The organism is Micromonospora sp. NBC_01740, assembly GCF_035920365.1.
In the GTDB taxonomy this organism is placed as follows: domain Bacteria; phylum Actinomycetota; class Actinomycetes; order Mycobacteriales; family Micromonosporaceae; genus Micromonospora; species Micromonospora reichwaldensis.
The window spans coordinates 852,047-903,015 of record NZ_CP109150.1; the positions used below are offsets into that span (position 1 = coordinate 852,047).

Consider the following 50,969-nt stretch of genomic DNA (forward strand, 5'->3'; position numbering starts at 1 on the left):
CGGTGGCCGGTACGGAGTCCCAGAGGGCCCGGTCCTCTTCGCCGTCGAGGAGCTGGTCGGCTCGACGCAGCCGCTTCGCCTCCCACTCGGCGGCCTCGGCGCGGGCACGCAGCTTGCGGACCTGGAGGCGCCAGCCGGTGACCAGCGCGCCGACAAGAAGCAGAAGCGCGGTGAGGGCGGAGAGCAGGTCGGCGGTGCCGAGTTCGCTCGCGCGGTGCAGCCGGTAGGCCACGGCCACGGTGGCGAGGGTGGCGAGGGTGGCAAGGGTGGCGCTGGCCCAGCGGAGCTTGCCGCGGGCTCGGAAGGTGCCGTGCATGGTGCTGATCAGCTCCGATCAGGTTGTGCTGGGACGGGGTGATCGGAGGCCGGGGAAGCTGCCTCCTGCCGGTCCGGTGTGCGGGGTGCCGGCGCGGTGCTCGCGGTGTTGCTGCGGGCGGGCGCGGTCAGGCAGGTCGTGGGTCGATGTGGCTGTCGCGGCCGAGTGGCAGGTGTGTGCGTGGCCAGAGGGCCCGCAGCAGTTCCTCGACGGGCGGTTCTGGCGGGCCGGCAACGGCGGTGGCGGCGAAGTCGATGCCGTGTCCGCCGGGTGGCTTCATGCCGGGCTGGGCCAGCTCGTTGGCGGGTTCCTCGCCGGGCTGCGGGCAGTCGCGCATCGGGGCGTCGTCGTCGGCGGGTGCGCCGGGGTCCTGGTCGGTGATGGTGCGTACGACGCCGCGGCCGTGGTCGGCCGGTTTGGGCCGCCGCTTGCTCGAGCAGAGCGGTACCTCGAGGGCGTCGCCAGCGGCGACGGGCGGTGCGGCGATGGAGGGTGGCGGGCCGGTGGCGGGGATGGGGCCGATGACGACGGGCAGGGGCGGCAGTGGCAGCTCGATGGTGGGCGGCACTGCCGGCGCCGGCTGCGGCGTCGTGGGCGTGGTGGCTGGCGGCGCCTCGGTGGCGGGCTCGCTCGGCTGGGCCGGGGCCGGCGCCGGAGTAGTCGGCGTCGGCGGGGCTGGGGTGGGATCGACGGGCGCGGGTGCCGGCGGCGGCGTGGTCGGCACGGCGACGGGCGGGATGTCCACGACGACCGGCGGGATGTCGACCACGACGGGCGGCGGGTCGATGACGATCGGCGGCGGGTCGAGCGGCGGCACCTCGACGACGGGGTCGGCGGGCGGCTCGGGCTCGGCCGGCTTGCTGGGCTCCGGCGCGGGCTCGTCGGTCGGCTCCGGTTCCGGCTCCGGCTCGTCGGCGGGCTCCGGCTGCTCGTCCTCGCGGGTGTGGGGCGTCTCGTCGCGCTGCGGCTCGGGCTCCGGCTCGTCGCGGGGCGGGTCCGGGCGTGGGTCCAGGCGGTGGCCGGGGATCCGGTCGGGCAGCTCGTGGCCGTCGAGCAGACCCCCCGGCTGCTCGACGGCCGGCGGCCGGTCGGCGTGCGCGGCGGCCTGGTCGGTGGCGAGTGCGCCGAGGATGGCGCCGCCGGTGATGGCCGCCCCGAGTATGAGACGGCGGACGATGCTGGTCGTGGCCCTCACCTCCCCCAGGTGATCGCCGTGGTCCCGTGGACGGGACTTCTCTGAGTTACCGCTTACCTACCGATAGTTGTCGTTGGGAAAGCTTCCTGCGTGGACCCTAGTGTGGTCCCGCCCGGATGCGAGTAGCCATCATCGAACAGATGTCCGCCCGTCGCACGGGTGGTTGAGACTGAGTGGCCGATCAGCCGGGGTCAATAAATGATCGACTGTCCGTTGTGCCCCGACTGCTCACCGCGATCTTATCGCCATGTGCGAAGTTGAGTAGATCCCCGTAACGCGCTGAGTAGCCCGAGGGCTTGCGATCAGGACGGCCAGCGGTACCGCACCTCGTGCCGATGGCCAGCCTTCACCATCAACTGGCACTCCACCGGCCGGCCGTTCGCCGCGATCGCCACCCGGAAAGTGCGCAGGATCGGCACCTCCGTCGGCAGGTCCAAGGCTACGAACTCGTCCGACGTCGGCGGCCGGGTGGAGATGACGTCCTCGAAGGACACCGGCTCCACGCCCAGCTCGGCGAGTACCGCCGGCGACCCGCCCTTGATGAGCTTGCGCCCGGCCAGCGGCGTGCCGGCGGCCAGGTCGCGCGGGTAGAAGGTGTGCACCAGCTCGACGGGCTCGTCGTCGATGGTGAGCAGCTGCGCGCGGCGCACGACGGGATCGCCGGCCTCGATGCCGAACGCGCGAGCCACCTGGACGGGGGCGGGCAGCTCGCCGACGTCGAGCAGCCGGGACGCACCGCGCCGGTCGTGGGCTGCGGCTTCGGTGATCCAGGCGTAGGGCTGGCCGGGCATCGACGGCTTGGCGTAGTCGGCGGGCGTGATGGTCCGCTGCTGGGTGCCGCGAACGAACACGCCCCGACCCGGTTGACCCTCCAGGTAGCCCTCCGCCTTGAGGATGCCGAGGGCGTTCTGGATGGTGGCGCCGGGGGCGTCGTACTTCGCGCCCAGGGCAGCGGTGGAGGGCAGCTTCGCGCCGGCCGGCAGATCGCCGGACATGATGTCGGCGCGCAGGTCGGCGGCGATCTGCTGGCTGCGGGGGCGGGGGTCGCGGGGGGTGGGCATGGCTCAGCCTGCCTGTCGGACGTAGCGGATGTGGCGGCCGGCGCGCATGACGTTGATGTCGCACTGGTAAGGCTGGCCGGTGTCGTCGAGCAGGATCCGGGTCAGCTTGAGCACCGGTTCGGCCTGCTCCAGGTGGAGCGTGGTCCGCTCGTAGGGCGTGGACCAGCGGGCGGTCACGTCCTCGCGCACCTCGGCGGGGATGTAGCCCAGCTCGCCGACGAACCGGGCGGTGCCGCCAGGAACCTTCGCCGGGTCTGCGAGGACGGTCATCTCCGCGATGCTCGCTGGCCAGTGCGAGGTGGCGATCTCCACGGGCTTGTCGTCGGCGAGGATCAGCCGGCGCCGGATCACGACCGGCGTGCCGGCCGGTAGGCCGAGATGCGCGGCGATGTCGGGCAGGGCCGGGACGGTTTCGACGTCGAGGATGCGCTGGCTGCCCCGCTCGCCGGCCGCTGCGGCTTCGGCCGCCCACGCGTCGCCGGCCGATGGGCTGAGGTACTGGTCGGAGGTGGTGGTCCACCTCGGCTGTCCCATGATCCGGCGCTCCTTCGGTCGGTCTGATCTTCTCGCTGACCTTACTGCCTGATGCCGCAAGTTCTTTGGTAACGCGAAGCCTAGCGCACCTTGCTGCCTTACGGATATGGCTGTACGGTGACCGCCATGGACTTCCGAGCCGACCTCTACGGCAGCGACCGCCGCTACCAGCGCACCGAGCGGTTCAGCGCCGACACCCAGGACGAGGCGTGCGAGACCGCCCGGCGGCTTACCGTGGCCCACGGCCACGACCACGCCCTGCTCTACGTCTGCGACGGCAACGGCGGCGCCACCCTTGCCGCTGAGGTGGGGGCGGAGCAGTGAAGACCGACGAGAACCGCGACCGGGACCAGCTCGCCGTCTGGGGCGAGCGCATCGCCCTCGGCACCGCCGTCCTGCTTACCGCCAAGGGCGAGTTCGACCTCGCGGTCATGGCCCACTTCGCCGTGTGGATCGCCTGGCTGTACCCGCTGATGCTCGACGTGTACGTGATCACCGCGTTCCACAAGCGCCGCTGGCTCGACGTCGCGATCAGCCTCGCCCTGATGCTGTTCTCCCAGATCGCCGTGCACCTGGTGCCCGTCTTCATCACCGACGGCGAGCAGGTGCCGTGGGGCCTCGTCATGGCGGTCGCCTGCATCGCGCCGATCGTCGTGGTGCGGGTGAAGGCCCTCACCGGCAAGACCCGCGAGGAGATCGAGGCTGCCAAGCGTGACGACCAGTTCGCCGCTGACGCCCGGAAGGCGCGGGCGGAAGCGGCCGACGCCGACCGGAAGAGGGCGGAAGCTGAGGCGGCGCTGGAGGCGGAAGAGCGGAAGCGCGCCGAGGCGGAAGAGACCGCCCGGGCGGAAGCCGAGCTGCGGCGGAAGGCGGAAGAGCGCGCCGACGCCGAGGCGGAAGCGCGGGCGGAAGAGAGCCACGAGTCGGAGGCGGAAATCGCCCGCCTGATCCGGCACTCCGAGGAGGTTCAGGCTTCCGCCCGTGACGCCCGCGCCCAGGCCGCCGAGGCGTCCGACCAGGCCGCCCGGGTCGCCGGCCAGTTGGAGGAGGCGCGGCTGATGGCGGAGCGGGCCGTCGCCGACAAGATGGCCGCTGAGCAGCGCTTTGAGGCTCTGGCCGAGTCGCGTCAGACGCTCGCCGAGGAGTTGGCGAAGTCCCAGCAGGTGATCGCTCGGCTTCAGCAGCGGGCGGAAGCCGGGGCCCGTCGGCAGGCGGAAATTTCCGCCCCGCCGACGCGGAAGAAGGCGCCTGCTCTTCCGCCTTCTCTTCCGGTTGATGTTCCGCCCGTGGACGGCGTCAGTTCCGCCACTGTGGCCCGCGTGATTTCCGCCTTCCGCCGGAACCCGGGCGGCACGCGGAAGGAGATCGCGGCTGCCGCCGACACCACCGATCGGACCGTGCGGGCGGTGCTCAACAGCATCCCCGTCGACCACCCGGCGCTCGCCATTGAGTCCGCCGACACCGACGACCGCGCCGCGGTCTGAGAGGGAGACAGCCATGTACGGAACTGCCTACGACGAGACCGGCACCACCCGGGTACCTGCTGGGGAGGCGGACTACCTCAGGAAGGCCGCCGATCTGCTGGACAAGGCGTCCGCCGAGAACGAGCGCACGTCCTTCTCCCGGGCGCGGGATCTGGGGCGGCTCGATCTGGCGGAGCGGTACGCGCAGCTCGGTGCCATCCAGCGGGGGCAGATGCCCGCCAGCCTGGCGCGTGTGCTGTTCGAGCAGCTCAGCAAGGAGAACTGAGATGTTGCGAGCCCTGCGCCGGCTGCGCTGGCCGATGAGCCACGAGACCCGTATCGCCCGCTTCTCCTACCGGTGCGCCCGCGCCCGCCTCGCCGAGGTCGCCGAGGAGAGCGTCGAGGAGACCGACGCGTACCTGGCCGCGAACGACTGGGTCATCGCCGCCGAGCAGCGGCTGCCCTGGTGGAAGCGCCTCGACATCGACCTGACCGCCTGACCCGTCCACACCGCGGGGCCCGGCCCCACCTCCTACAGCCGGACCGGGCCCCGCACTCCCAGAAGGAGAGACCCATCATGTCCCACACCGTCGACCACGACATCGACCTGGCCCTCGACGAGCCGTCCACCAGCCCGAGCCGCCGCCACAGCCGCGGCGACACGAGCCTGTCCAACCTGGTCCTCGCGTACGCGGTGGTGCTGGCGCTCGCCGCGTTGTTCGCCGGGTTCCTCGGCGCGATCTCGGGGGACCTGCTGTGAGCCTCGACGTGACGCAGCGTGGAACTGCAACCTGCAATGCAGGATCGCCCGACCTGCCCGCTGAGCGCGAAACGGCCCTGAACGAGGCCGAGATCCTGCAACCTGCAATGACGGACAGTGACCGTCGCCCGTTCGACACGTGGGCGTGGCTGGCGAAGTTCGGCCCGTACTTCACCCCGCCGGAGCTGCTCGGTGAGCGGCGTCCCGCGCTCGCCACCATGCGCGTGTACGCGACCCGGGGCCGGTACACGCCGACCCTCCACGGCGTCCTGCGCGCCCTCGGAATGGCCTACTTCCGGGGCTGGGCGGCCCCCAACCTGATCGCCGCCCGCCTGTGGGAGTGGCTGACGGAGCGGCCCGGCCGGTTCGTGGTCGTCGCGGTCACCGTCAAGCTCCTCACCTTCCTGCCCCCGGTCGCCTGGCTGGTCGACCACCTCATCAAGCCCGGCGCGGACCTCGCGCTGTGGCTGTTCCTCTGAGCCGAAGGAGATCGACGTGAAGAAGTGGAAGGGGCGGATCAAGGAGTCGCTCACCGACCTGCCCCAGTTCGTCCTCGCCTGGATCACGCAGGTGATGGCGTTCCTCGGCGGCGCGTTCGCCGTTGCCACGTTCCTCGGTGACTGGCTCGACACGGCGCTTGGGTGGATTCCGTGGAAGTGGGTGCCGGTGGCCCTGCTGTTCGCCATCACTCTCGGCGTTCTGCTGGACCTGCTGTGGGACGCCTTGCCGGAGCGCATCGCTCTGTGGGGTGCGTTCGCGGCGCCGTCGGTGGCCGCCGCTGTGCCCGGCAACCTCGGGGACACGGTGCAGGGCTGGGCGGACGACCTGAAGGGGGCCCTGCGGGACGGGCTCGCGGAGTGGTTCGGGGACCAGCCTGCGATCGGGCTGACGGTGATCTGCCTGATCGGCGTGGTGCTGGGCGCGAAGTATGCGCTGCCGGCGAAGGCGTCGAAGAAGACGGCGAGGGTCGCCTGATGGGCCTCGACGTTCTGTTCTGGATCGTGGTGCTGACCTGGATGACGAAGCGCGGCGCCGAGGACGTGCTCTACGCCGTCAAGGGACAGACGCCCCCGCGCCACCGGGAGCGCATGGAGCGCATCAAGCGAGGCGAGTCGCAGGCGCGGTACGGAGCGCGCGGCTGGCTGGACGACGCGACGGAGGACTTCCTCCGTGCTAACACCCAGTGGCGCCGCAGTCGGGCCGCGAAGAAGGCCGCCGAGCGGCTCAGCGTACCCATCGACGACATGGTCGACGTGGTCCGCGAGGACCGGCACGAGAACCGGCCGCCTGCCTTCCCGACCGGCGGTCCTCTCTGCCCGGTGTGCCTCGTTACGACCGTGCCGGCCGGCGAGGAGTGCCCGACCTGCACGTTCTGGAAGGAACTCGACGAAGCGAACGAGCGCCGGGAGGCCGAGTGGAAGGCGGGGATGCGCCCGACCGGCGACTACGAGGAGCCGACGTGCGTGCAGTGCCGTGAGACGCCCGCGCAGCCTGGCTCTGCGAGATGTGCCGGATGTGACCGACGCGAGGAGGCGGAGGCCGAGATGCGAAAGCCGACCAACCGTGACGACGAAGACGAGTTGACCGCCGACGACGTGCTCAACGCACTGGCCGGCCCGGGCGGGCTGTTCGCCGGTGGGGTCAACCCGCCGAAGTGCTCGTGGCACCAGAAGCCCATGCAGCAGGTCGACGGGCAGCTGGTGTGCCCGGCCTGCATCCACATCGTGCCGCAGCAGCCGGCGGCCACCGACGACCGTCCCGACGCCCGCATCTACCAGTTCCCGACCGTCAAGACCATCGAGGAGATCACCATGGCTACGTCCGAGGTCACCGGCCTGTCCACCGCCCTCGCGTTCGCCGCGCAGACCGCCGCCGTGCACGCGTCGTTCTCCAGCGCCGGCACCGAGAACTACGTCGCGGCGCTCGCCCAGCACGGCGTCGGTGACGGCACCATCGGCTCCGCCCGGGACGCGATGGAGAAGTCGGCCATTGCCGCGGCGGCGTGGGAGCAGCACCGCGACGACCTGGCCGCCCAGCACACCGTGAAGGAGGCCTACCAGGGCAGCCCGGACGCCGGGAACAAGGAGTTCCTGCTCAACGGCTGAGCCCGGCTCCCGCCGTGCGGCGCAGGCTCGCGGGTCTGCGCCGCCGCGGTGGAAGCCGGGACACCCGAGGGAGAACCAGATGAGCACGACCGTCGAGGCGCCCGAGCAGGAGACGCCGATCGTTGAGGGCGGGTTGCGTCCGCAGCTTGCCCCGCACGCCGCTGTCGGCGCCCTGGTGGTGGCCGCCGCCGCCTGCCGCGCTGCCGTGCACCTGGTTGGTGACGAGCAGGTGGTGGCGACGTGGGTGGCCGGTGCGGCGTTCGTGGTCGCGGTGGTCGCGGCGACGCGGGTGCGGCGGCGGGTGTTCGACAAGCGGGCCCGCCGCCGCGCGTACGCGTTCCTGGCTGTGGCGGTGTCGTGGCTGGCCGGCGTGACCGTGGCCGGGCTGTCGCTGGGCGCGGTGGGGCTGCTGATGGCCGTCGGGTACGGGCTGTCGATGCACTGGTGGCGCACCCACCCGGTCGGCCTGATCCAGCCGAAGGTGTCGCGGTCGGAGTACCAGCGGCTGTGGTCGGAGAACGTGGGCTGTTCCGACGGGGTGCTGCCCGGGTCGCGGCTGACCGCCCCCGAACAGATCAAGGCGGGCCTGCGGTTCGCGCTACGGCTGCGGCACGGCAGGCAGTCCATCGAGATGGTGACCGGTGCCCTGTCGAAGATCCGGGGCGGGCTGAAGCTGCTCCCGGAGCAGCAGCTCATCGTCGAACCGCACCCCAGCGAGCCGGAGCCGACGGTGCTGCTGACCATCGTCACGAAGTCGCCGGTCAAGCAGAGCGTGTTGTGGCCGGGCCCTGAGGCGTTCGACGCCGAGACCGGGCAGGTGCGCCTAGGCCCGTTCGTCGATGGCGAGGGCTGGGCGACGTGGCAGGTGTACACCGAAACCCGCCTGCTGGGCGGCTACCTCCAGGGCGGCACCAACGGCGGCAAGTCGCGCACGATGGAGATGCTGGCGCTGACCATCGCCGCGTCCCGATCGCATCCGACGGTGATCCTGTACGCCGACGGGCAGGGGGGCGCGTCGTCGCCGCTGCTGATGGAGCACGCCGACGCGAAGGCGCGCACGCCGGAGCAGGCCCTGGCGATGCTGGAGGGCATGTACCTGGTGATGCAGTTGCGCCAGGACGAGAACGCCGTCATGGGGCTGCGTGGCTTCACGCCCACCGACGACCGGCCGGGCCTGCTGGGTTTCCTCGACGAGTGCCACAAGCTGCTCGACAAGGTCAGCAACCCGCTGTACTGGGCGCGGACGCAGTTCCTGGCGATGTCCATCGCCTCCGAGGGCGGCAAGGTGGGGGTGGCGCTGGTGCTGGCGTCGCAGCAGTCGACGCTCGACGCGTTCGGCGGCGCTGGCAGCCCGTACGCGGAGAAGATCCGCGGCAACCTGCTGACCGGCAACGGTGCGATGTTCAAGGGCAAGGACGCGAACGCCAAGACGGTGTTCCAGGTCAACGTCGACCCGCGGACGTTCCCCGACATGCCGGGCTACGCGTTCTTGGTGAACCCCCGCCCGGGTGCCCGCTCAGCGCCGTTCCGCAGCTGCTACCTGACCGACGAGATGGCCGAGGAGTGGCCGCACCGCATCGTGTGGCGCTCGCTGGACGCGGGCGCGGCGGCGGCGTGGGGTGACAGCTACCTGCGGCGTGATGAGCTGGCGGACGAGGCGCTGGAGGCGGCGAAGCGTCGTATCGCTGCCCGGCGTGCGGGCGTGGTGGTGGAGCCGACGGTGCCGGCGCAGCGTCCGCCCGCCCCGGCCGAGGAGGCGCCGCTCAGCTCGTTCGGTGGCCTGTCGTTCCCGTCGTGGTCGGAGATGGTGGCCCAGGCCCAGCAGGACGCGCAGACGGCACTGAAGGAGGGCCACGAGAAGGTGCTCGCCGCGATCCGGGCCGGGCACACCAGTCCGAAGGCCATCCAGGATGCCACCAGCTACTCGGAGCGGCAGGTCCACAACCTGCTCGTCGACCTGCTGGCGGCCGGGGCGGTGGCGAAGGCTGGCCGCGGCGCCTACCAGCCGGTGCGGCAGGTGGCCTGAGCACGATGAAGCGCCCCCGCCCGGCCCGAAGGCTGGACGGGGGCGCTGTCGCGTGTGGAGCGGTGAGGTAAGCGCGTTCCTATTCCTGTCCCTCACTGGCGTTCGCTGCCGCCCGGGCCTGGCGGCGTTGCCGGAGGTCCAGCTCGCGGCGTAGGGCTCGCTCGACGAACGCGGCGAACTTCTCGCCGTCGGCTTCGGCTGCGGCGTATGCCTCGTCCCATGTGGCGCCGATGCGGATGCTGCGGCCCTTGGTCTGCCCTGTTGCCGGCCGTCCCGGCTTCCCGTCTGCCATGGGAAAAATGTAGCACAGAAACTTGCCCCCACCTGTAGACCCGCGCCCCAAGCCGTGCCATACTTGTATTACAAGAACGGCCAACGAGCAGGGGAGACAGAAATGACGGAGCGGGAGATCGGCGAGCAGGCCCCCGAGGGATGCGAGGTCTGCGGCGAGCAGGGCGCGATCGTCCGCCCCCACCCGAACGGCGGCAAGTACGAGGTGTGCCTCCCCTGCCACCGCTACGAGGTCACCCAGGCCGAGATCGACGCCCTCGCCTGCCTCGTCTGACCCCGCCAGGGGCCCGGGCAACCGGGCCCCACCCACCCCGGAAACCGCTTACCTGAGCCCCGCCAGTCGGCCACCCGACAGCGGGGCTCCTTCGTGGACGCTGGCCGGTACGGTGCCCGGATGCGCCGACACCTCCACCTCCCCGCCGCGCTGCTGCTGGTCGCCGTCCTGGCCGGCTGCGGCAGCGACCCTGAGCCGGCCGCCGCGCCGCCCACGTCCGTCCCGGCCGCCACCAGCGCCGCCCCCTCGCCGAGCGCCGACGAGCGCGCCGGATGCCGCGCCGTCGGCAACCTCGGCGCGACCGACCTCGACCCCGCCACCAACCGGGCTGCCGGCGAGCTGGCCATGCAGTCGTCCGACGCGAACATCAAGCAGGCCGGCGTTGACCTCATCGCGGCGGCCAACGACGCCCTGGCCGAACCCGGCCCGGCCGCGAACCTCGCCATCGCCGAGGCGCAGCTCGACGTAGCGAACGCGTGCGGCGCCGCGTACGGCGACGGCCCCTGGTAGCCCGGACACAGCGAAGCGCCCTCCCCGCCGCCATGAGGCAGCAGGGAGGGCGCAGTCGTTGCTGGGGTGGGTCAGGGCTGGCCGAGGTCCCGCCGCGGGGTGTGCTTGGCGACGTAGCCGGCGACGAACGCGATGGCCGTCGGCACCAGCGGCGCCACGAACACCTCGACGACGTCGGGCAGGCCGGAGATGAGGTTGGCGTCGGCGACGCCGTTGAGGATGGCGAGCAGGGCCAGGGACCCGAGGTAGGTGGCGATGCTGGCCGCCTTCACCTTGGTCTCGACCGGCGCGCTGGCCGGGGCCGGGTTGTACTGGGTCACGGTGTACCTCCTGGGTACGGTCGTTGGATGGCTGGGTTACCGCAGTTGCGTGAGGCGGCATGGCTGTACGGGCCTGGCGACCCGTGGGCGCCGCTCGCCCTGGTGCGGCTGTTCGAGCACCGCGACGGCGGTGGCTGGGAGATCCGCCTGAACGACCCGGCGGCGGCCGAGACGCAGACGGCGTTGCACCCCGACGAGGCGTCCGCGCGGGCGGAGCTGGCGCGGCTGTACGCGCTGGGTGAGGCTGACGGGCGGTGGCGCGTCCGCCAACCCGACGGCTACTGAGGCGGTCGGTCCCCCGCTACACCGACCGGCCGTTCACCGCGCCCGGACGCCCCACCAGCCGCCGCAGCGCCTGCACGTCCGGTTCGGGCCGCCACACCTCCGTCGCCACGCTGATGAGCGTGTCCGTCAACCGGGCCGCGGCCTGCTGCGCCATGTCGAGCTGGATCTGGATCGATTCGAGCTGCGTGCGGAGCTGCTTGACGTCCGAGTCGGCTTCGTCCTTGATCCGTTCGGCCCGGTCATCGGACTCGCGGGCCTCCTTGCGGGCTGCCTGCTCGCTGGCCTGCAACTGCTTCGCCCACTCCAGCAGTGCCGAGTCGCGTTGGGCGCGGCCGGCGACCCGGTTGGTCGCGATGCTGGCGACGCCTGCCGCCACGGCGGAGACGACGGCGGCGAGGATCACTCCAAGGGTGGGGTCCACGCGGGCCGCCCCTCTCCGTTGACAGGCTCGGGCCAGCCCGCGATCAGACCCACGATCAGCGCGAACGCCCCCCAGAACATGGCCGACGCCCACCCGTCGGCCACCTCCCCGAGCAGCCAGCCGCACAGGTAGAGGCTGGCCCAGAGCACCTTGATGCCGATGGCTGCCGTGAACGCCACCCGGTCGGCGCCGCGGAACGCACAGGCCGCGCACACCGCCGCGACGAACAGCCACACGGCAGCCCACGGCCAGAGGGGTATCGGGCCGTGCAGCCAGCCGTAGATGGTGTTGCCGCCGGGCTGTGCGGTCGCCATGCGCAGCGCAAAGCCCGTGTCGAGTGCGGCGAAGGTGAGCAGGGCGGTGCCGCGCTTGCCGACCCGCCCGTGCAGGGCGGCGTGCGCCCGGCGCATCAGCTTGCGGGCTGGGCCGCGTCGAGGCTGCCGAGGACGCGGCGCAGGACCCGCTCCAGTTGCTCGTCGGTGACGGCGGTGTTCGCGGGCAGGAGCTTGCCCAGCTCGGCGGCGAGCTGCGTCTCGTCCACGTCGGCGACCGGGGGCTTGCCGAGGACCAGGGCCTCGACGAGGCGGGCGAGCGCCGTCCAGGGCTCCATCTTCGGCGCCCAGCCGGCGGCCGTCATGCGCTCACCGACCCGGCCCGGCAGGGCGAGCGGGGTGGTGAGCACCTCCAGCAGCGCCTCCCGGGCGGCGGCCTTCACCTCGTCACGCGTCATGTCGTCTCCCTCGATCACCCACGGGACGGTGCTGTCCTCGGTGGCCTCGTTGCTGTTCCAGTGCACGTGCTTGTCGTGCCGGTTCGAGCCGGTGTACCGCTCGCGCCGCCAGCCGGTGGAGCGGTGCGCGATCTGCCCGTCGTGGATCCAGTACCGGGCCGCGGGGTGCGCCTGGAACACCTTCTTGAGGCGCTCGATGGCGGCGGCGTCGTTGTCGGAGCGCAGGTCGACGTCCATGTCCCACGCGTCGACCGAGCCGTCCGGGTCTTCGTTGTGGTCGGAGGTGCCGGCCTTGTGGGCGGCGTCGCCGATGGTGCCGTCGCTGGCCTTGTCGCGGTTCGGGTAGGCCGCGTTGACCGCCGCACGGAAGCCCGTCAGCGCCCGGTTCAGGTACCAGGCCATCAGCCCGCCGCCATCGCTGCCTGGACGGCCTGCACCATCAGGGTGTTACGCACGACCATCCCGTCGGCCGGGTCCAGGTGCACGCCGTCGCTGAGGTACGCCCTGACGCGCTCCGGGTTGGTGGAGATGTACCTCTCCCACGGCACCACCGACAGGTTGTCGTGGCGGCCGGTCGCCTCCCAGATCACGCCGTTGATCCAGCCCGTGTTGCGCTGGTCGTTGACCTGGATGTGCGCCTGCTGAAGCCACCGACTGATGTGCGTCTCCACCCAGATCAGGCGCGTGTTCGGGCCGACGATCGCGGCGGCCCGGTCGATCTGCGCGGCCAGCGCGGGCGGACCCACCGGCCCGAAGATGTCGTTGGCGCCGCTGGCGATGATGACGACCGGCGGCAGCCCGTGGGCTGCCTTCCACTCCGCCAGCGCGTCGATCGTCGGCGTCGTCGGCCGGCCGGACCACCCGTTCGCGGCGACGACCTGACCGGTCGCGCCGTACAAGCGCGTGGCGAAGTCACCCCAGGTCGCCACGGTCAAGCTGTCGCCGAGCAGCCACACGCCGCCCGTGTCGACCGCCTCCTGCACCCGCGACGGCGCGCTGATCGCCTTGCTGCCGATCGTCCAGTCGCCCAGCGTGCCGGAGCCGTACGCGCCAATACCGGAGGGCGGAACGACCGAGGCCGCGCTCGCCGGAACGGCCAGCAGGAGTGTCGCCAGGACGACAGTCAGGCCGACCAGCTTGCGGACGTGAGAGATCATCGACAGTCCAATCTGTCTCGTGGGGGGACTACACATGCGATGGCTACGCCTGATTGGCGCAGTCCTGCTCATCGCGGCACTCGCCGCCGGCGTGGTGTGGGCGTCGATCGACGACACAGCCCGGCCGCCGGTCCCGGGGCAGCACGGAGACCCCGGCGACCCGTCGAGCTACCCGCAGCCCGTGGGGTCGTAGGTCAGAAGTAGGTGACGACGATGACGACGCCGGGCGACCCCGAACCACCGGCCCGGGTCGTCGTGCCGGCGTAGCCGCCGCCGCCACCGGCGCCGTAGCCGGTCGCCGTGTTGCCGTCCGCGCCGGTGCCCACCGACGGGTCCCCGCCAGCGCCGAGCGGCGAGGACCCGCCACCGTTGCCGAACACGTTCTTCGCGGCGAGGGTTCGGCCGTAGCCGCCGCCCTCGCCGGGCGCATTCACCAGGTTCCCGCCGGTGGCCGAGCCGCCCGCGCCGCCAACACCGACCGTGTCGCCGGTGGTCGCCGTCACCGCCGCCGACGAGTTGCCGCCACCGCCGGTCATGGTGCCGAACGTGCTGTTGCCGCCCGTGCCGCCGCCGCCGGAGCCCGACCCGACACCGGCGGCGCCGACCGTCACCGCGACGGTCGCGCCCAGGGCGTCGGCGTCGTACACCGACTCGCAGTAGCCGCCCGCGCCGCCGCCACCGGACGCGCCGAGCGACCCGGCGCCACCACCGAGGGCCGCGCCGGCACCGCCGCCGGCGCCGAGGACCCGCACCCACACCGTCTTGGCGCCGGCCGGCTTCGTCCACGTTCCGTTGCTCGTGAACCGCTGCACGTGGCAGGCCTTGTTGACCAGGAAGTTGTTGATGTCGGCGGCGGTCAGAACCTCGCCCGTGCTGAACGTCTTCGTCGCCACGACGGAGTCCTCCTCAGTAGGCGATCGCGTTGGAGCCGATGACACCCATCGACGGATGCCCGACCACGAAGAACAGGTACCGGTCCGCGGGCTGCAAGCCCCACGTCGTGCGCCACGCGTCCGGCGGCGCCCAGGTGTGCTCGATGGAGCGGATGAACACCTCGCGGGAGTCGACGATGCCGCCCGGCGGGCGCCGCACCACCGTGATGCGGTCACCGAACTGCCGGCCCAACGCCTGCGGCACCAGCACGTCCGGGTCGACGCGCGTGTCCACCTCGATGCTGCTGAAGCGGAACTCCGGCAGGTGGTCCTGGCGCAGCACGTACGACGCCCACCCGGCCGCCGCCGCATCCGACTCCAGCAGCAGCGCCTGGTCGTGCGGGTACAGCCCGTACCGGGCGATCGACGTGGCGTCCTCCGCCGTCTGCGGTGTGCCGCCCTCGATGGTTGCCGTCACCCGGTTGACCAGCTGCTGCCGGTCGTACGACACCCCCGGCATGCCCACGTACGTCAGTTCGCCGGCCGCCCGGTCCGACCCGAAGGTGGCCTGCGAGGTCACCGACCGGGTGTCGGTGAGGATGGCGTGCCGGTTGCGGAACACCATGCGGCCCTCGGGGTCGACGTAGAACTCGCCGACCTCGTTGAGGGCCACCTGCTGTGCGTCCTCGAGCGCCTCGCCCTCGGCGAGGGTCGCCTGCAGCGTCGCGTCGCCGGTAGCGATGACCCGGTCGCCGGCAGGCCAGCCCACCGAGTCGAGGATCCGGTTGATCCGCGCCCCCGTGGTCTCGCCGCCGCCGACCGGCACGTCGAGGGCGGCGCGGTGGAAGCCGGCCAGCCGGGACATGCCGTCCGTGCCGGTGATCGTCACCGCCGCGTGGTCGGGCGCCCGATGCTCCGGCACCCACGCGTCCACGTACCCCGACCACACCGGATAGGTGACGCCGTCGTGCAGGACGCGGATGCGCATGATGACGCCCGGCGCCGCCAGGCCCGCCGCCTCGATGGCGTGCGGGTCCAGGGCGCCGTCGTCGTTGAGCAGCGTCACCGCGGCGGTGCCCGCGTTGTACTCGATGACCGGGCCGACCCGCCGGGAGCTGGTGCGCTGCACCGACATCGACATCAGCCGGCCCGAGTAGTCCACCAGCACGTCATCCGGGGCGACCGTTCCCGTGCCGATCAGGCCCTGCGTGGGATGGCCGATCAGCAGGTACGTCGGGTCGATCGTGGCCCCTTGCAGCAGCCCGACGTCGACGAGGACCCTCACCGCCGCCACCGCGATCCGGAGCCGGCCTCGAACGCCTTGATGGACTCGACGATCTGCCGGCCCACCTCCGCCGGGTGCGCGGTCGGCGCGACCTGCACGCTGATGCTGTAGGTGCGCTGGCCGCCACCGACGCCGGGCGTGACCGTCTCCGGTCCTCGCTCACCGAAGGCGTACGTCCGCCCGGACCGGCCGATGCCGAACACCGGCTCGTGGATGATGCCGCCGTTCGCCATCGCCGCGTGCACGTGCGCGTTGCCGCCGGCGAAGTTGTGCTGCTGCCACACCGCGCCGCGGTACTGGTGCGGGCGGCCGTTGAGCAGGTTCAGGTCCTGCCACGGCGTGATCAGCTCCTTGAGCTGGCCTCGGTAGGTGCGGTTCAGGTACTCCGCCCACGGCCGCACCGGCGCGATGTCGATCGCCCGCCCGTCGGCGTGGTACGACCGGTTCCCGGTGAGGGTGGTCGCGCCGGGACGGACGCCGGAGATCAGCGGCACCGAGCCGAACGTCGCCCGCAGCGCCGCCAGCGCCCCGGAGATACCGGTCCGCAGACCACCCGCACCCACCGACCCGCCGCCGCCACGGCCGAGGAACTCCCCGACCAGCGACTGCACCTTCTCCAACGCGAAGTTCTTCGCGCGGCCCACCGCCCCGGTCAGCGTCTTGACGAACGGGTTGTTGCCGAAGCGGGCGGCCAGCTTGCCGATGCCGGCACGATCGGCCAGCCACTTGCCCGGGTTCGTCAGCAGCGACCCGAGGCCATCGCCGATGCCCTCGCCGTCGCCGGTGCCGTGGCGGTGACCGTACCCGTCGCCGTACTTCGTGTTGCCGCTGATCGCGTCGCCGGTCTTCTTGCTGCCGCCACCGCCGCCCCACCGGATCGGCGGGATGCGGTCCTTCACACCCACCTTCGACGCCAGCCAGTTGATGCCGCCGATGATGCCCTGGTTGAGCACCTGGTCGATGACGAACCGCACCGGCTTCGACGCGGCGTCCTTCACCTTGTCCCAGGCGGCGGCAATCGCACCCACGCCGGAACGGAACGCCGGCGCGACCTTGTCCTTGATGAACCCGCCCAGCACCTCGAACACCGGCTTGATGCCCTTGTTCCACACCGCCGAGATCGTCGCCGCGATACCGGCGAACACCGGCTTGACGACGTTGTTCCACAGGAACCGGAACACCGGGGCGATGACCCGCTCGAAGTACATCTTCATGCCGGCGAGGATGATCTGGATGACCACCCAGGCGGCCTTCACCGCGAGCTGGATGCCTGCCCAGACGGGCTTGACCACGTTGTTGTAGAGCCACAGGAACGTGGGCGCCATGACGTTCTTGAAGTACCAGACCAGGGCGGCCACGGCCGGCTTGATGATGTTGTTCCAGGCGAACGACACCGCCACCTGGATGCCCTTCCAGGCGGCCTGCACGATGGCCCGGAAGGTGTCGGACTTCTGGTAGGCGACGACCAGGGCGGCGCCGAGCGCCAGCAGCCCGATGATGATCAGGCCGACCGGGTTGGCGCTCATCGCCGCGTTGATGATCCACTGGACGGCGGCCCACGCCTTCGTCACCGCCGACACGATGCGGATCTGCGTGATGTACGCGACCAGACCGCCAGCGGCCTGCACCGCCAGCACCGCGGCGTGCGCCTGCGTCGCCACCAGCAGCGCGCCCACCGCCACCGCCAGCGTCTTGGTGACCGTCTCGTGCTCCCGGAACCAGCGGACAACATCACCGGCCGTCGAGGCGGTCGCCGACAGCGTCCCGACGAGCTTGTCGCCCACCGAGCGCAGCCCATCCATCAGGCCCTTGTTGCTCTTGAGCTTGTCGATGAACTCGGTAACCCGGGGCAGCACCTCGCCGCCGACGACATTGACGAAGCCCGTCTTCAGGCTGCGGACGAAGCCATTGATGCGCCCCTGGTCGGACTGGTCAGCGATGCCCTTCGTGGCGCCGGCCACCTTGCCGAGCCCGTCCGTCGCGGCTGACACGTCGAGCTTGCGGAACGCGTCGCCGAGGTCTTCCCACTGGGTGCCGAACAGCGCCACACCGGCCTGGTTGCGCTTCACCGGGTCCTGCATGGCGTTGAGCCGCTCGACGACCTCACCGAACGCGGTACGCGCCGCCGGGCCACCGGACGCGATGGCCTTGGCCATGTCCCCGGCGTTCACGCCGATCGCCTTGAAGCCCTCCGCGCTGGTCTTGCTGCCGTCGATCGCCCGGATCGAGAATTCCTTGATGGCGTCCGCCGCCAGGTCGCTGTTGCGGGCACCACCGGCCAGAAGCTGGTTGATGACCCCCAGCGCCGCCGGCCCATCCAAGCCCAGCTTCGTGAACTGGACGCTGTACTCGGTGAGGGTGTCGAGGAAGTCGCCGCCCTTGTCAGCCCCCGACTGAAGCCCCTTCGTGATCAGGTCCATGGCGGCCTGCGCGTTCGGGGCCAGCCCGGAGCGCAGCATCGACGACACCGCCGACGTCACCCCGCCGACGTCCTGGTCGAACACCCGCGCGATGTCGAGGGCCCCGCTGGCGATCTCCTTCAGCACCGGCACGCTGGCGTTACGCAGCGACGGCACGGCCTGGAGCACCTTCGCGATGGCGGTGTTGACCTCGCCCATCGACTCGCCGTAGTTGTTGGAGTACAGCTCGCCGGCGGCCTTGCCGAGCCGCGCTGACTCCTCGGCCGTCAGGTTGAGCTGGGCGCGCAGCTTGTCGTTGGCTCCCGACACGTCCAGGCTGGCCGTGACGGCCCCGGCGAGCACACCACCGATGCCGGCGGCAGCGAACGCCGTCGTGACGGCCCCCGCCATGCGGGTGCCGAAGGATTCGCCGGCCTGCTCGCCCGCCGACCCGGCCGCCGCCGACGCGTCGATCCGCCGGATCCGCTTGTTCAGCTCCGGCTCGAACTTGTCGGTCTTCGGCATCACCTCGACGTACGCGGTCCGCAGAACGGTCACCGGTCACCGCCCTCCGGCGCGACCGCGCCGTTCTTGATCGCCGCCGGCACCAGATGCGGCCGAGCCGGAGTGTCCTCCGTGCCCGCCTCGACCATCCACCCGTACCAGCCCTTACCGCCCCAGCCGACCAGGAACTTCACCGACCGCGACTCCTGGTCGTACACCCGCTCCACCTGGATGTTGCGGCGCAGCGTCCCGGTTTCCTTCGGCGCCAGCCGCCGGGCGTCGCGACGGATCGCGTTGGCAACCTGCCGCACCTGCTTCGCCACCTCCGGCACCTGCGACAACGCGGCCAGCACAGCGGGGCGCAGCGGCTTACGGTCCGACTCCACTGCGCCCCCTCTATGCAGGTATCTCGCCGCGCCACAGCGCCTCACGGCGCTCGCGGATCCGCTCGTCTTCCAGGGCGTCCCGCTCGGTCAGCGGGGCCGCCAGCCACTCCTCCAGCCGCCGAAACCCGCACCCGGTGGCGCACGCCTTCTCCGTGCACTTCTCGCCGTGCTCCTGCCGCGACCGCAGATGCACGTAGGCCAGGTTGAACAGCAGCCGCGGCGAGATGCGCCTCAGCCAGCCAAGACCTCGCTCACCGGGCGCAAGTGCGCCAAGCCCGGGTGCGTGGACAACGACCCACTCGAACTCGTCGAAGTTGGCAGCGACCCAGCCGGCGAGTCGGGCCGCTGCGCGGTAGGGCGGCCGGCCTGCGCCTCGAACAGCGCCATGGCAAGCCGGATCAGCTCCGGCAGGTCGGCGAAGTTCGCCACCGCCAGCTTGTAGAACCGCTGGAACTCCGACGCGTCCACCGACACGGTCTGGCCGTCCTCGACCCGCTCCGGGGCGGTCAGGGAGCAGCGCATCGCCTCCCACAGGGCGGCCATGCCCTCCGTCTCCTCGATCTTCCCGGAGGCGGCAGCGCCGAGCTGAAGCATCAGCATCGGCGGGATCTGGCCCTGGACCTCGAACTGCTGGCCGCAGAACTCGAAGGTGTCCCGCTCGGCGGCCGGGCCGGCTGCCTCGCGCGCGGCGGCCCCGAACGAGCCAAGCTGCGCCACGTCAGACCCCCTGCGCCAGGCCGCTGGACGTCCACCGCTTGTACGGAGTCGTCATCACGGCCGGGTCGGGCAGCTCGGCGGCGAACTCCACCGGCAGGCCGTGCTTCGCGTCGAACGACCCCCGGCCGGTCTCCACGCTGCCGACGTTGAACACCTGCGGCCAGATCAGCACCTCGTCCTCGTCGAGCGACAGGAAGCCGAGCATGACGCGGATCTCCTGACCGACCAGCGGCGGCACGTACACATTGAGCTTCGTCGCGCCGGTGCCGGAGGTGGTGATGGTGCCGCCGTTCATGGCGAGCTTCCAGTTCAGGTCGCTGACGTGACTCATGGTGAACGCGATCCGGCTGGACTTGCCAGTGGTGACCGTCCGCACCGGGTACAGCGACTCCGCCACCGTGATGTCGGAGGTGTCCGTCGACTCCGTGTAGGTCAGGCCCTCCTCCGTGGCGCCGACCTCCACCCAGTTCGTCCACGTCCCCGTGATCTTGCTGGCGGCGGCGGTGAACGTCGGAATGGTCGTGCCCAGCGGGGCGTACAGGATGCGTCCCGGGCCGGACTTGATCTGACCCGGCTGGATCGTGGGCGCGGCCATGCGCTCAGCCCTTCTTTCCGGTGGTGGTGGCGGCCGGCTGCGCGCCGGCGGCCTCGGCCTGGGCCTGCTGGCCCGTCTTGGTGCCGGCACCGGACACGTAGTCCTGCCAGCCGTGCTCCTCGACGAGCTGGGCCGGGACCGTCTGCCCCTTGCGGAAGGCGAAGACGCCGCGGCCCGGGTCGCCGAACGGGATGTCGCTGGTAGCGATCGGGTCGCTCACGATTCCTCCGGGTGGACTCGGTACTGCACTTGGGTGATGAATCTGGGCCGGGCCGTGGTGTCGTCCGGCGACCACAACTGCGACAGGGCGACGCTGACGCCGGTCACCCGGCCGCCGGCGATGGGGCCGAGGAAGGCCCACAGGGCCGCCTCACCGGTCCGGGCGAGCGTCTTGGCCTGCACGTCGGTGCCGCCCCACCACTCGACCTGGTACTCCGGCAGGCCCTCCCACGGCCACGGCTGCCCGCCGCCCAGGGAAGTGATGCGCACGCTCGGCGAGGTGGACTGGAGCTTCGTGCCGACCCGGCTGCCGTGCAGTGGCACCAGCGTCGGGTGCGCTTTCAGGTAGTCGACGAGGGCCTGGTCGACGTCGGGCAGCAGCGCCACGTCACGCCTCCCCCTGCTCCACGCGGATCAGCAGCGCCTCCAGGTGGTGCAGCACGCCCCGCCGCTTCCACGGCAGCACATCCCCATCCACCTCGTACGTCGCGCCGTCCCACACGATGCGGTCCGTCGCCTCCAGGTCCGCCGACGGCGGCAGGAACACCCGGAACCGGGTGGTGACGCGCTGCTCGCCGACGATGTCCTCCGACGTCGGTAGCGGCTGCACCTCCGCCGGATACACCTCGCCCGGTGGGGCGCTGTCCCAGTCGCGGGCCTTGTTGCCGTACCCCACGTCGACCAAGGCAGCGCGGACCCGGGTGACGCGGTCGGACAGCCTCACCGCCAACTCCAGTCCGGCTCCGGGAACGAGAACAGCGGGCCGCGGGTCACCGCCGGGTATGCCTCTCGGGCCGCCCGTAGGATCTCCGCGCGCCGGCCCCGCTCCCAGGTGGCGCTCGTCGCGCCGACCGCCTCGCTGGCCAGGCCCTCCGGGTTGGAGTAGGCGATCGCTGCCAGCTCCAGGCCCCATCCGAACAGGTCGTCGGGGATCGGGTCCGGCCACTCGGTGAGGGTGGTGGCGGACCTGAGCCAGCCGGAGACGACCCGCTGCACCCGGGCGAACGACTCGGTGTCGAGCGTGCCCTGCCGCAGGTAGGCCTCAAGGTCGGGCTGCGTGAACAGGTCCGCCACCGCCGTCAGCCGTTCTTGGCGGTGCTCTGCCGGCTGGTCTTCGCCTCACGCTGCGGGGCGTCGGCCTCCCGGCGGGCCACCTCGATGTTCGGCACGCCCGGCTCGTCACCAGGCTGCGCCACCAGCGCCTCCTCGTCGCCGACCATGCCGTCGTCGACGAGGCGCTGCACCTCGTCCTTGGGCAGCTCGTCGGGCAGCGTGGAGCCCTGGTAGTAGTAGCGCTGCAAACCGTCGCCGCCCTTGATGACGGCGACGGCAGCGGTCACGACCTTTCCCATGTCAGGCCCCCAGTCCGGTGATCTTCCGGGCCGCGCCCGGCTCCAGCACGACCGGCACGGTGATCCGGCGGGCGCGCAGCTTGTACTTGTCGCGGTCCTCGTCGCGGATCGACTTCGTCTCGATGCCCGCCGCGGCACCGGCGTAGCCCGGCCCGCCGAGGTTCTCGTCGGCCATGCCGCCGAGCTGCGACGAGTCGAGCACCAGCGCCGTGTTGGCCGTCGGCAGGTTCGGCGTCGACAGCCACCGCATGCCGTCGATCACCGGGAACTGGCCGGTCAGGACCGGGCTGTTGCCGTCCTCCCGGGGCAGGTAACCGGCGTCGGCGAACGTGGCCATCGCGTACGTCCACGCGAAGTCGCTGACCACGACGGTGTCCGGGTCGTACCCCTCGTTGAGAGCGAGGATGTTCGCCTTGGCCAGGGCCACGTCCGAGAAGATCTGCTTCGCGGTCGCGGTGGTCCACGACGCCGCCGCGGGGGCGGTGGCGGTGACGGTCGACGCGATGACCGCGAGGGACACCGAGTCGACCTGCTTCACCATCTGGTTGACCAGCTTGGTGAACGCCCGGTCGACCGGGTTGCGCTTGAGCCGCTTGATCGCCTCGTCGGTGACGGGGACGTCCTGGCCCCACTTCTGCACCTCGGCGATCTGCGTCGGACCGAGCCCGACACCCGCCAGGGGGTACTCCATGCCCGGACGCACGATCTCCGGGGTCCGGTCGGTGTACATCGAGTCGGCCTGCTCGTACTGGATCGCGCCGCCGGCCGCCTCGAAGCGGCCGGTGAGCAGGGCGTCGGAGATGAAGCGCTGCTCCGCGAGGGTCCGCAGCCGGCGCGCGATGAGCGTCGGGCTGTTCAGCAGCGTGTGGATCGAGGTGACATCGCCCGAGACGGTCGGCGCCGCGGGCGGGTAGGTAAGAGGCATCAGATGGTCTCCCGTCAGCGAGCGAACTTGACGCGGGTCTTGGCGCCGTCCGCCGCCGCCGTGAGGGCGACGCCGACGACCTGGGCGTAGTTGGTGCCGGCGCCGATCGCGGCGACCCGACCGTTGGCGGCTGGGATCACCACGTCGCCGACCGCGACCGCACCGGAGGCGGTGACCTCCTGCACACCGCCGGAGGTGATGCCGACCTTCGCGCCGGACGCGGCGTCGGTGGTGGCCACGCCGATCCAGGCGGCCGTCGCGCCGGCGGTCTTCACGACCGTGTTGGCGGCGGAGGCGTACACCAGCTCGCCGCCGGTGATGGCCGCGCCTGCGGTCAGGGTGATGTCGCAGCCCGGCTTGAACACGGGGATGTAGTCGGCCATGGGTCAGCCCTCCTCGCCGAACACCGACGCGTACAGGGCGTCGTCCGTGGTCTTGGTCTCGGTGCCCGTGCCCGCGTAGCCGATCTCGGCGACCGGCACCAGGCCCGGCTTCAGGGCGGCCAGCGTCTCGGCGGCGCCCGGGTCGGCCTCCAGCTGCGCGATCCAGTGCTCGGCGCGCGCCGGCGGGATCCGTCCGTCGTTGACGGCGGCCTGGACCGCCTGCTCCCGCTGCTCGCGCAGCTGCTGCGCCCGCGCCTCCCGGCCGTCGCGGGCGTCCGCGAGTAGCTGGGCGTGCTGGCCCTCGTCGAGCACCACGGTGCCCGGCGCGGTCTGCGGCGAAGCCGGCCGCTCGGCGAGCGCCGATTCGAGCGCCGCCAGGATGGCGGGCGCGTCGGCGTCGTCGGCGAGGTTGAGCCGCTGCCGCAGGTTGGTGAGCTGCTCGTCGCTGAACGCCACGTCGCTGCCCCTCTCCTGGTTGGTGATGTCACCGGCCGCGGGTGCGGTCGGAGTCTGCCGGGCCGCCGCCATGACGGGGGCCGGAGCGTTGGCACGGCCGGCGTGCCGGAACGCGCTGAGGTCGAAGCGGTCCGCGCTGGCGTACGAGTCCCACAGGTCCCAGAAGCTGCCGCCACCGCCCGGGGTGACCTGCTCGCCGGACGCGGAGCCCTTGTCGTCGTCGGTGGCGACCCGATCCGCCAGGCCGGCGGCGACCGCCTCGTCGGCGGTGTACCAGGTCTCGGCGCGCATCCGCTCCCGCCACTCCTGGGAGGTGCCGCCCGCCCGGGCCGCGTACGTCGAGGCCAGGGCGTCGCTGGTGGAGTCGAGCATCTCGGCGGCCTTGGCCATCTCGGCGGCGTTGCCGACGCACATCCCCCACGCGTCGTGGATCATCAGTTGCGCGCCGATGCCCATGACGACCTCGTCGCCGGCCATCGCGACCACCGACGCTGCCGAGGCGGCCATGCCGTCGACGTAGACGGTCACCCGGGCCCGGTGCTGACGCAGCACGTTCGCGATGGCCACGCCCTCGCTGACGTCCCCGCCCGGGGAGTTGATGTGCAGCCTCAGCTCGTCGACGTCCAGGCCGGCAACGTCACGCACGAAGTCGTCAGCCGTCATGCCGAACCAGCCGCCCAGCGTGTCGTACACGTACACGTCGGCGCTGCTCGGCGACGATCCGCCGTCCTCACCCGGCCCAGGCGCAGCGGCGAGCACCGGCCCGACCCGATACCAACTCGCGTCTCGCCGGCCCGAGTCCAGGGCGACCGACCGCCGCATCGACGCCTGCCGGTAGTCCGGCCGCCGCAGGTCACGCATCGTTGCTCCCTTGGTTGGGGTCGGGGGCGGTCGAGGTGGTCGGATCCTTCGGCGGAAGCCCGTACTGCTGGCGCAGGAACTCCTCCGTCGCCCGGTCCGGGAAGATCGCACCCGAGTCGATGAGCAGCTTCAACGCCGCCGCCGTCGCCGCCTGCCTGCTGCCGATCTCGTCGAACACCACCCGCGGCGCCGGCTCCGACTCCCCGAAGTTGACGTCGACCAGGTCCTCGACGATGTGCTGCGTCGCCACGTCGGCGACCTGCTGGGCGAGGGTCTGAAGGCTGAGGGTGAAGAAGTCCGCGAAGGTCGTGCCCAACGCCCACGAGCCCGTCTGCGTGCCCAGGTTCAGGAAGTGCGCCAGGACCGCCCGGGCGATCTGCTCGTCGTGGTACCGGATAGCCGGGTTCGCATCCGGCAGGCTGCCCTCGACGCCCGCCAGTCGCATCCGCGCCCCGTTCGGCGTGGCCGCCCCCGACGCCTCGCCCGAGCGCAGCTTCTTGGCCATCTCCAGACCCTTCGACAGGTCCGTCTCGCCCTCGGCGGCCTCGTAGATCGGGATGCCCATGCCGTTACGGTCGATCGTCTGCGCCTGCACCCGCAGCAGCCGGTCCTTGATCAGCCAGTGCTTGTACGCCGGGCGCAGCAGGCTCTTGCCCAGCCAGTTGCCGCCCTCCCGCTCATGCACGTACGCCACCAGGCGGTCCACCGGGATCGGACGCTGCTGCACGCCGGCCTTCGCGGAGATCTGCCTGATCGACACCAGCCCCCCGTCGGGGGCGACGTCCACCGCCTCGATCGTGCGGGGCATCCGCGGCGCCAGCTTCCGCAGCCGCGCCCGGCCCTCCGGGTCGATCCGGTAGACCTGCTCGAAGAACATGTGCCCGAACGGCAGCATCAACAGCGCCTGGCGCAGGTGCTCCGGCCAGGAGAACCGGTCCCGGGTGCGCGGCACCGGCGCCGGGTTCTGCCCCACGATCGGCAGACCCAGGTCGTCGGCGACGAGCTGCACCACCTCCGGCCGAGCCCCGTCCGGGTCAATGCGCCAAGGGGTGCGGCGCACCGGCAGCGTCACCGCCCGCAGCACCGACGCGACCTGCGCGTCCTGCGACCGCATCGCGTCGTACACGCCCACCGACCGGGGCCACTGAAGCTCCGGCGTCGGCTCCTCTTCGGCCAGCACCCACCAGGACGACGAGGATGCCGTCGACCCGTAGCCGATCTCAGTCAGCGGTGCCGTCATCGCTCACCCCCTGTCAGAACCCGGCCGAAGCCAGCTCGCTCATGTCTTCGCTGCTCGCCCCGCTCACCGCCGGCGGCGGCGCGGGTGGCTTCGGGGGCGGAACCACCGACAGCCCCCAGTGCGCCACCGTGGCCGCGACCAGGGGGCAGATGTCCGCGCTGCTCTTGCGCCGCGACCACGCCCACAACCCGTCACCGATGTCCCGGCGGCCCGCCGCAGCAATCGCCCTGGCCAGCACCGGATCACCCAGATGACGCAGCGCCTGCGCGCCGACCGTCGCCCCGAACGCCTCGCACGCCTGCCCCAGATCCCGCGTGGACAGCTGCCGCGGCTCGATACCCACCTCCGCCAGCTGCGGCAGCAGCGCGCCCGCCGGGCCGGCCGGATCCAGCACCCAGTCCAACGGCCGGTGCTTCAGCAACTCCAGCGCCTGCCCGGCCACCCAGTCCGTCGTCGGCGCGTGCGCCACCACCTCGAGGTGCGGCAGCCCGTCCGGGCGGTACATCGCCGCCACGATCGCCGCCGACCGCGACCCGGGCGCCACGTCGATCGCGAACACCGGCCGCCCGCTCGGCGCCGACTCCTCGTCGGCACACAACGCCCACGACTCCAGCGGCACCGCACCAGCGCCGACCGGCTCGTCCCACCAGCCCAGCCGCTCCCGCGCGAACTCCTCCGGCGGCAACGCCCGCCGCTCCGCCGCGATGAACTCCTCCCGGATCCGCCCGCGGGCCACCGCGAAGTTCGCCGCCCGCCAGTTGGTCGGGTCGTCCAACGCGCAGCCCTGCGCGCCAAGCCGGTGGTCGCAGTCGTCCTCGAGACAACCGCCCTCCGGGGCGGACCACTCCACGTACACCAGCGACGGATCGCCGCCGGCCCGGCCACGGTTGCGGATCGCCCGCAGGATCTCCGAGTTCCGCAGCCCCGCCGACGAGCCGTAGATGACCTGCGGGTTCGGTCGCGCCGACAGCGTCGGCAGCAGCGAACCCATGTGCTCCGGCTCCAAGGCGAACGCCTCGTCGAGGACCACCCGGTCACCGGACAAGCCGCGCCCACCGGTCTTCGAGCGGGCCAGGAACTTCACCCGGGCCCCGCCGTGGAACTCGATCTCCTCCTCGCCGTTGCCCGCGCTGAGGCGCTTCAGGCGGCGCGTGAACTCCGGCGTGGTCTCCACGATCTGCCGAAGCGCCCGGAACGCCTCCTGCGTCGTGACGAACCGGTGCGCCGTCCACGCGATCAGCTTCGCGTCGAACAGCAGCAGGTCCGCCAGCACGATCGGCAGGATGACGTTCATGGTCTTGCCGTTCTGGCGGGACAGGATGATCGCCGCCTCCAGCGCCGCCCACCGGCCACCCGCGCGCTCCGACAGGACCGCGTCGATCGCCAGCTCCTGCTCCGGGTCCACGCCGACACCGCACATCCGCGCCAGGTCCACCGCCTCGGCACCCGCCGACGACAGCCGGTCAGGCACCCAGAAGTGCGCCGGGCGGACCAGGTCAGGCGCCGCGACGGCGCTCACGGCGGGCCTTCAGCTCGTCCAGGCCGTCACCGGCCTCCTTCGCGCCCTTCAGCGCCTCGTCGATCGTGGCCCGCAGCTCCTTCGCCAACGCGGCGATGCCCGACGCGGTGTGCCCACCGTCGGCGAGCGTCTCCGCCAGCCGCAACGCGATGGCACCCTTCGACGTGTCCGCCCGGCCCGCCGCCGCCAGCTCCCGGTCGACGACAGCGACCAGGCCGACGCGCGGCGGCTGCTGCGGCTCCACCTGCTCGACGTGCAGCCGGGTCGGCTCCGACACCGCCGCCTGCGACGCCCGACGCGGCTCCGGCGGCCTGCACCGCTCACACCGCTTCCTCGGCCGCCCAGGACCCGGTTTCGGGGTGAATCCGGTGCCGCACTTCGAGCATTTCTGCTGGTCCACGGCCACCTCCACCCAACGTCACTCAACGCGCATCACGCAGCGTCACCGGTCGCCGGAACTCGAAAGCCCGGGGAGAGAAAAGCCCGACTGGCGCGGGGGTCATTTGCGCTGGTCAGCGAATTTTTTATCGGTTCCGGTCACCACCGACGGGAGTGCCGCAGCTCGACCCGCTTACCGTTCGTGACAGCAGCACCGGCGCGGCCACCAGCTGCACGGTTGCAGTGCTGACACTCGGGTCCGGTGTAGCCGGTGCGGTCGTCGGTGTGCCCGAGGTCCCAGGCATCGGCGGCCCCGATCGGCTTCCCGCATCGGGCGCAATCGACCAGCCCGGCCTCGACCTGGGGTCGCCACTGCTCGCGCAACTGCTGGTGCTGGTGGCCGTAGCCTCGCGCGGTGGTCTTCGCCTTGGGCATCGTCCATCTCCGTGCTGGGTGGTGCGGGCAGGCCGGGCCCCGCATGCCTGGCCTGCCCGCTGACCCCCGCCCCGGGCACGACGAAGCCCCGCCGTCCTCAAGGGATAGGCGGGGCTCCGAAGACACTTTGGTCCGTCTGCGATCTATCGTCCGTGCTGCTCAGGGGGTTGTCAAGCTGCGACGCTCGTGGTAGCCCGCGTCGCCTCGCCCAGCACCGCGCGGACCTCGCCGACCCGGTACAACGGCCGGCCACGCTCGTCCTGCCCACGTGCGCTGATGCGGCCCCGGTGCGCCAGGTTGCGCACCATCGACGACGTCACCCGCCGGTCCAGCACGGTCAGCGCGGCGGCGATCAGCGAGGCGTGGGCGAGCACCTCGTCGGCCTCGCCGAGCAGCCAGCGGCGCCGGTCGGCCACGTCGTGGCGGGTCTTGCAGGCCGGGCAGCGCACGGTGCCGTCGTCGGTGCGCGCGTACAGCTCCTCGGCGCAGCGCTCCCCGTCCAGGTCCGCCCAGCAGGGGCCGGCGTACCAGAGCGGCGGCGGAGAGTCGACGATCCGCACGATGGTCGCGCCGGCGGCGGCGAGCTGAGGCAGCGCCTCCTCGGCCTCGGGCCGGTGCCGCAGCCACTCCATGTTGGCGAGCAGGTGCGCGGCGGCACGCGCGACGGGGTGCGGAACGCTGCGCCGGTAGATCAGCGAGCAGGACTCGTGTCGGCAAACACCCTGAGAGCCACACAGAGGCCCGAACGCGGGCCCGGGAAGGGTAGGGGCTACCCCTCGCTCCTCGGCGACGTGGCGGGCCCACGTGACGATGTCGTTCATCGCCCGGTCCCCGCGCTGCTTCGCCGCGGCGTCGAACGGCAGCGGCGTCACGCGCAGCCCGCCGTCCGGGCGGCCTTCGGGGTCGTCGTCGGGCAGGGTGCGGCCGTGCCGGTCGGAGTAGCGGGCGAGCCGCGCCACCGTCGTCTCCACCTCGCCCGCCACCTTCACCACGTCGGCGAGGTAGCGGACGGTGTCGGCGGTGCAGCGGGGGCAGACGTAGGCGGTGTCGCGGACGGGGTCGCCGCAGAGGTCGCAAGAGGTGGTGATCGTCATGGTTCCGGTCCCCCCGGGAGTAGGCTGGCCTGCGATCAAGACGGGCGCCTGCGGGGTGCTCGGGGTGGCCCTCCGGTGTGCAGCCGGAGGGCCACCGGCGTCTACAGACCGATGCCGGCAGCCGGGTTGCGCTGCCAGCGGTCCACTTCTTCGAGGTAGCCGAACAGGGCGGCGGAGCCCTCCTTCCAGCCGCCGTGGCGGGCGATACGCACCAGGTCGGCGTCGGGTGCGGCGTACGCGGCGGTGGCGAACCCGCGCCGCAGGGAGTGGCCGGTGAACGCCTGGGCGGCGTCGAGGCCGGCGGCGATGGCGGCGCGGCGGACGATCGCGGCGACGGTTTCGCCGGTGATGCGCCCGTCGGGGTCGCCCTTGCCGGTGGCGACGTGCCCGAGCCGACCGTGGCGGTCGATGCGCAGGAACAGCGGGCCGGTGTCGCGGCCGTTGGCTGCCAGGGCCGCCGTCCACGCCTTGAGGGCGCGCACGGGGCAGGTGGCGAGGTGCGAGCCGTACGGCAGGGCGACGATGCGGCCTCGGGCGTCCTTGTCGGCCTTGGACATGCGCACGCGGATCTGGGCGCCTTCGTCGAGCCATTCGACGTCGGCGAGGTTGAGGGCGGCGATCTCGGAGCGGCGGGCGCCCATGGCGAAGCCGACGACGATGACGGCGCGGTCGCGGACGCCGACGAGCTTGTCGGGGTTGAGGGTGGCGACCATGGCGCGCAGGGCGGTGAGGGTGACGGGGGCGGCCTTGTGGACGGTGCCGCCGGCTTTGGCGTAGCGCTTGCGGTAGCCGCGCAGGGCCTGGGAGGCGCCGCGCCGGTCGAGGGTGTAGCCGGCGGTGGTGTGGGCTTTGCCGATGGCGGCGAGGGCCCGGCCGATGGTGGAGGGTGCCTTCTCGGCGAGGGCGAGAGCGGTGGCGTACTCGGCGACGGTCTGCCCGGTGGCGGGCAGCGGGGTGCGGTTCTGCTGGGTGCACCAGGTGGTGAAGCGGTCCCAGTCTTGGCGGTAGGCGCGCTTGGTGCTGGCGGGGGTGGCTTCGTCGATAAGAGCCCAGGCGTCGTCAGACAGTTCGGCGTCGCGCGGGGCAGGCAGGTGGTGGGCGGGCGTCAGATCGGTCATGCGACGGCTCCGAGATCGAGGGCGGGCTGCAGGGCCTTGGTGAGGCGGGCGGTGATGAGGGGCAGGTAGTCGGCTTCGCGCTCCACGGCGATGCAGTGGAGCCCCTCAAGGGCGCACGCCTCGGCGGTGGTGCCGCTGCCGGCGAACGGCTCCAGGACGGTGCCAGCGGTGGGGGTGACGAGCCGGACGAGCCAGCGCATGAGGTCGAGCGGCTTCACGGTGGGGTGGGCGACGCCATTGACGCGGGGGCGCTCGGCGCTGGTGGCCTTGGCCTCGTAGCGGAAGACGGGGAAGAAGCGCGCCGTCTCGCCAAGCTCCCCGACCGGGCAGCCGGGCCGGCACTGGTCCGGGCAGTCGTGGCCGAACACCACGTTGGTGGGCCACCGGCCGTCGGGGTGGGCGGAATCTTCCCGGGCGCACTCGCCGTACGCGTCGCCGTTGCGGTTGGAGTCCAGGCCGACGACGCTTGCGCACTTGTTGCGGTAGTCCTGCCCGGCGGTCGTGCGGCAGGCGTCGATGTTGAGCGCGCCCGTGCCGTGCTCAAGCACGTTGGCGGCGGTGGTGTTGAACCCGGTGCTCTTGCGGGCGACGATGATCGGTTCTCGGGCGGGCTTGAGGGAGGTGTTCCAGCCGTGCCACCGCTTCGCGGCGTCCGACGCGGGTGCGGTGATGGCAACGTGCCCGCGCTCATCGACACCGGCTGCACCGCGCAGGAACACCGAGCTGCTCCCCGCGCCGAGCCCAGCGTGGCGGGAGCCGACCACTTCGCGGGCGGCGAAGTTCTTCCCCACCTCGCCCTTGCGGCCGTTGAGCCGGGCCACCTCGGCGTCCATCTCGTTGTCGAAGCCGAGCAGGCCACGTAGCCGCTCCCACTGCTCGACCGTGGGCACGCAGGCCGCGCGCTTCTGGGTCGTCCAATGGACCGCCATGCCGTTGAACCCGAAGGCGTCGTCGATGGCCTTGTGTGTCACTCCGACCCGACGACGAGCCTCGGCGAGGTAGGCGGTGATCCGCAGGACCGCTGGCCGGTCCTCTGCCCGCATCCGGTCGATGGCCTTGCCGATGTCCTGCCCCTTCGGGAACCCGGAGGCGAACACCCAGTCGATGCCGTCGCGGATCTCGAACCCGGCCAGCCGAGCGGACATGCCCATCAGGTCGGCGGTGCGGGGCGCGGCGAACGCCAGCAGGTGACCACCCGGCTTGAGCACCCGCCAACACTCATCCCACAGAGCCGGAGGGGGCACGAAGCGGTCCCAGTTGCGACCCATGAAGCCCTTGCCGTCCGGGACGTGGTCGCGGTCGCCGGCCAGCCAGGCGGCGAGCGCGGTGGCGATCACCCGGGGGTGGTGGTCGGCCAAGCCGTACGGCGGGTCGGTGACCACCGCGTCGACCGACGCGTCGGGCAGCGTCCGGAGCACGTCCAGCGCGTCACCGTGGTGGAGGGTCACCGCCTCGTCGGCGTAGTACGGGGTCATCGTGATCTCTCTTTCTGGTCCTGGGGAATGTCAGTTATCGCGATGCAGGGGCGGCGCTGGCCGAGCACTTCGGGCACAGGTCTTCGCGCTTCGGGACGCCACCACCGGCCGACGTCCGGGTGAAGCCGTGCCGACGAGCACGCAGCCGGGCCTCTGCGGCGTCGTCTGCCATGGCGTCCATGTCTGCCGGGGCCCCGCAGCGATCGCAGGTGACGTAGACGAGTCGGGAGATCATCGGGCGTTCCTTCCTTGATCAATCCGTGCCCTCTGAGCACAGCTTTCGGTGGTACGGGCGATGCTCACGCCGCCACCCCGAACATGTCGACCAGCGACCCCTGGTGCGGCCGGCGGTGCGCGGTGGCGATGTTGGCGAGCACGGTGTCGCGCCACTCGCGGGCGCGGACCGGGCAGTTGGCTTCCCACTTGACGACCCCGTGCCGGCAGCGACCCACCCGACGGCGGCCTCCGAACGACCACGAGAAGCTGTCAGCGGAAGCGATCAACTGCCCGTACATGAGCAGGCCGCGGGTCTTTGCGCCGTACGCGTGCAGCCGCACCCCGCGCGCTGCGAACGCCTCCACCAGCTCCTTGACCTCGCTGGTGGCTTCGCGGCGGCAGGTGGAGCCGAGGCCGACGACGGGTTCGGCGAGCAGGTCGATGCCGGCGGCGTCGTACATCTCCCAGCAGCGCAGGTAGTCGGCCGGCTCCCAGCCCTGAAGGGCGGGCACGATGTGCGGGTCGCCGGGCTGGTCGAGCAGGGCCCGCAGTTCGAGCAGGTTGTCGACGGTGCGCCGCTGGTGCTCGGCGACGGTAAGGCCGGTGCCGGCGAAGGTCTCGCCGTGGAAGGTGCCGCCCTGGATGACGACGGGCTCGCACATCCAGTCCTGCGGGGATGCCCACACGAGTTGGCCGATGTCGTCGCGGTAGCGGCGCAGGGCGTCCACGTATTGGCGGGGGGTGAAGGTCCACCGGCCGTGCTGCTGGAGTTCGGTGAAGCCTCGGCTGTCGCAGACCCAGGGGGCGGCGGCGCGGGGCAGGTTGACGCGGTCGCGCAGGCGGCCGTGGGACACCATCAGCGGGTAGCCGGCTCGGGCGAGCCAGTGGGTGTCGGCGCCGACGTAGAAGTCCATCAGGCCACGACCGTCCGGCGGTGGGCCCGGATGGTGGCGAGCGCGATCACGGCGGCGACGGTCATGTAGGTCTTGCCGAGGATCTGCCCGGGCAGGAACGCCAGCGACCCGAAGGCGAGCCACAGGAACAGCGCGGAGTCGACGACGAGCCCGACCACGTTGGAGGCGGCGACCGCCAGTAGCCAGCGGCGGCGGCGCAGCGGCGTGTAGACGGCGAGGTCTGCCAGTTCGGAGACGAGGAACGCGGCGCCGGCGGCGAGTGCGAGCCCGGGTCCGGCGATGGCCACCGACAGGGCGGTGCCGGCGGCGATGGCGGCGATGGTCCAGGCGGCGCCGGCGGCTTCGTGGAGCAGGTCGCGGAGGGTGAAGGCGAGGCCGGCGAAGAGGACTCCGGCGGGGGCGAGCAGGCCGAGGCCGATGGGGATGGCGCCGTAGGTGGCGACGGCCCAGTTGGCGGCGGCGATGGTGCCGATGTAGGTGGCGGCGAGGGTGAGGGTGCGGGCGGGGCGGGTCACGACGTCTCCTTGGCGGGCGTGTGGTCGGTGTGGCCGGTCTGGTGCGGCACCACCACCGGCGCGGGCTCGCGGATGTAGCCGGCGTCGGTCAGGAGCCGCACGAGGTTGGCGCCGGTCATGACGACGTACGCGTCACCGGGCGACGTCTTGCCGCGGCGCTTGACCCAGGCGAGGCCGATGCGGGCGCCGTCGTTGGTGCGCTCCTGCTCGGCTTCGGTGACGTAGCCGGCGAGGTCGATGCGCTTCTCGTTCTTCGCCTCGATGACGAGGCCGGGGATGCCTGCGATGTCGCCGCGGTCGTTGGTGCCGCAGAGGGCGCGGCGTTCGGTCTGGGTGGCGCCGTTGGCGGTGAGGTAGTCGACGATGGCCGACTCCCAGCTGGTGCCCTTGCGGCGGGACGCGCTCATGCCGGCACCTCGTCGTCGTTGTTCTGCTCGGTGGGCGGGGTCTGCTCGGTGGCGCAGTAGGGGCGGTGGGGGCCGGGGTCGCTGTTGATGTCGCAGGTGCACTCGGCGTAGTAGTCGGGGCTCATCGGGGGCTCCTCTGGGTGAGTGGGCGGCGGAGGCGGTCGAGGGCGGCGCGCTGGCGGGCGGCAACGAGCAGCTCGTCGGAGCGGGTCTTCGGCTGCTCGTCGTCGGCGGGCTGGTCGCGGCGGGCGAGGGCCTGGTCGACGACGGCTCGGCAGGCGGCGATGCCGCGTTCGTTGCGCTCGACCTGCTCGGCGTCGAGGCGGGTCACCATTCGGTCACCACCTGGCGGACGGCGGGCCCGTCGAGGACGAGGACGCCGCCGCCGTCGATGAGCCGCTCGACGATCGGGTGGCCGTAGCGAGTGACGAGCTGCTCGTAGGCCACCTCTGCGGGCGCGCGGTCGTCGTCGTCGGCCGGCATGGTGGTGTTGCAGGTGACGACGAGCCGCCGCTCCTGGGCGCACCGCTCGTCGAGGACCCGCTGGAGCTGCTCCAGCCACCAGTCGGTGACTCGCTCGCGGCCAAGGTCGTCGAGCACCAGAAGGTCGCAGCCGGTGGCGTAGTCGTAGGCGAAGGGCTCGCCGTCGGGCTTGAGCGCGGCAGACAGGTCGGGGGCGGTCCACACCATCACCCACAGGTCGTGGGCGTGGCTGTCGTTGGCGATGGCGTACGCGGCGGTCGTCTTCCCGGTGCGGGCCGGGCCGGCAAGCAGTAGCGCCCGCGGCCCGCTGGCCCGCCACCGGCTGATCTTGCCGTCGGGGTCCTGCTCGGGGTGCAGCAGGCTGTAGCTGGCTTCGGCGTAGCGGCTGGGCCGGCGGCGGGTGTAGGCGATGGCCCGGTTCGCGGCCTGCCTGGCTCGGATGGCTTCCATCTCGGCGCGGTCGGCTTCCTCGCGCAGCTCGTCGAGGCTGGGCGTGGTGTCGTCGATGACGGCGTGCGCGCGGATTCGCGCCTGCCAGTCCCGCAGCGGGTTGCGGATGAGTTCGGCGGTCATCGGGCGCCTCCGGTGTGCTGGCTGGCGACGGTGGCGTTGGCGCCGCCGGCGAAGGGGTTGTCGGTTCGCCGGTCGATGTGCCGGTTCGCTCCGCTGGTGCGGTTGCCGGCGGCGCCGGCGGGGCGGTTGCCGCTCCACTGCTGGGCCTTGCGCATCCAGACCTGCCAGGTGGCGTTCCAGTCGACCTTGGTGGCGTCCTGGCCGGACTTGGCGGTCCAGTGGTCGACGAAGTTCGCGGTCTCGATGGTGAGGTCGACGTTGGCGGCGTTCTGCCGGGCCCAGGCGCGCATGGCGGGGCTGATCGAGAAGTCCTCGGGGATGCGGGTACCGCGTCGGGTCTTGGGCGGCGCCGGAGGCGACGCGGTGGGGTGCCCAACGGAACTTCCGTAGGAAGTTCGGGTCGGGTCGGGTCGGGTCGGGTCGGGGTTAGGCGCACTTCCCGCGAAGTTCTCGCGCACGTTCGCGCGAACATCCTGCGAACCTGCACCGCGCTGCTCACGAATGCGGCGCATGCGTTCGCGCGCAGCTTCGCGCTTCGCGAGCACCGACTCGGACGACGGCTGATGCTCGTCCCACTGGTGGAATCGCCAGCCCTTGTCGCCGTCGTGCTCGTCTTCGACCCACAGGCCGGCCCGGACGAGGGTGGCGGCGTGCTCCCGGTAGTCGGGGTCGAGGCGGGCGACGATGTAGTCGGGCACCCAGCCGTCGGTGAGCTGGTTGGACGACCAGGACCCGGCGAGCACCCAGAGGCCCATCGCTGGGACTCCGGCGCGCACCGCCTTCATGTGGGCGTGGAGCCCGTCGTCGACCTTGAACCAAGGCATCAGGCCTGGTCTCCTTCGGGGTTGTGCTGGTGGTGGTCGTTGATGTGCTGGTCGAGGGCGTCGATGGCGGTCGAGGTCGCCTCGACGACGCTGTGGCCCTGCCCGAGGACGGTCACGCCGCAGAGCGGGCAGTCGACGGTCGCGGCCCTCATGCCGCTGCCCTCCGCTCGGCGCGGCGTCGCTGCGGGAGCCGGATGAGTTCGGCGGGGGTGGCGGCCCGTTCGCGGGCGGTGTCGGTGATGGGGCCGTACCGCTCGATGAGGAGGGCCTGGAGCAGGTCCCGCGGCTCGTCGGCCGGCTGGGTGGAGGTGGTGCGCATCGGGTCCTCCTGGTGGTCGTCGTGTCGGTGTGGGTGGCGCCCTGCCGCGACGTGAGCGCGGGTGTCCCGGCCGGTTCCGGTGTCAGGGCGGGCCGTCATCAGGCGGCCTGGGCGGTGCGGCGTCGGATGCGCGGCGCGATGGAGGGCGCCTGCCGGCGGCCGGGGATGCCGTGGTCGCGGCGCAGCTTCTCGATGGTTCGGGCGGCCCGGCTGATGCCGTCGGCGCGCAGGTCGTAGCGGCCGGGCCAGCGCAGGAAGTGGGCGATGTCGGTGTCGCTGTGACTGGGGGCGAGTCGCCGGACGGTCTCGACGACGTCGGGCCGGTGGGCGGCGAGCTGCTCGTAGGTGAGGTCGCCGTCGACGGCCTGGCCGACGGTGACCGGGTCGAAGTCGTCGGTGTCCGTCTTGGGCCCGTCGAGGTGGGGCTGCTCGTTGGGGTCGTCGATGTCGTCCCAGGCGAGCGGACCCGCCCAGCCCTTGCGGGCGGCAAGCCGGCGGGCTTCGGCGGACGTACCGGGGGTGAGTGCGAGTCGCTCGTACAGGCCGGCGATCATCTTGTGGTAGCGGGCCGCGATCTTGGGCCGGGTTTGACGGCGCCAGCGGCGGACGGGTTGTCCCGCGATGCCGAGTTCGGCAGCGAGTTTGTTGGCGTCGTAGCCGATGGCGGTGAGGGCCTGCAAACGGCGGGCGGTGCCGGTGGAGTCGACGTAGACGCCGCCCGCCGGGTCGCAGGGGACGACGGGAAGGGCGAGGATCGCGTCGTTGGTTTCGGGAAACAGCTCGACGGCGGTGCGGTTGACGAGCCGGTGGACGACGGCGCGTGCGACGTCCGCGGCTTCGGCGATCCTGCGGGCGGACCAGCCTTCGGCGACGAGCTTGGCGACGTGTTCGGTGGCGGCGGTGGCGTCGGTCATGCCTCGCCAGGTGCCGTAGGCGATCTGCCGGTTTCGGATGCGGCATCGTGCGGCGCTGCGCTGCTGGCATTCGGTGCAGCCGGCGACGTGCCGGGGATGGGCGGTGCAGGTCCACCGGCGGGTGCCGTCTGCGCGGGCGTTGGTGGCGGCGGGCATGTCAGGCCGCCTCGGCGAGCTGGGCGGAGCGGGCGGACCAGGCGTCGCGGACGTCCTGCCCGCGGTGCCCCTGCTGGTAGCAGAGGGCCTTGATCTCGTCGAGGCGCTGCTGGGTCTGCGCGGCGGCGATCTCGTCGAGCACCTCGGCGACGGTCAGCAGCGGCTCGTTGTCGTCCTCGCGCCCGGTGATGGCCGGCGGGCTCGCGGGCTCGATGAAGTCGGCGGCGGTCACGAGCCGCGGCGCGGGCCGGTGCTCGACGGTGACGCCCTGGTCGCGGATCTCCTCGGCGGTGTAGGGCATGCCCATGATCGCGTCGGAGGCGATCCACCGGCACACCTCGGCGGTGGCGCGGGCGACGAGCATGGCGCCGGGCTGCTGCTTCCACTGGCTCTTGCTCGTGAGGCCCATCTGCTGGGCCCGCTCCAGGTCCCAGGTGGAGGTCTGCCACTCGGTGTCGCCCTTGCGGCGGCCGGACACGACAGCCATGGCGGCGGTGGACTGGTCGATGCGCACCTCGTGGCCGAGGCCCTGTGCGATGGCCCGCAGCGTGATGGCCTTCGGCGCGGGGGTGCCCTGGATGTTGTCGAACGCCCGGAGGCTGGCCATGGGGCTGAGGCCGACCTCGGCGCCGGCGAGGATCGCGGCGGCGGCCTCGGCGGGCTTGCCCCGGTAGGCCTGCGGGACGGCGGAGGTGTTGCAGACGACCTCGGCGAAGCGTCCGGCGGCGTCGGCGGCCTGGGCCCACTGCACGAGCTGGGCGGTGGCCGGCTCGGTGCCGGTGGGGATGTCGAGGTGCTGGTCGTTGCGGATCACGAGGTCGCTCATCAGAACGGGACCCTTTCCTTGCTGGCGTTGATCTGGGCGAGGGCGCGCGAGGCGGTCATCTGGGCGACCTCGGCGGTCTCCGGGGTGTCCTTCCAGGCGGCGTCGGGCGGGACGCTGATGGAGACGTGGACGCGGATGCCGTCGGGCTGCGTGACGGTGGACTCGAAGACGTACGGCTCGATGAAGTAGCCGTCGTCGTTGCGGGCGCCGGGCATCAGAACTCCTGGTCTCGGAGGGCGTACGGGGGCAGCGAGATGGTGGTGATGTCGGCCGGGTAACCGGGCCACTCGCCGGTGCGCTGGCACTCGGCGAACAGGTCGATGGCCTTGTTGTTGAGGTGGCGGCCGGCGGCCAGCTCGTCGGCGCCGAGTTGCACGACGTGCACGAGGTGCGGCGGGGCCTTCTCGACGAACACGAACAGGAACGGCAGGTCACCGAGGCCGAGCGTCCGGGCGCCGTCGAGGTAGTAGTCGGCCTGGGCGTGGTAGCCGTAGCGGGCGATGGCCTTGGCGACGTGCTCCTCGTCGGCGGACTCGCAGCTCTTGAGGTCGACGATGGCGTCGGTGCGCAGCCAGTCGAGGCGGGCGCGGCGCCAGATGCCGGTGCGCTCGTCGGTCCAGAACAGCGACTGTTCGGGCTGGCCCTTGGACAGCAGGGCCGCGGCGAGCGGGTGGCGGCGGACGGCGGCGGCCATGGCGTCGACCTGCTCGGCCTGGTGGACGAGCAGCGGCACCTGGCTGGCGGCGTACGCCTCGGCGCGGGCCTCCCGTGCGGCTTTGGTCTGCCACGTCTTGGCGTCGACGACGACGATGGCGGCGCCGACGCCGAGCACGCGGGTGTGGAAGGCCTTGCCGAGGTCGAAGTCCTCGCGGGACGGCGGCGGGTTGTCGACGTCGTGCCGGTAGTGGGCGGGGGTCTTCGGCGGGACGAGCTTGCGGGCGCCGGACGAGGAGAGGCTGCCGCCGGGGACGGGGTCGGCGTGGTAGACGTCCTCGGGCATGTCCGGGTAGATGCCGGGCTCGGTGACGAGCACCTCGGTGGTGGTCATCGGGTGGCCGCCTTGTGGTGGGTGTCGGCGCGGGAGCAGGTGGTGCAGCGGTGCTGGTTGTGGGTGCGGGGCGTGAAGCCGCCGCCGCATCCCATGCAGGCCCGCTCGGTGAGGACGCCGTACTGGGCGCGGCGCTCGTCGCCGGTGAGGCCGGCGCGGACGCCGCCGAAGTCGCCGGTGAGGTTGGCGTCGTCGAGGCACTGCTGGGCGACGGGGCAGCCGTTGCAGACGGCCTTGGCCACCACCTGCCCGCTGCGGTCGCCGCGCTCGGGGTGCATGAGGTCGGGGTTCACGTCGAGGCACTGGCCGCGCAGCCGCCAGTTGAGGTCGGTGGAGCGGTCGAGGGTCGGGGCGGTCACAGCACTCCTCCGGTGTTGACGCCGTTCACAGCGGCGAGGTGGTCGGCGATGACGGCGGGCTCCAGCGGCCCGGGCACGAGGGGCCCGAGGTCGGGGTCGATGACGGGCCAGTGCGGGTGGGCGGTGAGTGCGGCGGCGGGCCGGCGGCGGATGGCGGGCATGACGGCGGTGGGGGTGTCGTCGGTGCGGTGCCGGCCGGGCTGGGTGCCGGTGGTGCGGAGCTGGTCGGGCCAGGTGTCGTCGGCGCCGGGGTGGTCGGGGCCGAAGACGGCGGTGGTGAGGGTGCGCAGCCAGCCGGTGGGGTGCAGGTCGGCGAGGGTCACCGGGCCACCTCCGCCCGGCTGGACTTCCGGACGTACCGGATCTCCCAGCGGACGAGCATCAGGTCGAAGCCGTTGGAGTCGATGGAGGCGCTGACGATCCACGGCGAGCCCGTTGCCTCGCGGATCTCCCATGAGCCGAAGCGTTCGAAGGACCAGCCGCGCATCAGGCCACCTCCGCCGCGTTCAGGCCGGCGGACATCGCCTGGGCGCGGGCGAACATGGTGGGGCCGTCGGTGCCGCCGTCGCCGTCGACGTAGATGTCCTCGGTTTTGAAGGCGACGTCGGCGGACTTGTAGGTGCCGGGCATCCGGCCTTCGTCGTCCGGCAGGGCGGTGTCGCGGACGATGACGATGTCGACCTCGTCGTCAGGGTTCAGCTCGGAGAAGTCGTCCTCGGTGTAGCCCTCGTGGACGATGAGGGCCTTCCACGGGCCGTCGACGTCCTTGGCGTCGACCTGGTTGGCCCAGGCGGTGTTGGCCTTGACGGCGCTGTCGCGGTCGGCGCGGGTGCCAGCGAGTTCGCGGTTGGCGTGGTCGAGGGCGGCGCGCGTCTCGGCCAGCTCGGCCTGCAGCCGGGTGGCCTCGGCGGTGAACTCGTCGGCCAGGGCGGTGTGCTTCTGCCGCCACTTGAACGTCTCGGACTGCTCGTCGGCGAGGCGGCGGAGCACCGGGCCCATGCGCTCCCCGAGCCAGCTCACGAGGTTGAGGCAGTAGAAGTCCTCGCCCCGGGTCGGGTGCTCGTGGGCCTGGATCTCGCCGAGCGTCTCGCGCATCTGTGCGATCAGCAGGTCGGTGGCGGGGCGGATGGCGTCGATGTCGTTGGTGGTCATGCGTGGCTCCAGATCAGGAGGGGTCCGGCGATCGGGACCCAGGCGAGGACGGTCAGGGCGGCGAGGTTGGCGAGCCGGCGGCGGCGCGACGGCCGGCCGTTCGGGGTGGTCACGCCGGGCTCCTCATGTCGAGGTAGTAGGTGTCGAGGCGCTCCACGGCGGCCCGCCGGTGCGCCCGGTGGTGGGCGGCGACTTCCTGCCGGTGCTCGATGGCGTCGGCGGGGATCGCGACCAGGGCGGCGTCGAGGGCGTCCAGCTCGGCGCGGGCGGTGCGCCAGTCGGCGGCGGCGTGGTGGCGTTCGACGAGCCGGCCGGCGAGGTAGGCGGCGGCGATGATCGCGGCGAGCGCGACCAGGGCCAGGAGCAGGCGGGCCATGTCAGGCCGCCTCGGGCATGGTGTCGGCCACGCCCCCGCAGTCCGGGCCGTCGCACGTGTCGTCGACGGTGCAGGCGAAGTCCAAGACAGCCTGCTTGACGTCGGGGTCGGCGGTGACCACGTCGTTGGCGCGGGTCCAGTCGATGCCGGAGGCGGTCAGCCATCGGGTGGCGTAGCGCACGCAGGTGAGGCAGCCGGAGATGGGGAACACCAACTGGCCGCTGGGGGTGTGGGTGATGATCCAGCCGCCGTGGAGCTTGTTGTCTTCGGTGGCCGGCGTGATGGCCAGGCCGGGGGCGACATGCTCGCCGATGGTGGTCAGTTCGGTGACGGGTCCGTCGGGGCGGTCCTGCATGCGGATGGTGACGGAGACGATGCTCATGCGGCGGCCCTCCAGTGGGCGAGGTGGATGACGGGGGCGTAGGCCAGCTCGATGCGGTCCCGGGTGGCGTCGCACACCTCGGTGGACCAGTCACCCGGCAGGCCGTCGGCGGGCACGAGGCGGGGACGCCACGGGGCCGGCATGGTCGGGTTGGCCTCGTAGAAGTCAGCCAGGGCGCGCAGCCCGGCGATCAGTTCCTCGCGGGTGCTCATCGGGCACCGCCGGCCAGCTCGGTGCGGTAGTGGCCGGCGAGCAGCTCGTACACGCTCTGGTCGTCGTCGGCGTCGGCCAACGCGCGGACCTCGTCGGCGTGGCGGCGGCCCATCGAGTCGATGACCTCGCCGGCCGGGTCGAGCAGGGCGAGGTGGTTGCCGAGCAGGTCGTAGGAGACTTGCCCGTGCTCGCCGGTGACGGTCCAGCGGTGGCCGATCTCGCGCTGGGTCTTGTTGGTGGCGAGCAGTTCGCCGGTGTTGTTCTGGCGCTCTGCCAGGCGGGCGGCCTGGTCGGGGCTCTGGGTCATGCGATACTCCCTGGGTTCGGGCGTCCCTGCCGGTCTTGGCGGATTGCGGGGGCGCCGTTCTGTGTCTCGGGCCGGGCGGCCCGGACGGGGTCTCAGGCGGCGTCGGCCGCCGGGGCGACCGCGGCGTCGGGCTCGTTGAGCGGGCGCCACACCTCGTCGCGCACCGGGCTCAGAAGCGCCGCCATCTGGTCGACCTGCCGGTCGGTGAGGGGCGGGAAGTCGGCCACCGCGGCAGCGCCGGCGGCCCGGATCTCTTCGGGGGTGCGCAGCGGGCGGGTCATCGGACTTCCGCCCGGAAGAAGCGGTGCGCCACCTTTGGCAGGGCCAGCCAGACCCGAGCGATGAACTCGTTGTTGGGGTCTGCCTTGCCGTTGGCGACCTTGGAGAACGTCGGCCGGGGGATGCCGAGGAACGCGGCCTTGGCGTCCTTGGTGGTGTGACCGATGGGCTCGACCACCGCGTCGAACTCGGTGGCGAGGAAGACCATCCGCGGTCGTGGCTGCTGTTCTGTCACGAACACCACGCTAGACGCTGTTCTGTCGAGAACACAAGTCCTACGGATGGCTTTTCTAGAACGCCAGCCGTCGGCTACGCTGCGACATATGGCGAACGCATCGGTAGCTCAACCTGCGTCTATATCGGCCGGTCGAGGCGGGATACGCGGGGGCCCTGTGGCGTACGCCGTGGGTCGCGCTCGCGTGCAAAATCGCCTAGGCTCCGTTCTCGTGGGAACGCCAACCTGGGATCACGAAGCCTTCTACACGTTCGTGATCGCTCGGGCGAAAAACCTGGGGATCGCCGACTCGACAGCGTCGCTGGCCAGGGCTGCTGGGCTGACCCACAGTCAGCTCTCAAAGTGGTTCCGTGGGCACGAGCGCCCCCGCCCGGACAGCCTCCAGAAGCTCGCCACGGCCATCGCCCTGCCCGAGGAGCGAGCCAAGGGCGAAACCCCCTACACGCAGCTCCTAGTGCTGACCGGCCACCTACAGCAGCACCAGGCAGGGCTGGCTGCCCCGCCCACCCCTCCCCCGGTCGTGGAGCGCGACCCGATCGTCGTCGAGCTGGAGCAGATGCTCGGCGGGACCTCGAAGCTCAGCGAAGAGGAGCGCGACGTCCTGCGCGGCCTGGTCGACCGGGTCCTCGCCGGGTGGCGGCCCCAGCGCAACGGGCGGCGCCGTACCGCCTAGACCGGCTCCAGATCCACCGTTGACGGATCGAACCCAGGCCCTCGCTTCCGCGAGGGCCTGATCGTTATGCGCAGCAGCGCGCCGACCGCCGCCCGCTGGCGGTGCAGTCCCAGGGCATCCCAGCCGGCCCGGTCGATACCCCACATGCCGTCGAGGATGGTGGGCATCTGGGCGGCGGCTACCTGCGCCCGCAGCTCCCCGATTCGCTTGTCGAGCCGGCGCACCGACAGCCGGAGCACGTCGGCACCCATCTCGTCGTCGTCGCCGAACTCGGCGATCACCTGCTCGCGCCGACTGGACAACCGTTGCAGCTCGGCGACTAGGGGCGCGGTGTCGGGGGCGACAGGCTGCATCCGGGCGCGGAGCTTCTCGTCGCCGAGCCGGGCCAACACCGCGCCGATGACGTACTCGTCGAGGTGGTGCATGGCCCGGTGGGTCTTGCGACAGCCGGGCGTGATGCATCCGTATCCGGTGAGCTGCCTGCCTCTGCTGTTCATGCGCACCGCGACGGGCTGCTGGCATGGACCGCACCGGGCGATGCCGGACAGCAGGTAGCGGCGGGAGTTGGAGGCGTAGTCGAACGTGGCGGCCTTGCGGTCGAGGACCGCGCCGACCGCTTCCCACGTCTCGCGGTCGAGAATGGCCGGCCAGGCGGCCGGTCCGACGATGACCCCTCGATGCGACAGAAGCCCCGCCATGCGGGGCTTCGTGAGTACCTTTTTGAGGCTGCCGTGGGTCCAGGGCGCGCCGGTGACCGTGCTGATGCCCCGCTGGTTGAGGTCGCGGACGATGGCGCCCATCGGCTCGCCGGCGAGGACTCGGCCGGCCACCTCGCGGATGACGACTGCGTCGGCGTCACGGACGTGCAGCCCGTCGGGCTCGAACCCGTAAGCCCGTCCGCCACGCCCGCCGAGGCGGGTGATCCCTTGCTCGGCGAGACGGTCGAACTTGGCGCGCATCCGCCTACTGGTGTTGTCGACTTCCCGCTTCGCTACGGCGGCCTCAATGCGTAGGACGAACTGGTCCTCGGGGTTGCCGAGGTCCCGTTCTCCGGTGGGTGAGGCGAGCAGCGTGCCGGCCTGGGCCAGGCGCAGGAGGACTTCCAGGTCCCATGGCTGCCGGATGAGTCGGTCTCCGTGATAGACGACGATGGCGTCGATCTCGCCCCGGGTGATGGCTTCGAGCATCGCCTCCCAGCCCTTGCGGCGCACGGTGTGCTTCCAGGCGGAGACGGAGTTGTCGACGTAAACGTGCTCGGGACTAACCGACCAGTTGCGGGCTTGGGCGAGTCGGCGGCAGACCAGCTCCTGCTCGTCGACCTTGACGGTGTCGCCGAGGCGGGCGAGGCTGATACGGCAGTAGATGGCGGCTCTGACCTGCGGCTTGGGGGGCACGGGGAGTACGTTATCGCGTTGCCTCTATGGGCTCCATGTTGCCGCCCGTGACGAGCGCGCCGAAGTCGCGGAACACCACCCCGCAGAGCACGTGCAGCCCGGAGTGGGTCCGCATCAGCCGGGTGCGCCGGTCGTCCTCGACCGCGCCGGTGACCGCCGTGCCGGCCGGCGGCAACGGGTCGCCCTCGACCGGGATCAGCCAGAGGTCGTCGCCCTTGCGGGTGCCGGCGATGCGGGTCTGCACCCCCTGCCAGAGCAGTACGCCGTGGTCCGGCGGCTGCCCGCCGCCGCCCGGATAGAACGCCGACCGGTCCAGCACGATGCCCTGCGCGGGATCGGCGTGCAGCACCGTGCACTCCCACTCCCGCAGTGTCGGATCGGCGAGGTCCAGCCGGTGCGTACGACCGTGGTGTGTGACGCCCATGTCAGGGCACGTTACTCGTTGAGGAAGGCGGATATCCGGCTTCGCAGGTCGGCGCGTTCCGTCCAGAGGACGCCGGGCCGGTCGTACACGTGCAGGGTGGCCCGGGGCAGCGCGGCGGCGAGCTGCTCGGCGACCTCGACCGGGTGCAGGTCGTCGCCGGCACAGCCGATCACCAGGGCCGGCGCGGTGACGGCGGCCAGCGAACCGGCGTCGCGCAGGGGTGCCTGCTCGGGCAGGCTCGCCAGCCCCGGGGCGAGCCCGTCGCGCAGGAGCTGGTCGAGGCGTTGGCGCAGGTAGGCCCAGCCGGCCGGGGTGTTGCGTACGGCGGGCGGCAGCTCGGCCTGGACCACGTCGGCCACGGCGGCGGCGTCGCCGCTCTCCACGGCCTCGAACAGGGCGGTCAGCCGGGCCCGGGCGACCTCGCCGCGCGGCCGGTCGAGCGCCGCGGGCAGGAAGACGACGAGTCGCTCGAAGCGTTCGGGGCTCTCGGCGAGCAGCCGGCAGAGCGCGCCCGCGCCGAGGCTGGCGCCGAAGGCCCGGGTGGCGCCGCCGAGGTCGGCGACCGCGCGCAGGTCGCGGGCGAGGTCCAGGTAGCTCCACGGGCCGGGCGGCGCGTCGGAGCGGCCGTGCCCGCGGAACTGGAAGAACAGCTTGCGGCCCGTCACCCCGCTGCCGAAGGGCCGGGTGGTGGCGATGCCGTTGCCCAACCCGTGGGCGAACACCGTGACCGGGTCACCCGCGCCGGTGAGGAGCTGCTCCAGGTGTACGCCGTGCGGCGTGGCGACCAGCTCGGTGTCCGGCTCCGGCAGGGCCGGTCGGCCGGTACGCGGGCCACCCGGGCCCGGCCCCCAGGTGCGGGGCCCGCCGTCCGGCGGGGGCGGCCAGCGGAAACCCCTCACCAGAAGCCTTTGCCGTCGCTCAGGTCGCGCAGCCCCACCCGGACGTCGAGCAGGTAGATCAGGCCGGCGGCGATGCCGACGAGCCCGAAGAGGCTGATCGGGCCGAAGCCGAGCAGGGTCAGCACCAGGCAGACGGCGAGGATGGCGATCCAGCCGCCCTTGGGCAGGGTGCCGATGGCGGAGAAGGCGTCGGAACGCTGGGTGATGGCGTGCACCAGGGCGATGCCCTGCACGACCAACGCGAAGACGAGCAGGATCAGCTCGATCACGTAGCGAACATCGAAGGCGAAGAGCGGCGCGGCGTAGGCCATGTCGGCAAGCTTATGCCGGTGACCCCGGATCGTCCGACAGGACGCATCCGGGGTCACCGGCGGAACGATCTACTCGGCGGCCGGGCGGGTCCGCTTGGTGGCCCGGGGCAGCTTCGCCGACGGGGTGGCGGCCGGCTCGGCGGCGGCCTTGGCGGCCTTGGTGGCCCGGGTCGTCGCCTTCTTCGCGGCGGCCGGCTTGGCCTCCAGCACCTCGGCCACGTCGGCCGGGGTCGGCACCTCGTCGGTCGCGGCCTGGGTCGGCACGTCGGTGGTCACGGCCGGGGTCGGCACGTCGGCGGTGACGGACCGCACGGTGGCCGGCTTCGCGACGGCCTCGGCCGGCTCGGCCTCGGTCGCCTCGATGTCGGCGTTCACGGTCTCGGCGGCCTCCAGCACGCCGGCCCCGACGACCCGCTCACCCCGGGCGACCAGCGCGACGTACGCGGCCTGCGCCCGTTCCTGTGCGGCCTGGGCGCCGGCGACCACCACGGCGGCGTTGCGGGTGGCCAGCGCACGGAGCCGGTCGAGGTCGGCGACCTCGCGCAGCCGCTCCAGGTCGGCGACCTCACGCAGCTTGTTCAGGTCGGCGGCCTCACGCAGGCGCTTCAGGTCCAGCTCGGCCGGGACGGCCTTCTCGCGCAGTCCCTCGGCGGTCAGGTTCGCCGTACGCAGCGTGTCGTTGGCCTTCTGGCGCAGCTCGACGCCGGTGACGACGGCCTTGCCACCCAGGTCGGCGACGACCTTGGTGCCGAGGTCGGTCACCACGGCGGGGAGCTTGCGCAGCTGCTGGAGGGCGAGCTCGCCCGCGCCCGCGGCGGCGTAGATCGGGGCCGGGATGCGGCTGGTCTTCGGCTGGGTCATCACTTCTCCTCTTCGGCCGCGTCGGCGGCCTTCCGGGCCGCGTCGCGGGCGGCCTTCTTCTCGGGGGTGTCGATCGGTGCGGGGGCGGGGCCGGCCTCGGTGACGGCGACCGACTCCAGCACGGCCTCGGTCGGGGTGCCCTCCGGTGTGGTGGGGCCCGTGGCGGCGAGGTTGGCCAGGTCGGGCGCGGCCCCGACGGGATCCGGCGTGCCCGTGCCGGCGGCCTCGGCCCCGGCGGTGGGCGTCGCGCCGGTGGCCGCCGCGGTCGCCTCGGCGAGCCGCGCGTTCTCCCGGCGGAACGTCTCGTAGATCTGGGTGAGCGACTGCTTCTGCGCCATGGTCAGGTCGGGGTCGACGGAGATGGCCGCGAGCACGCCCTGGCCCTCCTTGTCGTCGAGCAGCCCCGCCCGCAGGTACATCGCGGGGGTGGAGACGCGCAGCGCGCTGGCGAGCTGCTGGAGCACCTCCGCGCTCGGCTTGCGCAGACCGCGCTCGATCTGACTGAGGTACGGGTTGCTGACCCCCGCCTGCTCGGCGAGCTGCCGCAGCGAGATCTTCGCGTTGCGGCGCAGGTCGCGAATGAACCCGCCGACGTCGGGAAGGTCCTTACCAGTGGCCATGGCCCGACGCTAACGCGCCCTGCTAGCTCCTGCAAGCAGAATGCTAACCAGAGTTAGCGACGTCTCATCCCGCCGCCACGGCCACGCCCGCTCAGGCTTCGGCGGGCCGGTCGCCGTCGGTAAACCGGTGGCGTCACGGCGGTCCCGATCGTCACGATCAAGCCGTGCTCGCCGACCTGTGGCCCCTCTACGGCCTCACCATCTCCACGCCACGACTTGAGCTTCGCCTGCCCCGCGAGGAGGAGCTGGCGGCACTCGCGAATCTCGCGGGCCGGGGCGTGCACCGTCCGGACGAGCGCCCGTTCCTGACGCCGTGGACCGACGGCGGCCCGGAGGAGCGGGCGCGCGCCGTGTTGCAGGGGCACTGGGGCCGGCTCGCCGAGTGGAGCGACTCGGCGTGGCGGCTCGGGCTCGGCGTCTTCCGGCTCGGGAATCCGCTCGGCGTGGTCACGCTCGGCGCGCGCGACTTCCGGGTCGTCCGGCAGGTCACGACGTCGGCGTGGCTCGGGATCGAACACCAGGGCAGGGGCTACGGAACCGAGGCCCGCGCCGGCCTGCTCACGCTGGCCTTCGACCACCTCGGCGCCGATGCCGCGCTCACCGAGGTCTTCCAGGACAACCACTCGTCCCAGGGGGTGTCCCGCAAGCTCGGCTACGAGCACGACGGCATCTCCGTCGACGCCCGCGGTGACGAGGCCCTGGTGTCCGATCGCCTACGGCTCACCCGCGCGAAGTGGCGCCGACAGGAGCGGCCGGCGGCGACGGTCCACGCCGTGGCGGCCTGCCTGCCGATGTTCGGCCTCTGACGGGGATCCCCGCACCACCCGGCAGTCGCGCCTGGGGCCGCTCGCCCGACGCCCGCGCCGGCACAAGGCGGTTGCGCCCCGGTCTCCCGGTGCGTACCTTGCCGCAGTGACCAAGATCGAGGTGAACGGCGCCCTGCTCGCGTACGACGACACCGGCAGCGGCACGCCCGTCGTCCTGCTGCACGCCGGCATCGCCGACCGGCGGATGTGGCGGGAGCAGGTCGGCCCGCTGGCCGCGCGGCACCGGGTGATCGCCCTCGACCTGCGCGGGTACGGGGACTCCGAGCTGCCGCCGACCCCGTTCGCCCACCACGACGACGTGGCCGGGCTGCTCGACGCGCTCGACCTCCCCCGGGCCGCCCTGGTCGGCTGCTCGTTCGGCGGCGCCGTCGCCATCGACACCGCGCTGGCCCACCCGGAGCGGGTGAGCGCGCTCGCCCTCCTCGGCACCGCCGCCTCGGGCCACGAATGGTCGGACGAGGCGAACGACCTCTGGGAGAGCCTGGTGGGCGAGGTCGACCCGGAGGACTTCGCCGCCAGCGCCGCCGGCGAGGTGCGCTTCTGGGTGGTCGGCCCGGGCCGCGAGCCCGCCGACGTCGACCCGGAGCTGCTCGCCTTCGCCCGCGAGATGGACCAGCGGGCGCTCGCCGCCGAGTTGGCGCTCAGCGCGGTCGACGTCGCCGAACTCGACCCGCCCGCGATCGGCCGCCTCCACGAGCTGCGGATGCCCGTCCTGGTCGGCGCCGGCGCGGCCGACGTGCCCGACATCAGCCGCCTCGCCGACCGGATCGCCGCCGAGGCGCCCGACGCTGTCCGCCTGCCCGACGTGCCCGACGCCGGACACCTGCTGCCGCTGGAGCGACCCGCCCCGGTCAACGCCGCCCTGCTCGACTTCCTGCCCTGACACCCGCACCGTCGTCGACGACGGTGCGGTACGGCCCGTCGTCCGCTTCCGCGAGGTGCGGAGGTGGGCGGTGGAGGCGGTCGCTCGCGATGGCCGGTGAAGGTGATAAATGGATTGCACGGGCGCCGGGCTGGGAGTTTGACTGCTCGCCATGTCTCCTTCCCCCTCACCCGTCTTCGTTGCGGGTACGGGTCGTTCGGGAACGTCACGGCTCGCCGACATCATCGGCGAACATCCGCTGATCCACCGGATTCCCATGGAGACCAGGTTCCTCGTCGACCCGGGTGGCCTGCGGGACCTGGCCGACGCGCTCACCGGTCGATACGACCCCACCGTCGGTGAGGACGCCCTGCACCGGCTGAGCGACTTCCTCACCGTACGAGTGCCCGGCCGGCGCGACGATCGCGGCAAGACCGTTCCCGAACTGGTCGGCGAGCGGCGCTACCGGGACGCGGTGGAACAGCTCTGGCCGCAGTTGATCGCGTACACCTTCGACGAGCCCGCGCCCGCCGAAGGCTTCGGCAACGCCGACCGTCCTGCCGGGCCGTTCGAGCCGCTGAGCCGCCGGCGGGTGGTTCCCAGATACTTCAGCGACCGGAGCGAACTACTCGGAATCCTGCGGGGCCTGGTCGACACCATCTTCGGCGGAGCAGCCGCCGACGCGGGCAAGCCGACCTGGTGCGAGAAGACGCCGTTCAACCTGCTGTGCATGGAGTTCCTCTGGGAACTGGTCCCCGAGGCGACCATCGTGCACATCAAGCGTCACCCGGTCTCAGTGCTCGCATCCCACCTGGCCCAGCCATGGGCGCCGGCCACGGTCGACGGCGCGCTCGCCTACCTCAAGCCGATCTACGATCGGTGGCTCACCTGGAAGGACACGGTCGACCTGACGGGCAGGCGATACGTCGAGGTGAAGGCGGAAGATCTCGCAGCCGACTGGCCCGGGCAGCGCCACGCCCTGTTCGAACGGCTCGACGTCGACGACTTCGAAACCCGTTCGGCGTTCCAGTCGCACAAGCTGGCGCAGCGCAACAACCAGTTCGACGACGACACCCGCGAGTTCATCGAGGAAGCACTCGGCAAGGTCATCCCGGCCATGGGATACGAGTGACGACCCTGGCTCCCCGCCCTGACGACGCCGCGTCGCGCCCCTCGAACGCCCGGTGAACGCCGCGACGACGGGTTGAACGGCTACCAGAGCGGCCGGACGGCACCGACCGGCAGGCCGCCGCCGAAGAGCGGCAGTTCGGCGTACTCGGTCAGCACCGGCGCGTCCAGCCCGAGGCGGCGCAGGGCGGAGACCAGCACCGGCATCCGGGCGCGGCCCGCGCCGTCGTCGATCTTGAGGGCGACCGCGCCGACCCCGGGCACCGCCGCCGCGACGACCCCCTCGGCGCCGATCTTGGCGAGCAGCCCGGGCACGCCCCGCATCAACCGGCTGTCCTCGGCCCGGGTGCCGCCGACCAGATCCGGGTGGGCGCGCATCGCGTCGGCCACCGTCCGTGGCACGGAGCCGGGCTCCGCCGAGACGAGCCGGAGGTACGCCCCGGCCAGGCCCGTCAGCGAGACGGCGAGCACCGGGGCGCCGCAGCCGTCCACCCCGACCGCCGCAGCCGGCTCGCCCGTGAACTCCTCCACCGCGTCCCGGAGCCGCTGCTGCAACGGGTGCTCCGGACGCCAGTACCCGTCGAGCGGCCAGCCGGCGGCCAGGCAGGTCAGCAGCATCCCGCTGTGCTTGCCGGAGCAGTTCATCTGCGTACGGGTGGGGCCGCCGCCGGCCCGCAGCACGGCCGTCCGCGCCTCGTCGCCCACGGGCAGGTCCGGCGGGCAGTGCAGGGCCGACTCGTCCAGCCCGGCGCGGGCGAGCAACGCGCCCACCCGGGCCAGGTGGAACTCCTCCCCGGCGTGGCTGGCCGAG

At 72.2% G+C, this 50,969-nt stretch carries 77 protein-coding genes and 1 pseudogene (2 of these 78 running past the window's edge); 16 read left to right on the forward strand and 62 right to left on the reverse strand.

Annotation, left to right across the window (positions count from 1 at the left end):
* From OG989_RS03935 to OG989_RS03950, 4 genes are all read right to left on the reverse strand, one after another.
* On the reverse strand, window positions 1-316 hold the 5' portion of the coding sequence (locus tag OG989_RS03935) for a hypothetical protein (RefSeq protein WP_327029681.1). It extends 77 nt beyond the left edge of the window; the window shows 316 of its 393 coding nt (coding positions 1-316); the start codon lies at window positions 314-316; the stop codon falls past the left edge of the window.
* 127 nt (window positions 317-443) lie between these two features.
* A complete protein-coding gene (locus OG989_RS03940; protein ID WP_327029682.1) occupies window positions 444-1,511 on the reverse strand; it encodes a hypothetical protein in 1,068 nt (355 codons plus the stop codon).
* Window positions 1,512-1,813: 302 nt separating this feature from the next.
* Window positions 1,814-2,572 carry a GntR family transcriptional regulator gene (locus tag OG989_RS03945; protein ID WP_327029683.1) on the reverse strand — a complete coding sequence of 253 codons (759 nt, stop codon included), beginning with the start codon at window positions 2,570-2,572 and terminating at the stop codon, window positions 1,814-1,816.
* Window positions 2,573-2,575: 3 nt separating this feature from the next.
* Window positions 2,576-3,106 carry a GntR family transcriptional regulator gene (locus OG989_RS03950; protein ID WP_327029684.1) on the reverse strand — a complete coding sequence of 177 codons (531 nt, stop codon included), beginning with the start codon at window positions 3,104-3,106 and terminating at the stop codon, window positions 2,576-2,578.
* A gap of 126 nt (window positions 3,107-3,232) precedes the next feature.
* On the opposite strand from OG989_RS03950, the gene OG989_RS03955 reads away from it, so the two are divergent.
* The 9 genes from OG989_RS03955 to OG989_RS03995 all read left to right on the forward strand — a co-directional run bounded on the left by OG989_RS03955 (window position 3,233) and on the right by OG989_RS03995 (window position 9,460).
* On the forward strand, window positions 3,233-3,430 hold the full coding sequence (locus tag OG989_RS03955) for a hypothetical protein (RefSeq protein ID WP_327029685.1): 198 nt from the start codon (window positions 3,233-3,235) through the stop codon (window positions 3,428-3,430).
* Window positions 3,427-4,590, forward strand: a complete 1,164-nt coding sequence (locus OG989_RS03960) for a hypothetical protein (protein WP_327029686.1) — start codon at window positions 3,427-3,429, stop codon at window positions 4,588-4,590. Before OG989_RS03955 ends, OG989_RS03960 begins: the two co-directional genes overlap by 4 nt.
* Before the next feature lie 13 nt (window positions 4,591-4,603).
* Window positions 4,604-4,855 (forward strand): hypothetical protein, encoded by a 252-nt coding sequence (locus tag OG989_RS03965; RefSeq protein ID WP_327029687.1) that lies wholly within the window; start codon window positions 4,604-4,606, stop codon window positions 4,853-4,855.
* A gap of 1 nt (window position 4,856) precedes the next feature.
* Window positions 4,857-5,069, forward strand: coding sequence for a hypothetical protein (locus OG989_RS03970; protein ID WP_327029688.1), 213 nt, complete (start codon window positions 4,857-4,859; stop codon window positions 5,067-5,069).
* A gap of 77 nt (window positions 5,070-5,146) precedes the next feature.
* Window positions 5,147-5,329, forward strand: coding sequence for a hypothetical protein (locus OG989_RS03975; RefSeq protein ID WP_327029689.1), 183 nt, complete (start codon window positions 5,147-5,149; stop codon window positions 5,327-5,329).
* A gap of 107 nt (window positions 5,330-5,436) precedes the next feature.
* Window positions 5,437-5,808: a hypothetical protein gene (locus OG989_RS03980; RefSeq protein WP_327029690.1), complete on the forward strand. Its 372-nt coding sequence runs from the start codon at window positions 5,437-5,439 to the stop codon at window positions 5,806-5,808.
* A 16-nt stretch (window positions 5,809-5,824) separates the two neighbouring features.
* The gene (locus OG989_RS03985) at window positions 5,825-6,304 is read left to right on the forward strand and encodes a hypothetical protein (protein ID WP_327029691.1); all 480 of its coding nucleotides are present in this window, start codon (window positions 5,825-5,827) and stop codon (window positions 6,302-6,304) included.
* Window positions 6,304-7,434, forward strand: coding sequence for a hypothetical protein (locus tag OG989_RS03990; RefSeq protein WP_327029692.1), 1,131 nt, complete (start codon window positions 6,304-6,306; stop codon window positions 7,432-7,434). Before OG989_RS03985 ends, OG989_RS03990 begins: the two co-directional genes overlap by 1 nt.
* 79 nt (window positions 7,435-7,513) lie before the next feature.
* Window positions 7,514-9,460 (forward strand): hypothetical protein, encoded by a 1,947-nt coding sequence (locus tag OG989_RS03995; RefSeq protein ID WP_327029693.1) that lies wholly within the window; start codon window positions 7,514-7,516, stop codon window positions 9,458-9,460.
* Between the two features lie 79 nt (window positions 9,461-9,539).
* Here the strand turns inward: OG989_RS03995 and OG989_RS04000 are convergent, their stop codons facing one another.
* Complete coding sequence (locus tag OG989_RS04000; protein WP_327029694.1) at window positions 9,540-9,752, reverse strand: hypothetical protein; 213 nt, start codon at window positions 9,750-9,752, stop codon at window positions 9,540-9,542.
* 102 nt (window positions 9,753-9,854) lie between these two features.
* On the opposite strand from OG989_RS04000, the gene OG989_RS04005 reads away from it, so the two are divergent.
* Window positions 9,855-10,025: a hypothetical protein gene (locus tag OG989_RS04005; protein ID WP_327029695.1), complete on the forward strand. Its 171-nt coding sequence runs from the start codon at window positions 9,855-9,857 to the stop codon at window positions 10,023-10,025.
* A 120-nt stretch (window positions 10,026-10,145) separates the two neighbouring features.
* Window positions 10,146-10,535 (forward strand): hypothetical protein, encoded by a 390-nt coding sequence (locus tag OG989_RS04010; protein ID WP_327029696.1) that lies wholly within the window; start codon window positions 10,146-10,148, stop codon window positions 10,533-10,535.
* Between the two features lie 71 nt (window positions 10,536-10,606).
* Here the strand turns inward: OG989_RS04010 and OG989_RS04015 are convergent, their stop codons facing one another.
* Entirely contained in the window at window positions 10,607-10,855 is a 249-nt protein-coding gene (locus OG989_RS04015) for a hypothetical protein (protein ID WP_327029697.1), read from the reverse strand.
* Between the two features lie 27 nt (window positions 10,856-10,882).
* Between OG989_RS04015 and OG989_RS04020 the strand changes: the two genes are divergently transcribed.
* Entirely contained in the window at window positions 10,883-11,140 is a 258-nt protein-coding gene (locus OG989_RS04020) for a hypothetical protein (RefSeq protein WP_327029698.1), read from the forward strand.
* A 16-nt stretch (window positions 11,141-11,156) separates the two neighbouring features.
* Here OG989_RS04020 and OG989_RS04025 read toward each other — a convergent pair whose 3' ends face one another.
* The 49 genes from OG989_RS04025 to OG989_RS04265 form a co-directional block, all read right to left on the reverse strand.
* Complete coding sequence (locus OG989_RS04025; RefSeq protein WP_327029699.1) at window positions 11,157-11,561, reverse strand: hypothetical protein; 405 nt, start codon at window positions 11,559-11,561, stop codon at window positions 11,157-11,159.
* The gene (locus tag OG989_RS04030; protein WP_327029700.1) at window positions 11,540-11,971 is read right to left on the reverse strand and encodes a hypothetical protein; all 432 of its coding nucleotides are present in this window, start codon (window positions 11,969-11,971) and stop codon (window positions 11,540-11,542) included. Before OG989_RS04030 ends, OG989_RS04025 begins: the two co-directional genes overlap by 22 nt.
* Window positions 11,971-12,693 (reverse strand): hypothetical protein, encoded by a 723-nt coding sequence (locus OG989_RS04035; RefSeq protein WP_327029701.1) that lies wholly within the window; start codon window positions 12,691-12,693, stop codon window positions 11,971-11,973. Before OG989_RS04035 ends, OG989_RS04030 begins: the two co-directional genes overlap by 1 nt.
* Window positions 12,693-13,448: a GDSL-type esterase/lipase family protein gene (locus tag OG989_RS04040; protein ID WP_327029702.1), complete on the reverse strand. Its 756-nt coding sequence runs from the start codon at window positions 13,446-13,448 to the stop codon at window positions 12,693-12,695. The genes OG989_RS04035 and OG989_RS04040 overlap by 1 nt, the downstream gene beginning before the upstream one ends.
* Window positions 13,449-13,642: 194 nt before the next feature.
* The gene (locus OG989_RS04045; RefSeq protein WP_327029703.1) at window positions 13,643-14,341 is read right to left on the reverse strand and encodes a glycine-rich domain-containing protein; all 699 of its coding nucleotides are present in this window, start codon (window positions 14,339-14,341) and stop codon (window positions 13,643-13,645) included.
* Between the two features lie 13 nt (window positions 14,342-14,354).
* The gene (locus OG989_RS04050) at window positions 14,355-15,605 is read right to left on the reverse strand and encodes a hypothetical protein (protein WP_327029704.1); all 1,251 of its coding nucleotides are present in this window, start codon (window positions 15,603-15,605) and stop codon (window positions 14,355-14,357) included.
* Window positions 15,602-18,562 carry a phage tail tape measure protein gene (locus OG989_RS04055; RefSeq protein ID WP_327029705.1) on the reverse strand — a complete coding sequence of 987 codons (2,961 nt, stop codon included), beginning with the start codon at window positions 18,560-18,562 and terminating at the stop codon, window positions 15,602-15,604. The genes OG989_RS04050 and OG989_RS04055 overlap by 4 nt, the downstream gene beginning before the upstream one ends.
* Window positions 18,559-18,894: an HK97-gp10 family putative phage morphogenesis protein gene (locus OG989_RS04060; protein WP_327029706.1), complete on the reverse strand. Its 336-nt coding sequence runs from the start codon at window positions 18,892-18,894 to the stop codon at window positions 18,559-18,561. Before OG989_RS04060 ends, OG989_RS04055 begins: the two co-directional genes overlap by 4 nt.
* Before the next feature lie 10 nt (window positions 18,895-18,904).
* Window positions 18,905-19,087: a hypothetical protein gene (locus tag OG989_RS04065; protein ID WP_327029707.1), complete on the reverse strand. Its 183-nt coding sequence runs from the start codon at window positions 19,085-19,087 to the stop codon at window positions 18,905-18,907.
* A 38-nt stretch (window positions 19,088-19,125) separates the two neighbouring features.
* Window positions 19,126-19,611 carry a hypothetical protein gene (locus OG989_RS04070; protein ID WP_327029708.1) on the reverse strand — a complete coding sequence of 162 codons (486 nt, stop codon included), beginning with the start codon at window positions 19,609-19,611 and terminating at the stop codon, window positions 19,126-19,128.
* A gap of 1 nt (window position 19,612) precedes the next feature.
* The gene (locus OG989_RS04075) at window positions 19,613-20,206 is read right to left on the reverse strand and encodes a phage tail tube protein (RefSeq protein ID WP_327029709.1); all 594 of its coding nucleotides are present in this window, start codon (window positions 20,204-20,206) and stop codon (window positions 19,613-19,615) included.
* Window positions 20,207-20,210: 4 nt separating this feature from the next.
* On the reverse strand, window positions 20,211-20,426 hold the full coding sequence (locus OG989_RS04080; protein ID WP_327029710.1) for a hypothetical protein: 216 nt from the start codon (window positions 20,424-20,426) through the stop codon (window positions 20,211-20,213).
* Window positions 20,423-20,812, reverse strand: coding sequence for a hypothetical protein (locus OG989_RS04085; protein WP_327029711.1), 390 nt, complete (start codon window positions 20,810-20,812; stop codon window positions 20,423-20,425). The genes OG989_RS04080 and OG989_RS04085 overlap by 4 nt, the downstream gene beginning before the upstream one ends.
* Window position 20,813: 1 nt before the next feature.
* Window positions 20,814-21,149 (reverse strand): phage head completion protein, encoded by a 336-nt coding sequence (locus tag OG989_RS04090; RefSeq protein ID WP_327029712.1) that lies wholly within the window; start codon window positions 21,147-21,149, stop codon window positions 20,814-20,816.
* A complete protein-coding gene (locus tag OG989_RS04095) occupies window positions 21,146-21,499 on the reverse strand; it encodes a hypothetical protein (protein WP_327029713.1) in 354 nt (117 codons plus the stop codon). The genes OG989_RS04090 and OG989_RS04095 overlap by 4 nt, the downstream gene beginning before the upstream one ends.
* 5 nt (window positions 21,500-21,504) lie before the next feature.
* On the reverse strand, window positions 21,505-21,777 hold the full coding sequence (locus OG989_RS04100) for a hypothetical protein (protein ID WP_327029714.1): 273 nt from the start codon (window positions 21,775-21,777) through the stop codon (window positions 21,505-21,507).
* Between the two features lies 1 nt (window position 21,778).
* Window positions 21,779-22,702, reverse strand: a complete 924-nt coding sequence (locus tag OG989_RS04105; protein ID WP_327029715.1) for a phage major capsid protein — start codon at window positions 22,700-22,702, stop codon at window positions 21,779-21,781.
* Between the two features lie 14 nt (window positions 22,703-22,716).
* A complete protein-coding gene (locus OG989_RS04110) occupies window positions 22,717-23,085 on the reverse strand; it encodes a capsid cement protein (protein ID WP_327029716.1) in 369 nt (122 codons plus the stop codon).
* A 3-nt stretch (window positions 23,086-23,088) separates the two neighbouring features.
* Window positions 23,089-24,402, reverse strand: a complete 1,314-nt coding sequence (locus OG989_RS04115; RefSeq protein WP_327029717.1) for a head maturation protease, ClpP-related — start codon at window positions 24,400-24,402, stop codon at window positions 23,089-23,091.
* Complete coding sequence (locus tag OG989_RS04120) at window positions 24,395-25,642, reverse strand: phage portal protein family protein (protein WP_327029718.1); 1,248 nt, start codon at window positions 25,640-25,642, stop codon at window positions 24,395-24,397. The genes OG989_RS04115 and OG989_RS04120 overlap by 8 nt, the downstream gene beginning before the upstream one ends.
* A 13-nt stretch (window positions 25,643-25,655) precedes the next feature.
* Window positions 25,656-27,161, reverse strand: coding sequence for a hypothetical protein (locus OG989_RS04125; protein WP_327029719.1), 1,506 nt, complete (start codon window positions 27,159-27,161; stop codon window positions 25,656-25,658).
* Window positions 27,139-27,438: a hypothetical protein gene (locus OG989_RS04130; RefSeq protein WP_327029720.1), complete on the reverse strand. Its 300-nt coding sequence runs from the start codon at window positions 27,436-27,438 to the stop codon at window positions 27,139-27,141. Before OG989_RS04130 ends, OG989_RS04125 begins: the two co-directional genes overlap by 23 nt.
* 260 nt (window positions 27,439-27,698) lie before the next feature.
* Window positions 27,699-27,974, reverse strand: a complete 276-nt coding sequence (locus OG989_RS04135) for a hypothetical protein (protein WP_327029721.1) — start codon at window positions 27,972-27,974, stop codon at window positions 27,699-27,701.
* A gap of 170 nt (window positions 27,975-28,144) precedes the next feature.
* Window positions 28,145-29,068 carry a hypothetical protein gene (locus tag OG989_RS04140; RefSeq protein ID WP_327029722.1) on the reverse strand — a complete coding sequence of 308 codons (924 nt, stop codon included), beginning with the start codon at window positions 29,066-29,068 and terminating at the stop codon, window positions 28,145-28,147.
* Between the two features lie 101 nt (window positions 29,069-29,169).
* Window positions 29,170-30,186: a tyrosine-type recombinase/integrase gene (locus tag OG989_RS04145; protein WP_327029723.1), complete on the reverse strand. Its 1,017-nt coding sequence runs from the start codon at window positions 30,184-30,186 to the stop codon at window positions 29,170-29,172.
* Window positions 30,183-31,661: a DNA methyltransferase gene (locus OG989_RS04150; protein WP_327029724.1), complete on the reverse strand. Its 1,479-nt coding sequence runs from the start codon at window positions 31,659-31,661 to the stop codon at window positions 30,183-30,185. The genes OG989_RS04145 and OG989_RS04150 overlap by 4 nt, the downstream gene beginning before the upstream one ends.
* A 299-nt stretch (window positions 31,662-31,960) precedes the next feature.
* Window positions 31,961-32,791, reverse strand: a complete 831-nt coding sequence (locus tag OG989_RS04155; RefSeq protein ID WP_327029725.1) for a deazapurine DNA modification protein DpdA family protein — start codon at window positions 32,789-32,791, stop codon at window positions 31,961-31,963.
* The gene (locus OG989_RS04160) at window positions 32,791-33,306 is read right to left on the reverse strand and encodes a VUT family protein (protein WP_327029726.1); all 516 of its coding nucleotides are present in this window, start codon (window positions 33,304-33,306) and stop codon (window positions 32,791-32,793) included. Before OG989_RS04160 ends, OG989_RS04155 begins: the two co-directional genes overlap by 1 nt.
* Entirely contained in the window at window positions 33,303-33,713 is a 411-nt protein-coding gene (locus OG989_RS04165) for a hypothetical protein (RefSeq protein ID WP_327029727.1), read from the reverse strand. Before OG989_RS04165 ends, OG989_RS04160 begins: the two co-directional genes overlap by 4 nt.
* Window positions 33,710-33,838 carry a hypothetical protein gene (locus tag OG989_RS04170; protein ID WP_327029728.1) on the reverse strand — a complete coding sequence of 43 codons (129 nt, stop codon included), beginning with the start codon at window positions 33,836-33,838 and terminating at the stop codon, window positions 33,710-33,712. The genes OG989_RS04165 and OG989_RS04170 overlap by 4 nt, the downstream gene beginning before the upstream one ends.
* On the reverse strand, window positions 33,835-34,047 hold the full coding sequence (locus OG989_RS04175) for a hypothetical protein (protein WP_327029729.1): 213 nt from the start codon (window positions 34,045-34,047) through the stop codon (window positions 33,835-33,837). Before OG989_RS04175 ends, OG989_RS04170 begins: the two co-directional genes overlap by 4 nt.
* Window positions 34,041-34,769 (reverse strand): ATP-binding protein, encoded by a 729-nt coding sequence (locus OG989_RS04180; protein ID WP_327029730.1) that lies wholly within the window; start codon window positions 34,767-34,769, stop codon window positions 34,041-34,043. Before OG989_RS04180 ends, OG989_RS04175 begins: the two co-directional genes overlap by 7 nt.
* Window positions 34,766-35,593 carry a hypothetical protein gene (locus OG989_RS04185; protein WP_327029731.1) on the reverse strand — a complete coding sequence of 276 codons (828 nt, stop codon included), beginning with the start codon at window positions 35,591-35,593 and terminating at the stop codon, window positions 34,766-34,768. The genes OG989_RS04180 and OG989_RS04185 overlap by 4 nt, the downstream gene beginning before the upstream one ends.
* Complete coding sequence (locus tag OG989_RS04190; protein WP_327029732.1) at window positions 35,593-35,745, reverse strand: hypothetical protein; 153 nt, start codon at window positions 35,743-35,745, stop codon at window positions 35,593-35,595. Before OG989_RS04190 ends, OG989_RS04185 begins: the two co-directional genes overlap by 1 nt.
* Complete coding sequence (locus tag OG989_RS04195; protein WP_327029733.1) at window positions 35,742-35,912, reverse strand: hypothetical protein; 171 nt, start codon at window positions 35,910-35,912, stop codon at window positions 35,742-35,744. Before OG989_RS04195 ends, OG989_RS04190 begins: the two co-directional genes overlap by 4 nt.
* Window positions 35,913-36,010: 98 nt before the next feature.
* On the reverse strand, window positions 36,011-36,982 hold the full coding sequence (locus OG989_RS04200; RefSeq protein ID WP_327029734.1) for a hypothetical protein: 972 nt from the start codon (window positions 36,980-36,982) through the stop codon (window positions 36,011-36,013).
* A 1-nt stretch (window position 36,983) separates the two neighbouring features.
* Window positions 36,984-37,808 (reverse strand): hypothetical protein, encoded by an 825-nt coding sequence (locus OG989_RS04205; protein WP_327029735.1) that lies wholly within the window; start codon window positions 37,806-37,808, stop codon window positions 36,984-36,986.
* On the reverse strand, window positions 37,808-38,023 hold the full coding sequence (locus OG989_RS04210; RefSeq protein WP_327029736.1) for a hypothetical protein: 216 nt from the start codon (window positions 38,021-38,023) through the stop codon (window positions 37,808-37,810). The genes OG989_RS04205 and OG989_RS04210 overlap by 1 nt, the downstream gene beginning before the upstream one ends.
* Window positions 38,023-38,856 (reverse strand): PD-(D/E)XK nuclease-like domain-containing protein, encoded by an 834-nt coding sequence (locus OG989_RS04215; protein WP_327029737.1) that lies wholly within the window; start codon window positions 38,854-38,856, stop codon window positions 38,023-38,025. Before OG989_RS04215 ends, OG989_RS04210 begins: the two co-directional genes overlap by 1 nt.
* Complete coding sequence (locus tag OG989_RS04220; RefSeq protein ID WP_327029738.1) at window positions 38,853-39,215, reverse strand: WhiB family transcriptional regulator; 363 nt, start codon at window positions 39,213-39,215, stop codon at window positions 38,853-38,855. The genes OG989_RS04215 and OG989_RS04220 overlap by 4 nt, the downstream gene beginning before the upstream one ends.
* Window positions 39,212-39,538 carry a hypothetical protein gene (locus tag OG989_RS04225; RefSeq protein WP_327029739.1) on the reverse strand — a complete coding sequence of 109 codons (327 nt, stop codon included), beginning with the start codon at window positions 39,536-39,538 and terminating at the stop codon, window positions 39,212-39,214. The genes OG989_RS04220 and OG989_RS04225 overlap by 4 nt, the downstream gene beginning before the upstream one ends.
* A complete protein-coding gene (locus OG989_RS04230) occupies window positions 39,535-39,702 on the reverse strand; it encodes a hypothetical protein (RefSeq protein ID WP_327029740.1) in 168 nt (55 codons plus the stop codon). The genes OG989_RS04225 and OG989_RS04230 overlap by 4 nt, the downstream gene beginning before the upstream one ends.
* Window positions 39,702-40,367, reverse strand: coding sequence for a hypothetical protein (locus tag OG989_RS04235; RefSeq protein WP_327029741.1), 666 nt, complete (start codon window positions 40,365-40,367; stop codon window positions 39,702-39,704). Before OG989_RS04235 ends, OG989_RS04230 begins: the two co-directional genes overlap by 1 nt.
* A 109-nt stretch (window positions 40,368-40,476) precedes the next feature.
* Entirely contained in the window at window positions 40,477-40,743 is a 267-nt protein-coding gene (locus tag OG989_RS04240; RefSeq protein WP_327029742.1) for a hypothetical protein, read from the reverse strand.
* 1 nt (window position 40,744) lies between these two features.
* On the reverse strand, window positions 40,745-41,125 hold the full coding sequence (locus tag OG989_RS04245; protein WP_327029743.1) for a hypothetical protein: 381 nt from the start codon (window positions 41,123-41,125) through the stop codon (window positions 40,745-40,747).
* Window positions 41,122-41,337 (reverse strand): hypothetical protein, encoded by a 216-nt coding sequence (locus OG989_RS04250; RefSeq protein WP_327029744.1) that lies wholly within the window; start codon window positions 41,335-41,337, stop codon window positions 41,122-41,124. The genes OG989_RS04245 and OG989_RS04250 overlap by 4 nt, the downstream gene beginning before the upstream one ends.
* A complete protein-coding gene (locus OG989_RS04255) occupies window positions 41,334-41,645 on the reverse strand; it encodes a hypothetical protein (protein WP_327029745.1) in 312 nt (103 codons plus the stop codon). The genes OG989_RS04250 and OG989_RS04255 overlap by 4 nt, the downstream gene beginning before the upstream one ends.
* 92 nt (window positions 41,646-41,737) lie before the next feature.
* Window positions 41,738-41,926 (reverse strand): hypothetical protein, encoded by a 189-nt coding sequence (locus tag OG989_RS04260; protein ID WP_327029746.1) that lies wholly within the window; start codon window positions 41,924-41,926, stop codon window positions 41,738-41,740.
* A complete protein-coding gene (locus tag OG989_RS04265) occupies window positions 41,923-42,159 on the reverse strand; it encodes a hypothetical protein (protein WP_327029747.1) in 237 nt (78 codons plus the stop codon). The genes OG989_RS04260 and OG989_RS04265 overlap by 4 nt, the downstream gene beginning before the upstream one ends.
* A 211-nt stretch (window positions 42,160-42,370) precedes the next feature.
* Between OG989_RS04265 and OG989_RS04270 the strand changes: the two genes are divergently transcribed.
* Complete coding sequence (locus OG989_RS04270) at window positions 42,371-42,832, forward strand: helix-turn-helix domain-containing protein (RefSeq protein ID WP_327029748.1); 462 nt, start codon at window positions 42,371-42,373, stop codon at window positions 42,830-42,832.
* Here OG989_RS04270 and OG989_RS04275 read toward each other — a convergent pair.
* From OG989_RS04275 to OG989_RS04300, 6 genes and pseudogenes are all read right to left on the reverse strand, one after another.
* The gene (locus OG989_RS04275) at window positions 42,829-44,226 is read right to left on the reverse strand and encodes a recombinase family protein (RefSeq protein ID WP_327029749.1); all 1,398 of its coding nucleotides are present in this window, start codon (window positions 44,224-44,226) and stop codon (window positions 42,829-42,831) included. The two genes, OG989_RS04270 and OG989_RS04275, sit on opposite strands and share 4 nt — an antisense overlap.
* A 19-nt stretch (window positions 44,227-44,245) precedes the next feature.
* Window positions 44,246-44,650: pseudogene (locus OG989_RS04280) on the reverse strand (alanine--tRNA ligase-related protein); the annotation flags it as partial.
* Window positions 44,651-44,661: 11 nt separating this feature from the next.
* Window positions 44,662-45,549, reverse strand: coding sequence for an alpha/beta fold hydrolase (locus tag OG989_RS04285; protein ID WP_327029750.1), 888 nt, complete (start codon window positions 45,547-45,549; stop codon window positions 44,662-44,664).
* Complete coding sequence (locus OG989_RS04290) at window positions 45,546-45,860, reverse strand: DUF2516 family protein (protein ID WP_151452982.1); 315 nt, start codon at window positions 45,858-45,860, stop codon at window positions 45,546-45,548. Before OG989_RS04290 ends, OG989_RS04285 begins: the two co-directional genes overlap by 4 nt.
* Before the next feature lie 69 nt (window positions 45,861-45,929).
* Window positions 45,930-46,724, reverse strand: coding sequence for a hypothetical protein (locus OG989_RS04295; protein WP_327029751.1), 795 nt, complete (start codon window positions 46,722-46,724; stop codon window positions 45,930-45,932).
* Window positions 46,721-47,341 (reverse strand): helix-turn-helix domain-containing protein, encoded by a 621-nt coding sequence (locus tag OG989_RS04300; RefSeq protein WP_151452980.1) that lies wholly within the window; start codon window positions 47,339-47,341, stop codon window positions 46,721-46,723. Before OG989_RS04300 ends, OG989_RS04295 begins: the two co-directional genes overlap by 4 nt.
* Window positions 47,342-47,505: 164 nt before the next feature.
* Here OG989_RS04300 and OG989_RS04305 point away from each other — a divergent pair, with 164 nt between their 5' ends.
* The 3 genes from OG989_RS04305 (at window position 47,506) to OG989_RS04315 (ending at window position 50,162) form a co-directional block, all read left to right on the forward strand.
* Window positions 47,506-48,147, forward strand: a complete 642-nt coding sequence (locus tag OG989_RS04305; protein WP_151452979.1) for a GNAT family N-acetyltransferase — start codon at window positions 47,506-47,508, stop codon at window positions 48,145-48,147.
* A gap of 106 nt (window positions 48,148-48,253) precedes the next feature.
* Window positions 48,254-49,051 (forward strand): alpha/beta fold hydrolase, encoded by a 798-nt coding sequence (locus tag OG989_RS04310; RefSeq protein WP_132230759.1) that lies wholly within the window; start codon window positions 48,254-48,256, stop codon window positions 49,049-49,051.
* Between the two features lie 256 nt (window positions 49,052-49,307).
* On the forward strand, window positions 49,308-50,162 hold the full coding sequence (locus OG989_RS04315; RefSeq protein WP_327029752.1) for a sulfotransferase family protein: 855 nt from the start codon (window positions 49,308-49,310) through the stop codon (window positions 50,160-50,162).
* Window positions 50,163-50,242: 80 nt separating this feature from the next.
* Here OG989_RS04315 and OG989_RS04320 read toward each other — a convergent pair whose 3' ends face one another.
* Window positions 50,243-50,969: the 3' portion of an asparaginase gene (locus OG989_RS04320; protein ID WP_151452976.1), read on the reverse strand. It continues 233 nt past the right edge of the window; 727 of the gene's 960 nt are visible here — the last part of the coding sequence; the start codon falls outside the window, past its right edge; the stop codon is at window positions 50,243-50,245.

What these genes read in the sequence shown, in the direction of transcription:
- OG989_RS04290 (WP_151452982.1), bottom strand. Translation starts at nt 45,860, where the DNA reads ATGGCCTACGCCGCGCCGCTCTTCGCCTTCGATGTTCGCTACGTGATC.
- OG989_RS04105 (WP_327029715.1), bottom strand. Translation starts at nt 22,702, where the DNA reads ATGCCTCTTACCTACCCGCCCGCGGCGCCGACCGTCTCGGGCGATGTC.
- OG989_RS04185 (WP_327029731.1), bottom strand. Translation starts at nt 35,593, where the DNA reads ATGCCTTGGTTCAAGGTCGACGACGGGCTCCACGCCCACATGAAGGCG.
- OG989_RS04110 (WP_327029716.1), bottom strand. Translation starts at nt 23,085, where the DNA reads ATGGCCGACTACATCCCCGTGTTCAAGCCGGGCTGCGACATCACCCTG.
- OG989_RS04165 (WP_327029727.1), bottom strand. Translation starts at nt 33,713, where the DNA reads ATGAGCGCGTCCCGCCGCAAGGGCACCAGCTGGGAGTCGGCCATCGTC.
- OG989_RS04315 (WP_327029752.1), top strand. Translation starts at nt 49,308, where the DNA reads ATGGAGACCAGGTTCCTCGTCGACCCGGGTGGCCTGCGGGACCTGGCC.
- OG989_RS03975 (WP_327029689.1), top strand. Translation starts at nt 5,147, where the DNA reads ATGTCCCACACCGTCGACCACGACATCGACCTGGCCCTCGACGAGCCG.
- OG989_RS03955 (WP_327029685.1), top strand. Translation starts at nt 3,233, where the DNA reads ATGGACTTCCGAGCCGACCTCTACGGCAGCGACCGCCGCTACCAGCGC.
- OG989_RS04170 (WP_327029728.1), bottom strand. Translation starts at nt 33,838, where the DNA reads ATGAGCCCCGACTACTACGCCGAGTGCACCTGCGACATCAACAGCGAC.
- OG989_RS04000 (WP_327029694.1), bottom strand. Translation starts at nt 9,752, where the DNA reads ATGGCAGACGGGAAGCCGGGACGGCCGGCAACAGGGCAGACCAAGGGC.
- OG989_RS04005 (WP_327029695.1), top strand. Translation starts at nt 9,855, where the DNA reads ATGACGGAGCGGGAGATCGGCGAGCAGGCCCCCGAGGGATGCGAGGTC.
- OG989_RS04115 (WP_327029717.1), bottom strand. Translation starts at nt 24,402, where the DNA reads ATGCGTGACCTGCGGCGGCCGGACTACCGGCAGGCGTCGATGCGGCGG.
- OG989_RS04155 (WP_327029725.1), bottom strand. Translation starts at nt 32,791, where the DNA reads ATGGACTTCTACGTCGGCGCCGACACCCACTGGCTCGCCCGAGCCGGC.
- OG989_RS03980 (WP_327029690.1), top strand. Translation starts at nt 5,437, where the DNA reads ATGACGGACAGTGACCGTCGCCCGTTCGACACGTGGGCGTGGCTGGCG.
- OG989_RS03965 (WP_327029687.1), top strand. Translation starts at nt 4,604, where the DNA reads ATGTACGGAACTGCCTACGACGAGACCGGCACCACCCGGGTACCTGCT.
- OG989_RS03945 (WP_327029683.1), bottom strand. Translation starts at nt 2,572, where the DNA reads ATGCCCACCCCCCGCGACCCCCGCCCCCGCAGCCAGCAGATCGCCGCC.
- OG989_RS04245 (WP_327029743.1), bottom strand. Translation starts at nt 41,125, where the DNA reads ATGAGCATCGTCTCCGTCACCATCCGCATGCAGGACCGCCCCGACGGA.
- OG989_RS04195 (WP_327029733.1), bottom strand. Translation starts at nt 35,912, where the DNA reads ATGCGCACCACCTCCACCCAGCCGGCCGACGAGCCGCGGGACCTGCTC.
- OG989_RS04235 (WP_327029741.1), bottom strand. Translation starts at nt 40,367, where the DNA reads ATGACCACCAACGACATCGACGCCATCCGCCCCGCCACCGACCTGCTG.
- OG989_RS04075 (WP_327029709.1), bottom strand. Translation starts at nt 20,206, where the DNA reads ATGGCCGCGCCCACGATCCAGCCGGGTCAGATCAAGTCCGGCCCGGGA.
- OG989_RS04175 (WP_327029729.1), bottom strand. Translation starts at nt 34,047, where the DNA reads ATGGTGACCCGCCTCGACGCCGAGCAGGTCGAGCGCAACGAACGCGGC.
- OG989_RS04120 (WP_327029718.1), bottom strand. Translation starts at nt 25,642, where the DNA reads ATGACGGCACCGCTGACTGAGATCGGCTACGGGTCGACGGCATCCTCG.
- OG989_RS04205 (WP_327029735.1), bottom strand. Translation starts at nt 37,808, where the DNA reads ATGAGCGACCTCGTGATCCGCAACGACCAGCACCTCGACATCCCCACC.
- OG989_RS04210 (WP_327029736.1), bottom strand. Translation starts at nt 38,023, where the DNA reads ATGCCCGGCGCCCGCAACGACGACGGCTACTTCATCGAGCCGTACGTC.
- OG989_RS03950 (WP_327029684.1), bottom strand. Translation starts at nt 3,106, where the DNA reads ATGGGACAGCCGAGGTGGACCACCACCTCCGACCAGTACCTCAGCCCA.
- OG989_RS03990 (WP_327029692.1), top strand. Translation starts at nt 6,304, where the DNA reads ATGGGCCTCGACGTTCTGTTCTGGATCGTGGTGCTGACCTGGATGACG.
- OG989_RS04140 (WP_327029722.1), bottom strand. Translation starts at nt 29,068, where the DNA reads ATGACGATCACCACCTCTTGCGACCTCTGCGGCGACCCCGTCCGCGAC.
- OG989_RS04010 (WP_327029696.1), top strand. Translation starts at nt 10,146, where the DNA reads ATGCGCCGACACCTCCACCTCCCCGCCGCGCTGCTGCTGGTCGCCGTC.
- OG989_RS04260 (WP_327029746.1), bottom strand. Translation starts at nt 41,926, where the DNA reads ATGACCCGCCCGCTGCGCACCCCCGAAGAGATCCGGGCCGCCGGCGCT.
- OG989_RS04100 (WP_327029714.1), bottom strand. Translation starts at nt 21,777, where the DNA reads ATGGGAAAGGTCGTGACCGCTGCCGTCGCCGTCATCAAGGGCGGCGAC.
- OG989_RS04240 (WP_327029742.1), bottom strand. Translation starts at nt 40,743, where the DNA reads ATGGCCCGCCTGCTCCTGGCCCTGGTCGCGCTCGCCGCGATCATCGCC.
- OG989_RS03995 (WP_327029693.1), top strand. Translation starts at nt 7,514, where the DNA reads ATGAGCACGACCGTCGAGGCGCCCGAGCAGGAGACGCCGATCGTTGAG.
- OG989_RS04215 (WP_327029737.1), bottom strand. Translation starts at nt 38,856, where the DNA reads ATGACCACCACCGAGGTGCTCGTCACCGAGCCCGGCATCTACCCGGAC.
- OG989_RS04040 (WP_327029702.1), bottom strand. Translation starts at nt 13,448, where the DNA reads ATGATCTCTCACGTCCGCAAGCTGGTCGGCCTGACTGTCGTCCTGGCG.
- OG989_RS03970 (WP_327029688.1), top strand. Translation starts at nt 4,857, where the DNA reads ATGTTGCGAGCCCTGCGCCGGCTGCGCTGGCCGATGAGCCACGAGACC.
- OG989_RS04035 (WP_327029701.1), bottom strand. Translation starts at nt 12,693, where the DNA reads ATGGCCTGGTACCTGAACCGGGCGCTGACGGGCTTCCGTGCGGCGGTC.
- OG989_RS04230 (WP_327029740.1), bottom strand. Translation starts at nt 39,702, where the DNA reads ATGCGCGGCTGGTCCTTCGAACGCTTCGGCTCATGGGAGATCCGCGAG.
- OG989_RS04150 (WP_327029724.1), bottom strand. Translation starts at nt 31,661, where the DNA reads ATGACCCCGTACTACGCCGACGAGGCGGTGACCCTCCACCACGGTGAC.
- OG989_RS04300 (WP_151452980.1), bottom strand. Translation starts at nt 47,341, where the DNA reads ATGGCCACTGGTAAGGACCTTCCCGACGTCGGCGGGTTCATTCGCGAC.
- OG989_RS04190 (WP_327029732.1), bottom strand. Translation starts at nt 35,745, where the DNA reads ATGAGGGCCGCGACCGTCGACTGCCCGCTCTGCGGCGTGACCGTCCTC.
- OG989_RS04145 (WP_327029723.1), bottom strand. Translation starts at nt 30,186, where the DNA reads ATGACCGATCTGACGCCCGCCCACCACCTGCCTGCCCCGCGCGACGCC.
- OG989_RS04030 (WP_327029700.1), bottom strand. Translation starts at nt 11,971, where the DNA reads ATGCGCCGGGCGCACGCCGCCCTGCACGGGCGGGTCGGCAAGCGCGGC.
- OG989_RS04250 (WP_327029744.1), bottom strand. Translation starts at nt 41,337, where the DNA reads ATGAGCACCCGCGAGGAACTGATCGCCGGGCTGCGCGCCCTGGCTGAC.
- OG989_RS04180 (WP_327029730.1), bottom strand. Translation starts at nt 34,769, where the DNA reads ATGACCGCCGAACTCATCCGCAACCCGCTGCGGGACTGGCAGGCGCGA.
- OG989_RS04200 (WP_327029734.1), bottom strand. Translation starts at nt 36,982, where the DNA reads ATGCCCGCCGCCACCAACGCCCGCGCAGACGGCACCCGCCGGTGGACC.
- OG989_RS04020 (WP_327029698.1), top strand. Translation starts at nt 10,883, where the DNA reads ATGGCTGGGTTACCGCAGTTGCGTGAGGCGGCATGGCTGTACGGGCCT.
- OG989_RS04135 (WP_327029721.1), bottom strand. Translation starts at nt 27,974, where the DNA reads ATGCCCAAGGCGAAGACCACCGCGCGAGGCTACGGCCACCAGCACCAG.
- OG989_RS04255 (WP_327029745.1), bottom strand. Translation starts at nt 41,645, where the DNA reads ATGACCCAGAGCCCCGACCAGGCCGCCCGCCTGGCAGAGCGCCAGAAC.